Here is a 57,671-nt window from a genome sequence, read left to right as displayed (position 1 = left end):
CCAGTAACCAGGTGCGGATTGCCTCCAGCTCTTCCTGACAAACCTGATGCTGCATCGGGTAATCCTGCCAGCTTACTTCATAGCCTTGTGCTTGTAAGGTTTCAAATGCCTGTCGCCCAGCTACCATTGGTACCACAGGATCCAGACTGCCATGTGCCATAAACACATTGAGATCGGTTTGCAGTGCTTCCCGGGCCAGTTTATCCGGGGCACACATATAGCAAGAGAGCGCCAGAACGCCGCCCAAACGCGCCTTAAAACGCGGTGCTACGTGCAGTGCCATCACGCCACCCTGCGAAAAACCAGCCAAAATAATACGCTCGGGTGGTATGCCCGCGGCCAGCTCAGCATCAATCAATGCCTCGACCAGCTTAGCAGAGTCTCTCACGCCGGCCTCGTCGGCTCTTTTATCCAGATCAAAAGATTTGATGTCATACCAGGAGCGCATCACCATGCCATTGTTCACGGTCACCGGCTGCTCTGGCGCATGCGGAAAAATAAACCGGACACCCAGCTCGGCGGGTAATCTTAACTCAGGCGCAATAGGCAAAAAACCGTCGCCAGAATCGCCAAGGCCATGCAGCCAAATCACACTTGCCCTGTGGGTTCCCTGGGCCGGGTATTCTACAAACGACAGCATCAGTCGTGCTGCCATTCAATGGTCTGGCCCGCCTGACGGGTTGCGGCGTCGCTCATGAACTGCCAGAACTCAGCGCCACTGCGGTTGTCAATCCACTGGGTATCGCGCAACTCAAAATGATGCCCGTTAAACTTAGTGGCCACCCACACCTGATGCAGCGGGGCTTGCTTATTAATCACAATTTTACTGCGATCCGGAAAAATGATTTCCAGGATCCCGGATGCCGATTCATAATCCAGGTCGACCTCACAGTCGTCAATTTGTTCCTCAATGGTTAACATTAATGCATCGGCTAACTCGTGATATTCATGATCTGTCATAGCTTGATCCTTACTGTGCAAACCCCGAAAGTCCGCCGCTTTGGCGCAATTTAATTTACTTTCTAAGCTGCTTTTTTTACCAATTCTGTTACTCTGCGATTATAAAGGCACTGACATCATTAATCTAATGAAAGCGACATACACTCAATTTAGCCTATTTACCCTGATCTTGACCAGCCTCCTGCTGTTAAGTGGATGCGGTCAGAGTGGGCCTCTATACTTACCCGAGCAACGCGCCCAACCGACCAACGCGCCCGAGCAGGCTCCTCAGCCTGCAAAGGATAGCGCATCGTCTGAGGATGCTGATACGAAACAGGAGTCATAGATGGATTTCTTTCACTATCAGGATAATCAACTCCACGCCGAGCAGGTAGCCATCCGTGATATCGCAAAAAACTATGGCACCCCCTGCTATGTGTATTCCCGCAAGACGCTGGAGCGCCACTATCATGCATTCACCGATGCCGCTCAGGGACACCCTCACCTGGTTTGTTATGCCGTCAAGGCCAACAGCAACCTGGCCGTATTGAATGTACTGGCCAGGCTGGGAGCAGGATTTGATATTGTCTCTCAGGGTGAGCTGGCACGGGTACTCAAAGCCGGCGGCGATCCGGCCAAGATCGTGTTTTCTGGCGTTGCCAAAACGGCACAGGAAATCGCTTTTGCGCTCAAAACAGGCATCAAGTGTTTTAATGTAGAATCTGCCGCTGAATTGCGTCGCATCAGTGAGGTTGCCAGTGAGCTTGCGCTGCTTGCGCCCATTTCTATTCGGGTTAATCCGGATATTGATGCCAAGACACACCCGTATATTTCCACCGGGCTGAAAGAGAACAAATTCGGCATTGATATTAAAGAAGCCTTTAATGTCTATCAGCTGGCGTGCGCTCTGCCCGGCATCGAGGTGGTGGGTATCGACTTTCATATTGGCTCACAGCTCACTGAAGTTGCGCCCTTTATTGCCGCGCTGGACAAAGTGCTGGCGCTGGTCAACACGCTTGAGTCAGCCGGCATTACATTAAAGCACCTGGATATTGGTGGCGGTCTGGGCGTGCCCTACGACAGCGAAAAACCACCCCACCCCAGTGCCTATGCCGCTGAGGTCAAGGCACGACTTGCCGAGTATCAGCATCTGGAGCTGATCTTTGAGCCAGGCCGCGCCATTGCAGCCAATGCCGGCATACTGGTTACCAAAGTTGAATACCTGAAGCCGACCAAAGACAAGCATTTTGCGATTGTCGACGCGGGCATGAACGACATGCTGCGCCCTTCGCTGTATCAGGCCTGGCAGCAGATCATTGCGGTTGCCCCAAGGCAGGACGATACGCCTTTACATACCTATGATGTTGTAGGGCCTGTTTGTGAGACCGGAGATTTTATCGGCAAAGACCGCCCGCTCGCGATTCAGCCCGGAGATTTGTTGGCACAACGCGGCGCCGGGGCCTATGGTTTTACCATGAGCTCAAATTACAACTCACGCCCGCGGATTGCGGAAATCATGGTCGATGGCGATACTTGCCACCTGATCCGCCAACGAGAAACGCTGGAATCGCTGTGGCAGGGCGAGCAAGTGCTTCCGTAATAGCGCACGGCGTGGCAAAGTAAGGGTATCACAATCATAAAATAGGTGCGGGCATACACAGCGCGACACCAAAATAGAAAAGGCTTTATGTTTGTAAATTTTTCAAAGATGCATGGTTTGGGCAATGACTTCGTGGTCGTGGATAACGTGACCCAGAATGTCTTTTTGTCGCGGGACCAGATCCGTAAACTGGCACACCGCAATTTTGGCATCGGATTCGACCAGCTACTGTTGGTTGAACCGCCCTATTCGCCCGACCTGGACTTTCATTATCGTATATTCAATGCCGACGGCACCGAAGTAGAACAATGTGGCAATGGCGCACGCTGCTTCGCCCGCTTTGTCCGCATGAAGGGCCTGACCAACAAACACAAAGTGAGCGTGTCCACGAAAGGCGGCAATATTACGCTGTTTACCGAAAAAGACGGCCAGGTCACCGTGAATATGGGCAAACCCGAATTTGCGCCCGCACAGGTGCCATTTAAGGCGAAACAGCAGGAACAAACTTATATTCTGCGTGCCGAAGAACATACGGTGTTTTGTGGTGTGGTCTCTATGGGGAATCCGCATTGCGTGATTGAGGTCGAAGACATTGAGCAGGCAGATGTGAACACGCTGGGACCGCTGCTGGAAACCCATGAGCGCTTTCCAAAACGTGCTAATATTGGCTTTATGCAGATCATTAACCGTGAACATATCAAACTGCGTGTCTGGGAGCGGGGCGCCGCAGAAACCCTGGCATGTGGCAGTGGCGCTTGCGCTGCCGCAGTCGTCGGCATAGCGCAGGATAAACTGGCCAGCACAGTGCGTGTTGACCTGCCCGGTGGCAGCATTCAGGTGCGCTGGAATGGCCCTGGCCAGAGCGTTAAGATGACTGGTCCTGCAGAGCACGTCTTTGACGGACAAATTGCATTATGAGCCACTCAGAAGGCCCACTGACACACCAGCAGGTGCAGGACTTTCTGCACCAGCATCCCGACTTTCTGCTTGCGCACCCGTATCTGTTGCTGGAGCTGAACCTGTACAACGATACCCAGGGCGCGCCTAACCTGGCACTGTTGCAGCAACGTACTTTGCGTGAACAAAATCAGCAGCTGCAAAAGCAAATTGCGCAGATGGTCGCGCACGCACAAGAAAATGAACAGATTTATCGTTTGTTCAGTGAGTGTCAGCGACGCCTGTGGCAATGTCAGGATGTGTCAGCCCTGACCGAGCTGTTGAGTCAGGAGTTAACCCAACTGCCTAACGTCAATCACTGCCAGCTGGTTAACCTCAGTGACGACAGTGAGCAAGCCCGTGCAGTGAATGCGCTCAGGCACAGCCGCTTAAAAGACAGCAATGGTTATCAGGGCCGCCTGAATCAGGCAGAGCGCACCGGCCTGGTTGAAGACGAACAATGTCAGTCGTTTGCATTATACACACTGGGCGACAAGGATAGCCCGCAAGCCGTGTTATTGTTTGCCAGTCATTGCGCCGATCATTTTGCCCCAGGTAACGGCTCTCTGTTCGTCAGTGAGCTGGTGTCTTCTTTGCAACTCAGATTGCAGCATCTGGCATGAGTAAACCGCACCTGGATGTTAATCCAAACGAACTCGGTTCGGGCTGGCTGGAGCCGATTGCCGACTTTGCCAATTACCTGAAGTTTGAACGTCAGTACTCAGCCCATACCCTGGGACAATACCAGCGCCAGTTATTGCAAGCTGCGGCTTTTTTTGCCCCCCACTGTGAGCACTGGCTGGCAGTCAGCAGTGAGCTGGTCAGACGCTACTCAATGCAGCTGCGCACCCGCCAATACAACCCGCGCAGTATCAATCTAAAACTCAGCTGTGTGCGCAGCTTATACAAGTTTTTGCAACACAAACACGCCACAGATCAAGACGCCTACAACCCGGCCCAGGGGCTGCGCGGACCAAAATTTCAAAAGCCACTGCCAAAAAGCCTGGATGTGGACCAGATGGCGCAACTGCTGGACATTGCAGATGACGATGCGCTCGCAGTGCGCGACAAGGCCATGATGGAGCTGATGTATTCCAGCGGACTGCGGATCAGTGAGCTGGTCAATGCCAACCTGCACGATATCCGCGATGGTGAAATACGGGTGCTGGGTAAGGGCAACAAAGAGCGGGTTGTGCCTGTGGGCGGCAAGGCCCTGGAGGCCATTGCACAGTGGCTCAAGTATCGCCCTGTATTTGCCCCTGCTGATGAGCCGGCACTGTTTGTCAGCAAACGCCAAACCCGTATTTCGGCGCGCCACGTGCGTGCCAGAATGCAGGAGTGGGGGATCCGTCAGGGCATTACCGGTACCATTCACCCCCACAAGCTGCGTCACTCCTTTGCCACCCACTTACTCGAATCCAGTGGCGATCTGCGGGCAATACAGGAAATGCTGGGCCACACCAGCCTGTCGGCAACTCAGGTCTATACACATGTCGACTTTGGTCATCTTGCCAAGGTGTATGACAACGCCCATCCCAGAGCCCGCAAACAACGTAAAGGCTAAGTAGGCCTGAAGCGTTTCTTTAGGTACACTCTGGCAGACTTAAACAACTGAGAGGTGTTATGCGATTTAACCGTGCTATTGATGAGATCCAGGTACTGAGCTTCGACCTGGACGATACTTTGTATAACAACCACCCCGTGATCGCCGCTGCTGTGCAGGCAATGAACGACTATGTCAATGCACTAGCGCCCTGGCGTGCGCAGGGTCCACAATTTTGGCTCGAATGCCGCCAGCACGTCGCCACCGGGCAGCCAGCACTCAGCAATGACGTTACCCGCTGGCGTCAGGCGGCACTGCGCTATGGCTTAAAGCAAGCCGGGTTTAGTGATGCAGACGTTGAACACCACGCCGATGCTGCCTATCAGGCGTTCGCAACCGCGCGCAGTCAAATTGAGGTCAGCGCGTCGGTATTGGATCTGCTGGCGCGTCTGAGCAAACGTTTCCGGCTGATTGCAATTACCAATGGCAACGTTGAAGTAGAGCGCTTTAATCTGGCCGGTCAGTTCGAACAGGTGTTTATGGCAGGCCGGGATGGCCGTGCCAAACCCCATGCCGATCTGTTTGAAGCCGCCTGTCACTACTGCGCTGTGGCGCCGCACCAGTTGCTGCACATAGGTGACAGCCTGGATACGGATGTGCAGGGCGCCAATCTGGCAGGATGTCGTAGTGTGTGGCTTAACAATCAAGACGCTGCCTACCGTTATCAGGGCCTCGCCGACATTGAAATTGATGATATTCAAGCCCTGTCGGCATTGACCACATAGCCGCAATACAGGCGCACTCCCCTCAGCCGAAGGCCAACTCACTTCGGTTGCAAACTTTTAACAAATCACGTACTAATAAGACTTTCGTATAATAAAACAACAATCGGAAGTCTATTATGTCATCTCAGGACACTCATCTTGATACAGGGTTTTTTGGCCACCCCCGAGGTCTGTCGACGCTCTTTTTCACCGAAATGTGGGAGCGTATGAGCTACTACGGTATGCGCGCTCTGCTGGTGCTTTTTATGACCGCCTCATTGCAAGAAGAAGGTCTGGAGTTCACCGTTGCGGCGGCGGCGGCCATCTATGGCTTATACACAGGCGCAGTGTACTTTCTGGGTTTGCCCGGTGGCTGGATAGCCGATCGCCTGCTCGGTGGTCAGCGTACCGTCTGGTACGGCGGGATCATTATCATGTGTGGCCATATCGTGTTGGCCATCCCTGCCCATGAAACCTTTTTTATTGGCCTGATCCTGGTGGCTGCGGGCACCGGCCTGCTGAAACCCAATATCAGTGCCATGGTGGGCCAGCTTTATCGTGATGAAGACGAACGGCGCGATGGCGGTTATGCCCTTTACTACATGGGGATCAATCTGGGGTCAGTGCTCGGCTACACCATTTGTGGCTACTTTATGGAAAACCTGGGCTGGCACTGGGCGTTTGGTGCTGCCGCCGTGGGCATGGGCGTTGGCCTGATCCAGTATCGCAAAACCCTGGGAAATATTGCCCATGTCGGTGACCAGCCCAGCAACCCGCTTTGCGCTGAAAAGGCGCGCAAGGCCTGGTCGGTCATCAGTACGGTGGTTGCCATCGTCGCTGGCGTCGTTGCACTGACCTACAGTGGCCTGATCATCATTAACCCGGTTGTCGTGGCTCAATATGTGGCAGTGGCATTTACGCTTATCTTCTTTGCCTATTACGGGTTCATTTACTTTGCCGGCGAGCTGGAGCATGATGAGAAACGCAAGATGTGGGCACTCTTTTTGGTCTGTGTGGCCTCAGCCTGTTTCTGGTCCGGGTTTGAGCAGGCCGGATCGTCACTGAACCTGTTTGCCCGCGATTATACCGACCGGCTGATTGGCGACTTTAGTATTCCCACCGCCTGGTTTCAGTCTACTAATTCCTTTTTCATCATCATACTGTCGCCCTTCTTCGCTGCCCTTTGGATCAACCTGGCAAAGCGCATGATCTCCCCATCATACACGGTGAAATGTGCCATTGGCCTGGTGATCATGGCCAGCGGCTTTATTGTCATGTTCTTTGCCGCGCAATATGCTGCACAAGGTCTAAAGGTTGCGCCCATGTGGCTGGTAACCACTTACTTCCTGCATACGGTTGGTGAATTGTGCCTGAGTCCGGTGGCACTGAGTGCTGTCAGCAAACTGTCGCCAAAACGCTTTGCCGGGCAGATGATGGGCGTCTTTGTATTAACTTACTCAATCGGGAACATTATCTCGGGCCTGCTGGCTGGTAACTTTGACCCCAACAACGTGGAACAGATGCCTAACCTGTATCTTCAAATCAGCCTGTTCTGTATTGGCGTGGGGATCCTGGTTGGCCTGTTTGGTTTACGTGCCAAAGTCTGGGAAGGTCAGAGTCAGCAACAAGCGGTGTAGTAGGTGTAGTAGGTGTAGTAGGTGTAGTATATAAGGGCCGGTGCAAACCGGTCCCCTCCTAACGTTTAACGTTTATACATGACGCTTCCAGCAACAACCTTATCGTGTTCCACAAAAAAATGTCCAAACCAGGCATCATTCTTGACTGTAACAACACCCTCTTCAAGCGTCTCCAGCGCCTCCCCCAAACTTGCTGCGTGCGCGTTATAGCGCAATTTTCCCAATGACCAGGGGCTTAAACCAAATAAGGTCTTGGCCTGCCAAACCCGTGCAGTTCGAACATTGATGGGTTCCAGCAGCTCTAGCTGTTTGATCTGCCCAAAATAGTTCATCGTCATGATTTGACTGCAACCCGTCATATAGATGCGAAAGCCTTGCTGTGAAACAATATTGACCAGCTCAGCTTGATGCCTCTGTATATACTGCTCTACGGAACCATTTTCATAACAGTGTGTGTTGGACCATTCAAGAGGTAGTGCTGGTAACCGGCCAACTTGCAATGCTTCAAGCCGAATGCCCATTTCGTCATCAGATAGTTTGACGCGAGAAGTCGTGACCAATGGGAAGCTCTCTTCAAGCTGCGCCAATTGATGTTCGTTCAGGAACGCTTTGTGAGGTGATTGGACAGTCCCCCCTGACACGTCAATTGCGAAATCCAGAGGGTGCATTTCTATGAGGTTGTGTACAGCGGTAGGAAACAGAAATTTCGCATATTGATAACCAATCAACTTATCCTGTTCGAAGAAAAGTACATGATTACGACCAATTGCAGCCATACGCAGATCTGCTGCAAGCTGCCAGGTCAGACTAAAACGCCCTACTCGTTGCTCGACTTCCGTATAGCTAGTACCCAAATCAAAACCAAACACACGATTAACTGAAATATGCGTTTCAGGCACCGTGACTGTCTTTGGAGCGTTCAACACTTGCAATGACATTTGGTAATCTATACCGTCAGACTTCTGAGCTAAGAATCGGTCATTTAATGTGCTCGCTGACGAAATTAAGTGATGACTGCGGCACTCAACCACCGGCTCAACTGTCAACGCTCCCTGAATAACAGCTTTATTCATACGAGATGCCGCCACTGGATGGCTCGTAAAATACAACGAGTCAACCTGAACCCCGTTAGGAAACTTACCAGGCTGACTCAGTAGCTGCTCATACAGCATTTCCTTAACTATTTGCGTGACTTCATTGTCTTCCTGGGTATAACGTTGGGTATACTCAGCACGAAAGGTAACCGGTTGCTCTGTGTCATCCAATGTACAATCGCTCCCTATGGAGTAGATAGTCTGAGCTGAGATTGCACCTGCAGGAAAGAGAAACATGACTGGTACGAAAAACTTGTGTAACTTCATAGTACTTCCTTCTACGTTGTTATAATAGTTCCAAATTCAAATAGAGCATAATTTGTTCAGACAATCAATGGAGTTGCTATGCAAACCATCGCCATTACCGGCGCCACCGGATTACTGGGCCGCGCGCTTGTTAAAATACTTGAGACCCGGTACAACATTATTGGCACTGGATTTCGTCGCGCCACCCCTCCGCTGGTTTCCCTCGATTTATCAGATCAGCGTGCCGTGCATACCTTCCTCGATGAATATGCACCAGATGTGCTGATCCACGCAGCCGCAGAGCGAAAACCAGATGTCTGTGAAACGGACCATGCTCAGACACTGGCGCTCAATGTCGCAGCCAGTGAGCACCTGGCCACACAATGTCGTCAACGTGGGATCCGGTTGTTTTTTATCAGCACCGACTACGTCTTTGACGGCACTGAGCCACCGTATCGAGAGCAGGCTAAGACCAACCCACTCAATTTTTACGGTCAGAGTAAACAACGGGCTGAGCAGGCAGTACTGTCTATCGACCCGGCCCATTGCGTGATCCGCGTACCCGTGTTGTACGGTGAAGTCGAATATCTGGCCGAGTCTGCTGTAACGGTGATCGCCGAGCAGCTAAAAGCATCTGTTTCGGGTAGCCACGATGACTGGGCAGTGCGTTACCCCACCCATGTTGAAGACATCGCACTCACACTGGCAGACTTAGTGGCACTCCCGGCAAAAGAGTTGCGTGGCATTTATCACGTATCGGATACTCAGGCGATGACCAAATATCAGATGGCACGCACTATGGCCCCCCTACTGGGTATCGATGCAGAGCAGCTTATTGCGGTGCCTGAGCCGACGCAAAGTGCGGCACGGCCATACAACTGCGCACTTCAGGACACCCGCCTGCACGCACTGGGTATCGCCCACCATCGGGATTTTGCCTCCGCGATAGCGGCCGTATTGAGCCGGCACCTGTAGGAGCAACCGGCTATGCAGATGAAATCGATACTTTTAGGACTCTCTTTGGTGTGCAACGCCTGGCTGGGCTGGCAGTTGTATCATCTGTCATCTGCATCACTTCCCGACGGTCCACAATCGGTTCCTGCCGCACCGCAGGCCAGTGCTGCACAGTTTAAAAAGAGCAGTACGCCAGCCTCGGTTACCCGGGCGCAGCAGGCATTTGAGCAGGCCCATTATGAACAGGCCCTGGCCAGTTTGCTGCAAGCGCGACAAACCCATCCGGACATCACAAAGCGCTATGCGCAGCAATGGTGGCAATGGATAGACACCCAACTCATGCAGGCAAGCCAAGCTCAGTTATTCGCCCAGCTGGCTCTGGTGCAGGGCTACCTCAGAGCCGAACCCCAGGCAGTGACAGCGCAACGGATAGAAATCCTTATATATCAATCTCTTGATCAACCAGACGAAGCACTTACCCGGCTCCTTATCGCATATCGGCACAACCCACATTATGCTCAGTGGCAAACGCTGGTTGATACCCTGCTGGTGCCGCGCCTGGACGAGCTGAGCCAGCAGCAACAGTGGCATGAGCTACTGACACTTGCTGCCCCCTGGTACGATGAAAAGCCACAAATGCTGCCCTTACTGACGCACCAGGTCGAGGCACATCTGGCATTATTGCAACCTGCCGAAGCCTTGTTTTTAATTGCCCAGGCGGCTCACACCCTGCGTCACCACCTAGAAACCGAAGCACTTTACCAGCGGGCGAAAGCGCTGCAACAAGGCGTAACACATGTCCCGCTGCGCCGCCTGGGTAGCCATTTTGTCCTCGAAGCCCGACTCGCGGGCACCACCATTGAATTGATGATCGACACCGGAGCCAGCGTGACGTCACTGACCCAGCAGCAATTCGCTGCATTAGAGCAAGCTGTTGACTATCTGGATACCCGCACGGTGTCTACGGCCAATGGTCTGGCAAGCGTCGAATTCTATCAAAGTGCGCAGATGCAAATTGGCGATCAGGTGCGCGGCCCGATGCAATTTGCGGTGATGAATGAGATGCGGGCAGGCCCCGGACTGCTGGGCATGAACTTCTTGCGCCATTTTGACTTTGATATTGACCAGCAAAATGCAGTACTGATTTTGCGTCCGCGCAGCCACAATTGATATACTGAGCTTTTGCTCCCGGGTTATCTCTTTTATGCAACCAATGCGCCTAGCCAAATACCTGAGTCACTGTGGTGTCTGTTCCCGCCGTCAGGCCTCACGGCTGATCGAAGCCGCAGAGGTGACTGTGAATGGTCACCCGGCTAACCACATTGATCATGTCACCGACACCGATGACATTGTTGTCAGTGGAAGGCCGGTATCTGGCCTGGCCCCAAAAAAACTCTATGCGTACCATAAACCGGTCGGGATAGACTGTAAATTGCGCCTGAACGACGCAGACAGCCTGATCCATTATCTCCCCCCAGGAGAGCGTGTTTATCCCATTGGCCGCCTGGATAAAGACAGTCGCGGGTTGTTGCTACTCACCAACGACGGAGAACTCTGCAACCGGCTTATCCACCCTGACCATCATCAGGAAAAAGAGTACCGGGTTATCCTAGACCGCCCGTTTGATGCGCAATTTTGTGCCCAAATGCGTTCCGGGATACCTGTAGATGGCGTCACAACCCAACCCTGCCGGGTCGAGCCTGTTGCAGCAGACACCTTTACTATCATCCTCAAACAGGGGCTGAATCGGCAGATCCGTAAAATGGCGCGTTATTGTGGTTATCGGGTGGTAGATTTATATCGGGTGCGAATAGCCAATCTGTACCTCGACCCACAGCTACTGCCACCCGGGCACTATCAAGCCATTGCATTGACGCAGCTTGCGCTGCTGGATAAGGAAAAATAATACCGCCCGACCGATTGTCTGGGCGGTAAGAAGTAGCATCACAAAGCAGTATAACGCGCAGCGAGTAGCGATACACTGCGGCAAATTGTCGCACCACCATTTTCCATTATGATACTGAATATTTTTCAAGGCACTGGTAATTCATTGTCAGCGCGGGTAGTTTCAGTGTTCCGAAATTACTAAAAGTCATCGCGCATGGAATGGATTGCTTTCACCTGTCTGGCCGCATTTAGCCAGGCCTGGCGTAACGCCCTGCAAAGTCGTTTGAGTCAGCATGCCAGTGTGGCCAGCGTCACGCTGGCCCGTTTTTTGTTGGCGACGCCCCTGGCCGCCCTGTATCTGCTGGGTCTGTATCACTGGCAAACAGCCCCCACACTGACCCTTAATCTGACTTTATTGGCTTATATTGGCGGCGCGAGCGTAATGCAAATCATCGCCACCGGATTAATGGTGGTCCTGTTTAAACGCAACAATTATGCTGTAGGCGTGGGCCTGGCAAAAAGTGAAGCCTTATTGGCGGCTATTCTGGGCATGCTGTTTTTTGGCTCTCACCTGAGCGCGCTGGGCTGGCTGGGCGTCCTGCTGGGTGGGGTTGCCGTACTGCTGCTCAGCGGCGTGACCCTGCGTCACTTTCAATTATCGACCGCCCTGCTCGGGTTGGCCTGTGGTGGGGCTTTCGCACTCACCTCATTGTGGGTAAGAGAAGCCAGCATTGCCACTCAATTGCCTTTCCCACATAGTGCAGCTTGGGTGTTGCTATTGGTGTTGTCCTGTCAAACTGTGCTGCTGGCCGGTTACCTGAGCTATGCCGAGACCGATTCCTGGCGTCAGCTGTGGCAACATCGCGGACTCACCTCAGCCATCAGTACCACCAGCTGCATTGGGTCGATTGGCTGGTTTAGTGCCATGAGTTTGCAACACGTTGCCTATGTTAAGACCCTGGGTCAGATTGAAGTCTTTTTTACACTGGCCATCTCATTGTGGTGGCTGAAAACCCCCGTTGCCCGGCGTGATACGCTGGGGCTGGGACTGATAGCAGTGGCCGCAATACTGGTCATGACGGGCTAGGTGACTGGCCAGTCGTAAATTTTCAGGGAAAAAATACCGACGCTTTCTATACTGAAGATATCGCAACAATGATAACTGAGTGCCTTACGTGCCGATTGCGCAACACATTTATAGTCAGCCGGATGAAGTTGAACTGGTCAAAGTAAAACTGTTTAAGCAAGTCGCTTACTATTGCCTGTGCTTACACTTACTGTTTATTTTTGCCTTCTGGTACAGCCAGGTTTATATCCTGTCCATTGCCAATATCGCCAGCGTTACAGCCTGGGCAATGGGGATTTATTTGCTGAACCTGGGCCACAGCCATTTGGCACTCAGGGTCTTTTGTGTCGAAGTAACCGCCCACTCGGTACTAGTGTGCGCCACCCTTGGCATGGACTACGGCTTCCAGTATTACCTCTGGACCATAGCCTGCTTGCTACTGCTGGATATGAAACTAAAGTTACGACTGGCGATAGCCATGTCGTTGAGCCTGATCGTGTTATTTGCCGCCCTGTTTGAGCTGTTTAGCGACGTACATACCGCATTTGTGTTTCATGATTACGCCCGGCCTATTCATTTTATCAATGTGTTTATCTGTGGCCTGCCGATGATTTACGTCATTGGCCACGTGCGTGAAAGTACCTTCATTCAGCGTCATCAGCTGGCGACGCTGGCTGCCAGGGATCCGCTCACTAATTTGTTTAATCGCCGCTACGCCAAGGAGCTGATCCTCAGGGCACACAGCAGTTGCGCGCACAATGGTCAGAACCTGTGCGTGGCCATGGCCGATCTGGACCATTTCAAACACATCAATGATCAGCTGGGTCATGATATGGGAGACGAGGTGCTGCAAACCGTGTCTGATATCTTACGTGAGCATGTCACTGATCAGGATATTGCCGTGCGCTGGGGTGGAGAAGAGTTTTTGCTGGTGCTGGTTGACTGTTCATTAGAAGAAGCGGTTTTGCGCCTTGAAACACTGAGACAAACCCTGGAAAAGCAGCGTTATAATGGCAATGAACTGACTGCAACCATGAGTTTTGGTGTGGCCTTATGGCACACTGCGCTACCCTTTTCAGTCGCCTTGCAACTGGCCGATGATGCGCTCTATAGCAGTAAAGCGCAGGGCCGCAACCGTATCACAGCGGCCCAGTCTGGTTAGTTCATGGGTGTAAAAGTAATGCGATGACTAATTTGACCCGGTAACAAAGGCACTGCCTTGCCTTGCGCGTAGCCACTGAAACCAGCCCGGTAAAATGGCGACAGTGGATGACCGCTTTGTCCACCCGCAATACTCATAATGGCGTTATCCAGGTGCCCTGGCTGAGCAATAAAACGCTGAGATGCGCCAAATGCCGGCTTTTGTACTGCGGGCATATAACTGTCACCAAATCCCGCAACCACCGGCATGTCGAGCAAGCCACTGAGCAGCGGCATCTGCCGGCTAAACGGATGCTTCACCTCAAGCTGGTTAACCCGCCCCCATTGCCACGCCGCCATATCCCGACCCTGAGTCTCACTTAGTTGCACCTTCGCGGCTTCATAGGCCGCCAGTAACAGGGCATCCCAATCAGGATAATGCTGTTGCCAGTGCGCAGGTTGCTCACGCAACAGTTGCCACGCAGCTGGCTCAAGATAGCGTTTTAACGGTGACAAGCTACCCTCTGCTTGCTGCAGGGTCTTTTCTACCGGTGCAAATAACAGATCCAGGGTATGATCACGAAAACGCCTGACCAGCGTATAGCCAACCGAACCCGGGCAGGCACACGCCTGCCAGTCAGCCAGATATTGTCGATCACGCCCATAGCGGTCGCCGTTGTTTGCCAGCAACTCGCTGAGCAACTGGTGCCAGGGCATCATAAAACGTGCTTCATTATCGAGCTGTAAACGCATAAAGTCTGCTTCATCGAACTGGCTCTGCGCCATCAGACGGTCCCGGATCTGTACGGCACGCGCACCCAGCGCATAGCCGCCATCACCGAAGCGCTGATGCTGCTGTGCGGATACCACCCGGGAGTTGGCAGTCCAGAGTCTGCCATGAGCAGGATTTTTAACGACCGGACGCTGCGTTTCATTATGCTGCCAGTCAGCACTGTAACTCTGACTGCCGGCCGCCAGATCACTCGGCACCGAGCGGCCCGGCACAGCGCCCGTTGGGCGCCATGCGGCGTTACCCCTGGCATCCACCACCACCATGTTTTGTACCGGGATCGCAATCAGTGCAGCCCGCTCCAGTGCACTATCGACAGAGTCAGCCTGCTCCAGAGCCAGTAACCCCAGATTGACAGCATAGCCCTGATGCGCCACCCAGCTCAGCGCATAGGACTGACCCTGGATCTGTTTAACAGGTCCATAGTCACTCATTGTCAGCGTAAACGCTTCACTATTACCATCCGGCAACATCAGCTGCTCAGTCACCTGCCAGGTATTGTCGTTCTGCGGGTCAAGCTTGATCCAGTCCGCAGTATCCAGATAACCATTAGTGAAGCCCCAGGCAATATGATTGTTACTGCCCACCACCACAGCCGGTGCTCCCGGTAAAGTAACGCCCGTCACCTGAACGGACGTGCCCGTATCAGTGTCATAGTTTAGTTGCGCACGATACCAGATAGCCGGTGCATTTAACCCGAGATGCATATCGTCTGAAAGCATAGCTGAACCAGTTTTGGTATGCTGTCCGGTTACTGCCCAGTTATTACTACCATATAGTGAAAGCTCTTTAATATGAAAAACATCTTCAATATGCGCAATGTCACCTAAATTTGGTATTTTAACTGTTTTTTTGACGACTTCAGAATTATCAAGTGACGCCTGATAGTTGCTAGGCTGCATGATAAAATCTACAACTTCCTTTCCAAGTAGCGATTCAACCAAAATCAGTGACTCATCCCTTTTTATCGTGCTTTCTTGCAAATCCAGATACATACTGAAAATCACTAACAGGCTGTCTTCTGGTTGCCAGGGCCTAACCTCTGCACCAAGCAGGAGATATTCAAAACTCTTCACCCCGCTTTGCGCCTGCCCTTCATTCACCCCCTGAGTGTAACGCGCCAGCAAGACTTGCTCAGATTCCGACAGCTGCTGAAAAATGGTCTGACTCAGGGCCCGAAAACGATGAAACCTAAGGCGTTTATCCAGTCCAATGGCCGCTTTACCAAATAACTCGCTTAGCTCCCCAGCTGCATTACGACGCAGCAGATCCATCTGAAAGAAGCGATCCTGGCCGTGCGCAAAGCCCAGTGCGTAAGCAGCATCATGACGGTTCTGAGCCGTAATCACAGCCTGCCCGAGCGCATCTCGCTCTAACGACACTGGTGCATTCAATCCCGTCGACTGCCCCTGTCCGTCGAGTGCCGGCAAACTCAGTGATAACATACCATACACGGCCGCACTGGCAGCCAGTGCAAGTAACACCAGCCCCGCCACCCCACGTTTAAGCCAAGTCAGCATACTTTTCCCTCATTTGATTGATTAATGACCTTTGCCAGCTTAGCGGTTATTACGCTGTATTGCATTACATCTCAGTGAATCTAAATCGGCCACAGCACTGTCTTACGGATAAACTAAGCGTGACCTGGCCAGTACTATGAGGCGAACTGCACGCACCGACACACCGGCCATTAATGACGGCGGGATTTTTCCGCTTTAAATGTATCTGTGCCTTGGCGAGTTTTCATACAGACAACTATAGTTAAATGATTCAAGGATACTTTTTCATGTTTACATGCAGACCATACACGTGCTGTCGTCAAGGAAAGCCTTTTTAACCCGCTTCATGGTGGGCGCACTGTTATTGGTGATCCTGGTCGCAGGCTGGTATATAGACGATGTTAACGAGCGCCGCTTGATCGAGGTTGAAAAAAACCGTACGTTTGAAGAGCTCAATGTCTATCGTACTCAGCTTGAAGGCACGCTGGCATCTAATATTCAGCTAGTGCGCGGGCTGGCCATTGCGTTGGCACCACAGCCAAATCTCAATCAAGCGCAGTTTGAGCGCTTTGCCGCCCCGCTATTTGAGACCAGTCAGGTGCTGCGCAATGTCGGTGCTGCGCCGGATATGGTGCTGCAGATGGTTTACCCGCTCGAAGGCAATGAAAAAGCCATCGGGCTCAATTACCTCACTCACCCGCAGCAAAAAAAAGATGCCATCAGGGCAAGAGACTCCCGTACCATAATACTGGCCGGCCCACTGGAACTAGTTCAGGGCGGCGTGGCTTTGATCGCACGTGTCCCTGTGTATGTCGATAAAGACCGGTTTTGGGGCCTGTTATCGGTTGTCATTGATATGCCAAAATTGTACGAACAAGTGTCACTGAATAAGCTGGAAGGGGATTATCTGATTGCCATTCAGGGCAGAAATGGCTTGGGTGACAGTGGTGAGTATTTCTATGGCTCACCCACCATACAGGAGCACAATCCGCTGGCTTTTACCATTCAAGTGCCATCGGGCAGCTGGGTGATGTATGCCGCCCCTCGTTACGGATGGAAAGCGTCTTCCGCAGCATTGTGGCCATTCCGGCTTGCACTGTTAACCATAGTACTGTTCTTTTTGTTTGCGTTCTCGTTTTATACCCGGCTGCTCTCTGAGCTTAAAAGCAAAACCAGCGCGCTGACCAATATGGGGTCGCTGGCCAAAGTCGGTGCGTGGTCGGTCGACCTGGCTACGCACCAAATCACTTTATCGGAGGTCACCCGTCAGATTTTTGCGGTGCCACACGACTATCAACCCACCTGGATGAGCAGCACTGAGTTTTTCAAAGAAGGCCAGCATCGCAAAAAGTTTCAGGATCATATGAACCAGGCGATCAAATACGGCAAGCCCTTTGAGGATGAGTTCGTCGTACTGCCGCACAAAGGTCAGGAATGCTGGGTCCTCATCAAAGCCCAGGCAAAGCAGCAGAATGGCTGGACCTTACAAGTGTTTGGCTCAGTGCAAAATATAAACGATCGAAAACTGATGGCCATTGAGCACGAAAAGGTGGCCAGAAATAACGAACTGCTGGCCCAGTTGAGTACCCATGAAGCCATTCTTAACAATCACACTGAACGCGCTCAGGAGCTGTGTACCGATGCGGTTTGCCAGGCTGCACGCGCATCTCGTGCCAGTATCTGGCTACTCAGCGAAGATCATGCACTGCTCTACCCCACTTGTTTCAGTAATACCCGACGAGATAGCCTGCAGCACTTCCCTCCCTGGCGTAAGGCCACGTTACCTGGGCTGTTCTCAGCGGTTCTCAGTAAACAAGTTATTGAGGCCAGTATGGCCACCAAGCATCCCATCACCCGGCCACTGGCCGATCAGTATCTCGACCCTTTCGAGGTAGAAGCCATGCTGATTATGCCGATCCTTCATCGCGGTGCCGTGTGCGGTATCCTCTGCACAGAATATGGCGACCCATACCCGGACTGGACCGACAGTGACAGACGTTTTATTCAGGCCATTGCCGCCATGCTGGCGAGTTTATTCAGCGGCCAGCAACAACAGCAGGCAAAGCGCAAAGCCATTATTGAGAAAGAGCTGGCAGAACAGTCAGCCAAGATCAAGGCTGATTTTCTGGCCAGTATGAGCCATGAGATCCGCACACCGATGAATGGCATCATAGGCATGCTTGAGATCCTGGGCAATTCACAGCTGACAGACACTCAGCAGCGCAACCTGGCGCTTGCACAAAGCTCAGCGGAATCACTGCTGACAATTATTAACGACATATTGGACTTCTCGAAAATTGAGGCGGGTAAGCTCAACATTGAACAGATTGAGTGTGATCTTATCCAGATAATCAGCGACTGTTTTGCCGCCTTTGCCCCGCGCGCTAACGATCAGCAAACTGAGTTGTTTATTGATAGTCGAAATATGCAGTATCAGCATGCCAAAACCGACCCTCACCGGCTCAAGCAAATTCTCAATAACCTGATCAGCAATGCCGTAAAGTTCACTGAAAACGGGAAGGTCACTCTGACCTGCTATACAGAACGCACCAGCGAGCAATCACGCCTTTGGTGTAGTGTTGAAGACACAGGGATCGGGATCAGTAAGCAGCAGCTGAGTAAAATCTTTGATTCCTTCACTCAGGCCGACCCTTCAACCACGCGTAAATTTGGTGGTACCGGGCTGGGCCTGACGATTGCACGACAGCTGTGCGAGTTAATGGGTGGCGCACTCAACGCTTACAGCAAACCCAGTTTAGGCAGTACCTTTACTTTTTACATTGAACTCAATGACCCACAACCGATCCGGGCACTCGATACCAATAATGACAGCCTGTACGTGATCGATGCCCATTCTCCATCCGATCTGGCAGCACGGCATATGCTGGATGCCTGGCACATACCTACCGAGCATTTTGAAAGCGTAGCACACATGCTTGAGGCGTATGATGCCAACACACTACAAAGACCCGCTTTAATCATTGCCACAGAGGTACTCACCAGTACCCCGGAATCTGACATAAACAGCTTGCTGAAACACATCAAAACCAAGCAGCTCAGCTATGCTTTGTTGTGCCATAACATGGCTCAAACACAAGCCTGGCCTCAGTTTTCCTCCAACAATGTATTACTCGCCCCTCTGACACCCGCCAACGCGTTGTCATTGGTTAAGCGCAAAGAGCCCCTGGCAGCCAAAACTGTCGAAGAGGTCTGCCTGGATGTGGATATCCTGCTGGTCGAAGACAACAAGATAAACCAAACGGTGGCCACTACCCTGCTTGAGAAGTTGGGTGCCCATGTGACCTGCGCGCACAATGGCCTTGCCGCCATAGGGCACCTCAAAGTACGTGACGAGCCCTATGCGATTATCCTGATGGATTGTCAAATGCCCGAGATGGATGGCTACACAGCAACAAGAGAAATCCGCGCCGGTATAGCTGGCGAACAACATCAACAAACCCCTATCATTGCCCTGACGGCCAATGCGATGGAAGGCGATGAAGAAAAGTGCCTGGCTGCCGGTATGGATGCCTATCTGAGTAAACCGATTAACTTTGCAGCGTTGAGTAAAATGCTGCAGCGGTGGGTGGATGAAGCCAAAACCTGCTAAACCACAATTTGAAATTGTCTGCTATTCACCTGAGGCCACTATGCAAGGTCTTGCAAATCGCATAGAGTAAAGTCATGAAAATCAACTTGATCTGCTGCAAAGTACAACAGCACATCATTTAGGGAATAGATATGAACTTATCCAAAATAGAACAGCGGATCATTGGCTGTCTGCTGGAAAAGCAAACCACGACCCCTGATCAGTATCCACTCTCACTCAACGCGCTAACCAATGCCTGCAATCAAAAATCTAACCGGGATCCGGTAATGGCACTGTCTGAATCGGACGTACTGGACGTACTGACACAACTTGAGCAAAAGCGTATTGTGGTCTGCGAAGAGGGCCTATCCGGACGTGTAAGTAAGTACCAACATCGATTCTGTAACAGTGAATTTGGCAGCCTGCAACTCACAGAGCAACAACGTGCACTTGTCTGCCTGCTCCTGCTGCGCGGGCCACAAACACCGGGCGAGCTGCGCACCCGCAGCAGTAGACTGGCGGATTTTGCCACAGTTGGGGACGTGGAAACTGCGCTCAGTGAACTAATTCAGCAAGAACTTGCCATGCGCCTGCCCAGAGAGCCGGGCAAACGCGAGGCACGCTATCAGCACCTGTTCGGCGATTTTGAGGTCAGCGAGCAAGTCAGTGCACACTCCGATGAACCGGCGGTAAACCTGGATGAACTTCTACAGGAAATCGATCAGCTTAAGCAAGAGCTGCAAACCATCAAGCGGCACTTGGGCTTGTGAAGAGCAGATCACGACAAGAAACAGATCTAATCTGTCGTGATTTCAAGTAAACTTAGAGCAATTAGTCATAATTGGACCAGCCGGATCAAGTAAGGGTGGTCAGAGGGAGTCCCCATGCGTGAAGCTATCATTGCTGAAATGAAAGTTCAGCCAACCATTGATGTCGCGGCGGAAGTTGCCCGACGCGTTCAGTTTATTAAACAAACGCTGATCTCAGCCCATTGCTATAGCCTGGTGCTGGGGATCAGTGGCGGTGTTGACTCTTCAACTTGTGGCCGCTTATGCCAGCTGGCTATTGACGAACTGAATGCCGAGCGAGGTCAACAGGCTTATCAGTTTATTGCCATGCGCTTGCCATACGGCACCCAGGCTGACGAAGATGAGGCGCAGCAGGCACTGGAGTTCATTCAACCCAGCAAACGCTTAACCGTCAATATCAAAGCGGCAGCCGATGCCCTGCATGAGCAGGCACTTCAGGCGATGCAGATCAGTGACACTCCTGTACCAGGAGCTACTCTAGTCGATTTTGTTAAAGGTAATGTGAAAGCCAGGCAGCGTATGGTTGCGCAGTATGAAATCGCAAGCCTGACGCGAGGTCTGGTGGTTGGCACCGACCATAGTGCTGAAAACATTACTGGTTTCTACACCAAGTTTGGTGACGGTGCCTGTGATTTAGCGCCATTATTTGGCCTGTCTAAACGCCAGGTGCGCGCACTAGCCGACTATCTGGGAGCACCACAGTCACTGGTACATAAAACCCCAACCGCAGACTTAGAGTGTGACCGCCCCGGTCTTGCCGATGAAGAAGCACTGGGCCTGAGCTATGATGACATTGATGACTTTCTGGAAGGCAAACCACTTAGTCCAAATGCCGAGCAACTGCTGATTGAGATTTATCAGAAGACACAGCATAAGCGTCAGCCTATTCCCACCATTTACGATAACGATTAACAGCCGGACATAATCACCAGTGATCTGGCCTGTGCTGTACCACGTACAAGGCCAGACGCACAAAAGCGCACCATTAACTCTGCCAAGAAGGATACATGACAATGACAGCGCCCATTTTGATCACCGGAGCCGCACAGCGTATTGGACTGGCGATAGTTCAGCACTTTGTTGCTGAAGACATTCCGGTGATCATGACTTACCGTACTAAACATCCAGTCATCGAGACCCTGGTTGAGCAAGGCGTGACGTGTATTCAGACTGACTTTAATCAAGCGGGAGCCATTGACGCCTTGATAGCCCGCACTACGCAGCACACAGACACGCTAAGCGCCGTGATTCACAATGCATCCAGCTGGGATTGTGAAGCGCGTAACCCGGATCACAATGCATTATTCGATGCCATGATGCACATTCATGCCAAAGTGCCGTACCTGCTGAATATGGGCCTGGCACCTTTGCTACAAAACTATGATGGCACGGCCGACATCATTCATATTACAGATTATGTGGTCGAAAAAGGCAGCCCGAAGCATATTGCGTATGCAGCAAGCAAAGCTGCGCTGGATAACCTCAGTCGCTCCTTTGCAGCCAAATATGCACCCGATATCAAAGTCAATTCAATTGCCCCGTCCCTGATCATTTTTAATCAAGATGACAGTAATGAATATAAAGCGAAAACATTGAAAAAATCCATTATGGGTATTGAACCTGGCTGTCGCGAAGTGATCGACGCCATAGAGTTGCTGCGTAAAAGTAATTACATCACCGGCCGTACTTTGGCCGTCGACGGAGGCCGCCACCTGAAATAGCAGGCCAGAGCGAATCAACTACAGTGAGTTTTATTATGCATGAAGAATTAAAAAGCAGTTTTCAACAGATCATCACCGCCGTTGGCGAGGACAAAGACCGAGAAGGGCTGCTTGATACCCCAAAACGTGCTGCCAAAGCCATGGAATACCTGACTCAGGGTTATCGTCAGGAACTGAGTGATGTCACTAACAATGCCGTATTTAGCTCTGACGCCGATGACATGGTACTGATCCAGGACATTGAACTTTACTCTATGTGCGAACACCATTTGTTGCCCTTTGTCGGTCGTGCGCACATCGCTTACATTCCCAATGGCAAGGTGTTAGGCTTATCTAAGTTTGCACGTATTGTCGATATGTACGCACGCCGATTCCAGATCCAGGAGCAGCTGACACATCAGATAGCCCAGGCCGTAGAAGATGTGACCGGCGCCCGCGGTGTGGGTGTAGTCATTGAAGCGAAACACATGTGTATGATGATGCGTGGTGTTGAGAAACAAAACTCACAGATGCGTACTTCAGTCATGCTAGGTAACTTCCGTGAAGATGCCAAAACACGTAATGAATTCTTACAACTACTAAAACGCTAAGGACCGCTTATGCACACGGCGATCATCAATATTACTAACCTGAGGTTACGTACTTTCATCGGGTTCAATCAGGAAGAGAGAGAGAAAAAACAGGACGTAGTGATCAACATCGAGATCCACTACCCGGCTGATGCGGAGTGCCTGTTCCACGATGAAGTCGGCCATGCACTGAACTACAAAACCATCACCAAAGCAGTGATCGCCAAGGTCGAAGACGGCCACTTCCTGTTGTTAGAAAAACTGGTCGCCGATATTCTGGCAGAGTGCCATCAGCACCCGGACGTCAGCTATGCAAAGGTGAAAGTTGATAAGCCGCATGCGCTGCGTTTTGCCGATTCGGTCTCTCTCACACTCGAATGGCGCAAGCCCGTCTGAGCGCAATCTGGCAGTCACTCACATCAATCCGGCTGCCAGCCCAATCACCACGGCATAACGTAAGCCTTTGCCAGCAGACACCAGCAACAAAAAGAGACTGAACCGGGTGCGGAATACACCTGCCACCAGAGTAAGCGGATCGCCCACGACGGGCAGCCAGGCAAACAACAGACTATATACTCCATACTTCTGAAATTGACGTTGTGCCTTGTTCATTGCCTGTCTGGAGACAGGAAACCAGCTTTTGTCTTCAACTCGGCTAACCATAGTGCCAAGGTAATAATTCATCACACTGCCAAGCACATTACCGGCCGTGGCACTGAGCCATAAAACCAGTAGCTCCCCCTGTTGTTTCATCACCAATCCACTTAGCAATAACTCCGAAGAAGCGGGCAATAAAGTTGCGGAGAGCAACGCCGACAAGAATAAAGAAACATACAACATGGCTAGAGCACTCTGGGGTGAAATCTGTTGGATCCTGTGATGAGTCTGTTTCAGTGTATCCGCAGTTACACCGCTGAAACTTGCGCTCACGAGAAAAATACGCATTAATGAGGGTATTGTAACGCAAGGACCACAATAATGATAAAACGTCTCGCCATTGTCGCTCTGACTGCCACGTTAGGCAGCCAGCTTAGTGCCTGTAACGCCACACCGCTACCCGCTTCTCATGAAAAAGGCTACGAAACATACGTCAACCCGGGCGACTCCTTCAAGCACACTCAACTAACCAATATAGATGGTCAGTCAATCATGCTAGCCCGGGGCAACAAACTGATTATTCTGTTTGCGACCTGGTGCTCCGACTCTCAACGTACCCTGAATGAGCTGAAAGCGTCTGCGCTGCTGGCCGATCCCGGGATACAAATCATTGCCATAGGGCGTGAAGAAGATGCCGAAACACTCAAAGCATTCCGCGACTCATTTGGTATCGACTTTCAGCTGGTAGCCGACCCTGACAGAGCCATTTATCGGCAGTATGCCAACAAAGGGATCCCGCGCCTGATTATGCTGGATGAGCATAACCGCGTCGTGAATACATTGATTGGTGAACAGCCGGGTATCATTAAGCAGGTACGCTGGCAATGAGTAATGATGTTGTCAGCATACTCACGATGGCCAAGGTGATCCAAACAGCTGTCGCCCCAGTTTTTTTGATCACCGGTATTGCAGCCACATTAGGTGTTTTGTCGAATCGTCTGGCACGGATCACCGACCGAGCCAGATTGCTGGATCGCAAGTTGAACAACAGTCAGGATGAAGAACTAAAAGATCATCTTACTCGCGAAATGCGTGCCTTGCTTAAACGTTCGCGTTACATTCATATTGCTTTCAGTATGAGCGTACTGTCTGCACTCTTAGTGTGCGCTGTGGTCATGGTGCTGTTTGTTTCCCACCTTTATGCCTTGTCACTGGGTGTCACTCTGTCGAGCTGTTTTATTGCCGCTATGTTGTTATTGATATGCGCATTTTTGGCGTTACTTGCAGAAGTTTTTCTGGCCACACGCAGTATGCGCCGTGGCATGATTTTTAAGGATATCGGGGAATAACCCACACTGTCCCCTGCATGTCGTCATCTGTAAGACAAGATTTTCTGTCAATGCTCGGGTTGTGAAAGCAACCTGAGTTCATTTTCCTCACATACAACCACGACTACCTACAAACACGCACTCTGCGCCCCCCAGGGTGAACATACCTATCATTTTTGTCCTCAGCGTTAGCCAAAAAAAACCGCTCCGGGCTAACCCGGAGCGGTTTTTTCAACTAAAGCTTATTTAGTTGCTTATTTACGCTTACGGCGACGTAGTGCTGCAAACGGTGCTGCTAATAACGTCAACCAAGCCAGTGAACCTGAATCGTCGTCGTCATTGTCATCACCACCGGTCAGGTCGTTCACCCGCACCTCAACCATTACAGGCTCAGACGATTTACCCATCTCGTCTACCGCGACAACATTGAACTTGATTACACGCTCATACTCAAAGTCAATGTCGCCAGCCACAGTGATCGTACCTTCGGCATCGATAGCTACCAGGTTAGTGCCTGTCACAGCGAACTGCGTCACGTCCCCATCAGCATCAGAGAATGCAAGCTTACCAATCTCGGTACCGATTGCCGCATTCTCATTCACCGAGAAGCGCTGATTCATCTCAATCACCGGCGTACCTTCGTGCTCGTCTTCCAGCACATCGAAGATGACTTCAACGGCTTCTGAGCTGTTGCCCGCTTTGTCTTTCGCAGTCACCATGATCTTAATCATGTCGCTTGCATCATAATCAACAGGGCCGATGACCGTGATGTTACCTTCTGCATCGATTGCAAACGAAGAGCTGCCTTCAATGCTGAACGACTCAAGGTCACCATCCTGATCCATCACCATCAGCTTGCCAACTTCAGTACCGGCTTCTGCATTCTCCATCACCTCAAAGCGCTGCTCTGTAGCAATAACTGGTGTCTGCTCTTCAGTGGTATCCGCTTCGTTGGTGATCATGACTGTGATGTAGCCTTGCTCAGATACGTTACCCTGAACGTCAATCGCGACAACAACCAGCTCAACCTGATGTACACCCGCGTCGTAGTCCAGCAGGTCACCATTGGTTACAACGATGTCACCTTCTTTGGTCACTGAAATGCCTTCGTTAGACTGGAAGCGTACATAGAACTCAGAAACATCTAATGTGCCTTCTTGCTCTTCAAGTTCAACTTGACCTAACACTGTGCCTGTTTCTGTATGCTCTGGTGTTTCGTGCATTGCACTGATAATCATTGGTGGTGTTGCTGCACCCGGACCAGCTAGTACCTCTTCAGTCACAGCCGCCAATATTTCTGTACCGCTTGCGTCTGCAATTGCAAATGGTGCGTCTGTTCTGATATACGCTTTTTCACCTGGTGCCAGCTCTCTGATTTCGGTTCCTTCGGCATCTACCAGGGTTGCAGATGACGTTGCGAAGGTAACGTTGCCGCTGATAGCGTCAGTCACAGTGCTAATACCCAGCTGGTAGTCATCCCAGCCAACCAACGCTTCAACGTTCATCTCATTGCCCAGCTGATCCGCGGTCAAACCAATCAAGTCAGTACAGCCAGAGAAAGTCACAGTGCCTGACCCGGTTTCGTGGAACATTGGAGACAGGAATGCCCATGCTGGCGCGCCATCAACAATTTGACCAGACACGGTGCGGCCACGCCCAGGTACCGCGGCACTGCGGCCTACATCGTTGTAGATAGACAGTGCGTAGTCAAAAGTACCATCGTTGTTGGTATCAAAGTTCATCTGATAACCAGCCTGACGCAGGTGCTTAAGATCGTCACGTAACTTCATTGACGCTGTGAAGAACAAACCTGTGTCTGTACAGCCTTCAGCTTCGAAGACATTGAACGTCGCACCCAAAATATTGAACGCTTTGTCTTCTTTGCTTGCTTCTTCACCCACTGCGATCAGTTGATCTGTCAAAGGATTAAGTGTTCTGAAACCATTATTCATCACCACTGGCATTGGGTCGCCATTGATCATTTCGTAGCCCAGCTCTACACCTACGTGCGCTTTAGGCAGCATGTGGTAAACCATATGCAGATCGTGGTCGCCTTCAGTTTCAATGTCATCAAATACCAGAGCACCATCCATTTCTGATAAGGTCAACGCAGCTGTGCGCGGGCCCAGTTCATCAGCAGACAGTGGGTTCGTCATACCCCAAGCTGGTAGCTTAGCAGGGTCAACGGTTACTGATACATCAAACGCAATCGTCTGACCAGCAGGTACAGTTACTTCTGCAGGGAAATCCCAGCTCAGTGCACCGGCATCTTCGTCGTTTTTATAACGCGCTTCAGTACGCAGCTTGTAGGTTTTTGGTGCATCAGAGAAGTTCTTCAGTTCAACAGTTTTAGTGTAAGTTGTTACTTCTTCTAGTTGGTCAAAGCCAAACGACAGTGCACCTTGGTTTGTTTCGTACTCAGAGATCCAAGTCCATGCAGCAACCGGTGAAGCCATCGCTTTTTCAACATTGATCAGACCAGCACCGATACGGCTGATTGGCGCCAGAGGTGACTCTGGATCAACATTAAGTGAATCAACATGGATGTCCAGATTTGCTGTGTTCATCAGCATGGCTTTGATTTCAAACGCGTCCAGTTCAGGACGACCTTCTTTCATCAGTGCAACTGCACCAGCCACAATCGGGCTCGCCATGGATGTACCAGACATTCTGTGAAGCTGGTCGCCAGTAGCAGGCGCGGCCGCCAGAATATTTGAACCAGGCGCTGCAATTTCAGGTTTCAACAAACCGTCCATTGAAGGACCACGAGAAGAGAAGCCAGACACGCCGCCCGTCGTAGATTTCAGTACGCCGGATACGCTGTAAGTTGCTGCGCCATCACGTAGCTGATTTTTAAGTGCATCACCCGCCGCAAAATTAATGCCCACTGACGGGATTGTCACAGCAGCATCGCTACCACCCATAGGTGCAGGCGTACCATCGTCATTGTTGTTCGCAATCAGAACCAGTACCGCACCACGTTCCTGAGCGTTAAGCACTTTTTCTGTGAAAGCACAGGCACCACGGTCAATCAGAACCGCTTTACCAGTGAAGTCCATGCTCTCAAACGGGTTTGCACCGCCATCCAGGTCACAACCATTTTGGTTTTCGCTTGGATAAACCAGTTCAGCATCGTCCTGAGTAAAGGCAAACGCAACTTGTGGGCCAAAGCTCGCAGGCTGGATCACGGTTTCTGAACCCGCGATAGTCCCTTCACCGAACAAGCTCTCTAGTGTCGGGTGAGTCAGTGAAGCAACTGACATGGCATTTGGCGTTGTACTAGGACCACCAACACGGAATGGAATATCATCGTCATTACCGGCAGCAATGATCATATTGGTGCCCAGTTCAACGGCACGCTGAATGAGATATTGTGTGCCATCACCGGTGTAAGTGTTACCAAATTCACCACCCAGTGACATGTTCATCAGATCTACACGGTCGCTGATGTCGCCATCACCATTCGGATCCATCGCAGCTTCAAGTGCATTGATCTGCGCAGCCCAGGTACAACCGCCGCCACATACCGAGTAAACATACAGCTCAATATCAGGTGCGATGCCTGTTACATCGTGTGATACGTGCGTACCGTGGTCAGTCAGTTCCGTTGCATCTGAACGGAATCTTGGATCATCTTCAATCGGGTCAGCGTCATTACGCACATAGTCGTAACCACCTTTCACCTGACCCTGTGGCCAAGTAACGCTGGTTGGATCGGCAGCTTCTGCTTCATACGCTTCAATCGTACCAGCAGTTTCGTTGAATATTTTGTGTGTGTAATCAATACCAGTATCTAGTACTGCAACTTTGACGTCTTTACCGGTAACGTCCAGGTTTTGTTTTACGGCGTCAGCACCAATGTAGCCTGAGCTTTCTTCAACAAATAGTTGTGAGTCTCTTAGCGGTAGAATGCGCTCTACGGCAGCATTGTTGCGTAACTTATCAAGCGTGCTGTCAGATGCTTCAACGATCAGCGTAGAAGCCAGTACTTTGGTTGAGCCAAGCACTTTAGCACTGGCGTCAAGCTGTTGAATTTGTTGTCTTAGGTTAGACTGTGCAGCTTGTACGCTAGCATATGTGTGCTTAGCTGCTGCTTCGCTGTATATACCTTTAGAGACTAGGTCTACGGCCGTATTTTGTTTCATAACGACCAAATAGGCGTTTGTACGCGCTTCAGCGATGCTGCTTTGCTCTAAAGCAACCTTACTGACTTTTAATGATGTGCTTGGTTGAACTTGTGCGGTTGCAGCCGTTGCTGATGCTGCCATCAATGCACCGGAGACAGCTGTCGCTACCGCGGTGGCTTTAAATGAATACTTGGCCATAGTTTCCCCTAGGACTTGTTGTGTAAAAGATGTTTCTTTTAGTTTTAGAGAGTAGATTCGCCCATCAATATAGTGTGACTCCACTGTTAATTACAATATTAAACAAACAAAGAAGTTACAAACTTTTCAATCAAATCACAACAAAATGCGCAACTTCATGTTTATTAAGAAATTTAAAACTGTAAACGAACGTAAACCAACTTGCCATCATGTTGTCACATTGCTGCGTATGTAAAGTGATTTGAACAAAATACACACAAATTGAGTGTCTAATGTAGTCCAGAATTCTCAACTCGTCTAAGAGACTTGCAATATCTTTGGTAAAGACATAGAAAAGAGGCTGTTTTTTATTTAAGGGGTCAAAATGAGAATTACACTATTATTAACAAGTTTGTTCGCCGGGCTGTCTCTGAATGTTCAGGCAAGCTCATTATTCGAAAAACCAGAAGATGCCATCGAGTACCGTAAAGCCGTGTTTCAGCTGATCCGTTATCAGACTGGCGATATGGGTGATATGCTCAAAGGCAAAATACCATTTGACGCTGAGCGCTTTAAGCAGCGTGCTAACAATGCAGCAAGGTTATCAGCTATGCCATGGGAAGCTTTCCCGGCTGGCTCAGATAAGGGCGATACAGACGCATTACCTGCAATCTGGACTGACCGTGCCACGTTTGATAAGAAAGCACAAGATTTTGCAGATTATGCGCAAAAGCTGGCTGTTGCAGCTGAATCAGGTGACAAAAAGATCATTGGTGCGGCCTTTAAAAATTGGGCGAAAGGCTGTAAAGATTGCCACAAGTCGTTCCAGGACTAAGCATAAAAAATCAGTAAGGCAGCCTCAGCTGCCTTACTCTATCATTCTGTTTCCTGGCACATAAGGCAGGTCGAGTGGCCTCACCGTAGCCGCTACACCCACTCAATCATCTAAAAAGTCCAGGTCATCCTCTCCAAGATTACGCTTCAGGCGTTTCTGCTCCAGGTAGTCATCCAGACGGCGCTTCACCCGCTTCTTTTGCTGTGCCTGCAATTCTTTGTCTAACGACCCAAAGTCGTCTTCATAATCATCATCTAACGGATCATAGGAAAATGTTTTACCCACGACGAGCTCCAAAACTTAAATTGTGCTAAATGGTCCAACAGCTGACGCTGCTTAAGTTAGTATTTAGCGCTAAATGCAGACGCTGAAAAGCAAGACTTTTTTATCTATACGATAAATATTTTTTATTGCTCAAATGTACAAGAAATAAACTGGTCAAATTGACTACTTATTGGTCACATCACTAAAAAGCCAACACAGCCACGACATAATCAAAAACCACAAAAAGCCTACTTATCAGCAACTTAATAAAGTGGCATTGTTTTTGTTACCTCATCTTTGTCATCAACAGCCCAAGGAACATAGTATGAAAACAATTCTGCTCGCTTCAACACTGGTTTTGTCTACCCAGGTCGTCGCCCATACTGACCAGCACTTTTCTGTTAGCACTGATGAGTGCACCGTAGACTTTACAAACGATGTACAAATTACGCCCGACCGGTTGTACATTAAAAATGGCAATGGTAAACCTGTGATGATTGACGCTCAGGGCTATCTGTATATCGCAGACCAGCCCGTCAGTCTGAACCAGGATGCGCGTCTGGCCATGCAAACGTATGCCGACACGCTCAGAGCAGAACTTCCCAAAGTCGCCAGTATTGCATTGCAGGGGGTAGAACTGGCTGGCGTCGCGATACAGGAAGTCGCGACCGCATTTAATTTACACAGCTTCGACGCATTGTCTGGCCTGATGGACGAACTGCACTCCGAGATTAAAGATACATTTTATCAGCAGGGCACCTTTGTGATGGGTGAGCAAACCTTTAATGAGTTTGGTGAGCAGTTTGAGCACCAGTTTGAAGAAAAAGTTGAGCAAGCCGTAGAAGGCGCCATGATGGAGTCCATAGGTAGTCTGTTAGTTGCCATTGGGTCTGAAATGGTGAGTGCAGGCGGAGACATGGACCGCTTCGAGCAGCGCATGGAAGCGCTGGGCAATGAAATAGAGCAACGAGTAGAAGGACAGGCGACAGCCCTGGAGCAACAAGCCAACGCCCTATGCGGCCAGTTCGAATCGATTGCTGTACAAGAAGCACAGCTCAGCGCAATGATCCCTCAGTTAAAAGGCTATCAGTTGTTTAACTATCGCTAAGTAACCGCTTTCCCTGCGTAGTCAGCCACACCGACATCAGTACCCTACTTACTGCGGTTGTGGCTGCTTTTTAGCCTGATGAACCAACGCTCCCAGCGTGCGTACATAGCCTTCCATTTCCTCACTCCAGGGCAAACCATAACTGATCCGCACACAGCTACTGTACCTTTCATAGGCACTAAATATAGCCCCTGGCGCCACGCTGATCCCTGCCCGTAGTGCCAGTTGAAAGAACAGGCCGCCATCGTATGCCCCACCCAGGTCCAGCCATAGCACACACCCACCTTTTGGCTCGCTGACGCGGACATGATCAGGAAAATACTTCTGCACGGCCAGGCGCATTTTCTGCTTATTGTCATACAAGCGCTTACGCAGTTGTCGCAAATGGCGTTGAAACTCACCACTGGCCATAAAATCAGCCAACGCCCATTGGTTCATCATTGGTGCAGAACAACTGAGCGCCCGTTTAAAGCGCTTAGCCCGCGCACTGTATGGTCCTGCCAGCATCCAGCCAACGCGATAGCCAGGCGCCACCGTTTTAGAAAACGACGAACAGGTCAGTACTGCTCCTGGTCCCGCAAAACACTGTGCTGGTCTTACTCGCTGCTCACCAAAATACAAGTCGCCGTAAACATCGTCTTCAATCAGCACCACCTCATGCACATGCAGTAATTGCAGCAACTGTTGCATGCGAGATTCAGGCATTTGACTGCCTAACGGATTATTGATGCTGGTCGAAAACAAACAGGCTTTAATTGGATGGCGTGTCAGCGCTGCACTGAGGTCGTCAAGCCACAAGCCGTCGTCCGGGCAAACGGGGATTTCTATCGCTTTCAGCCCTAAGTTTTCAACCAATTCGACAATGCCAAAGTAGCATGGTGATTCAATCGCAACGATGTCACCCGGTTGTGTCACACACTGCAATGCGATGGCGATCGCTTCCTGGGCACCATTAGTGATGATCAACTCATCGCTATTCACCGTCAGCCCCAGTGCCAGATAATATTGCACAATCTGTGCTTTTAGCATCGTCAGGCCATCGATAGCACCATAATCGAGCATACGCTCCTGAGCCTGACGCATAGCCAGTCGCATGCTTTTGGCTAGTGCTTGTTGCGGACTGGCCGCTGCGACCGGGTTAGCAAGTCCCAGTGGCGCTACATCTGGTAAATGGATCCCCTCATACACTTGTTCAATGAGCTGTTGTTTATTTACCATCACGGGTTTGGCAGGTAATTTACTGCGCCTGGGTGTCGCAGTGTCATGACCACTTTGCAAAAAGTAGCCCGACTTTTCACGCGCAGCCACCATGCCCATCATCTCAAGCTGTTGATAGGCCTGTTGTACAGTGGGAATACTTACGCGCAGCCGACTTGCCATGGCTCTGAGCGACGGTAACTTATCACCTGGCATCAGCAACTCCTGCTCAACCATCTCTCGTACCACGGTGATGACTTGCTGATAGAGGTAATCAGGCTTACATGTAGAGTGATCCATCGCGCTCACCATCTGTATAGGTTTAAAAACACATTTTTTGTATCTGGCATATACAGAATATACCGCTAAACTGGCCACGCTGACTAGTCCTTCCTGTGAGTTGAAAGAATGAACAATGTTTTTCTGTACACATTAACCGTCCTGATCTGGGGCTCCACCTGGCTGGCGATTGAATTCCAGTTGGGCTCGGTAAACGAAGTGGTCTCTTTGTTTTATCGCTTTGCTATTTCTGCTGCTTGTATGTGGTTTTATGTACTGCTCAAGCGCCCGCCAATGCGCTATTCACTCACTGATCATGGCTTTTTTATGTTGCTCGCGCTGGGTAACTTCGGCCTAAACTACTTACTGCTGTACTGGGCACAAGGCAGTCTGAGCTCTGCGATGGCCTCCATTGCTTTTTCACTCTTACTGGTGGCAAACATTGTCAATACCCGGCTGTTTTTCGCCAAACCCATTGCGGGGCGTATCTATCTTGGAGCCATGCTGGGACTTGCCGGTATCGTCAGCTTGTTCTGGCAAGATCTGAGCAGTGCCGACCTCAACAGCGACGCATTCACTGGTTTGTTGCTGGCGCTGGCAGGTATGTTTGTTGCGTCACTCGGGAATATGGTCAGTGTACGTAATTCTAACCGCCAGATTGGGGTACTCCAGGGCAATGCCTGGGGCATGCTGTATAGCGCTGTGTTTTTAGGGGGCTATGTGGCCTTCAGCCCGCTGCAGTTTGACATTGAAGCCAACGCTCAATACTGGGGTTCTCTGCTGTACTTGTCGGTATTTGGTACTGTGATTGCCTTTGCGTGTTACTTCCACCTGCTAAAAAACATTGGGCCAGAGAAGGCCAGCTACCTGATTGTGCTGTTCCCTCTGGTGGCAGTCACGCTCAGTACGTGGTTTGAAGGGTTTGTCTGGCAGCTCAACACGTTTATTGGCTTTTCACTGGTATTGATCGGTAATGCCATCGTGCTCACACCATATCAACGTATCCGTGCCTGGCTCAGTCCGGCAACGCCGTCTCAGGCAAGACCCTGAGCTGTATCGCACCTGGCAGGCTGCGGATGGTCACCGGCGTTGTTGCCACCAGATCGCCGTCAGCCTCCACAGCCAGGCCCGGCGTTATAATATCCAACTGTGTACGCTTTTCCCGGTGCACCCAGGGTAGACGCTGATGACAGCCCACCAGCATCGCAGCGAACACAACCAAGCGTTGCCACCAGCTTTGGGCAGAAAACCACATACACTCCAGCTGACCGTCCTGTAAACTTGCCAGAGGCGCAGGCTGCAGGCCGGCAGCAAAGAAACGTCCATTGGCCAGAAGTAACATCATACCCTGCTTTAATCCACGGTTCTGGGCCGTTTTAAGCTCGACTGTCGGCGCACAAAATAACTGTTTAATGCCTCCCCACACATAACTGAGGGCTCCGGCTCTTTTTTGACCCTGTAAACTTTGCACTACTTCAGCATTAAACCCCACACCGGCAATATTCACAAAATAGCGCGCGCCTACTGCGCCTGCGTCTAAGGCGATACTGTTCGATGAGAATACTGCGGCTCGCCATTGCTGATCGGTGTAACTAAATTGGCGGCAAAAATCATTGCCCGTTCCCGCAGGCAGGCACGCCAGTTGAGCCGATGATCCACACATCGCATTGACAACCAGATTGATGGTCCCGTCTCCCCCTACAACCACAATCAGTGACTGACCATGAGTCTGTAACCGGATAGCGTCCTGATCCCGGCCATAAAACCCGGTGGTCTCGTACCAGCTAATGGTGATCCGGCGCTGTTTTGCCTGCGCCCGTAACCAGCGTAAATGACGCTGTAGCCTTCGCCCCCCTCCGGGCTTATAAATAACTAACAACCAACCCCCAAAATAATAAAACCAATTTATCTGAATAACTACCCAACAACACCATCCAAAAACAAACAAAATAAACATAAATAACTGTAAAACAAAATGTAAAACAAATCACCGCCATTCACAAAAGTGAATAAACAACCATTTAAGAGACTCGACAAAGCATCTAAAACATATTTTTTAATTAGTTTTTCTAATCTCTCACCGGTAATTTTTATCGTTTTATTTTTGGCCATAATGCACGCAAAATAACCATGTCGATACAGACCGCATTTACTTACGATTTTAAGGAGTCAGACATGCTTAATTCAGCTGCAGCGTGCAGCAACACGCAAACCACCCTAAACACAGTCGAAGCGCCCGTCACTAAACGTCGCTTTAATCTGACAGCTTGGTTGAACAAGCTGGGTAAACAACTGATGTTAAGTCAGGTGGTTATGTATAAGTAAGTCTGCTCCGGGCAGGATCTTCCCAACCGATCATGCCCAGTTTCTGCCATATCCCACTTATCTCAATATCATAAAACACACCTGATCGCCCATAAATCGGTCAAAGTCGTAAAAAACTGACGTTATTAGCACAAAATTTAAGCAAACAATTCAAAAACTATTTACAGCGCCAAATTCGCTAAGTATTATCTTTGCCCATGGAGAGATGGCTGAGTGGTTGAAAGCACCGGTCTTGAAAACCGGCATACGTTAATAGCGTATCTAGGGTTCAAATCCCTATCTCTCCGCCATTTTTAAGTTTTTGCGCCGGAGAGGTGGCCGAGTGGCTGAAGGCGCTCCCCTGCTAAGGGAGTATAGGGTTTGTAGCCCTATCGAGGGTTCGAATCCCTCCTTCTCCGCCATTACTTTAAGAGAACCGCCTTTACGGCGGTTTTTTTATGCCCAAATTTTACCTCTTCACGAATGAGAAGGTGGGTGAGAACCCTCGACCAGGGTTCGACAATTTTGTCTGGAACAAAATTGAACGCACTTTAGTGCGGCCCGCAGGGCAAAATACAGGACGTATTTTGTCATCCTTCCTTCTCCGCCATTGCTTTTAAGAGAACTGTCCCAATGCGGACGGTTTTTTTATGCCCGAAAGCGAATCCCTCACTTTTGTGCACACACCATTGCTTTTAAGAGAGCCGTCCCAATGTGGACGGTTTTTTTATGCCCGAAAGCGAATCCCTCACTTTTGTGCACACACCATTGCTTTTAAGAGAGCCGTCCCAATGTGGACGGTTTTTTTATGCCCGAAAGCGAATCCCTCACTCTTGTGCACACACCATTACTTTTAAGAGAGCCGTCCCAATGTGGGCGGCTCTTTCACTGAAAACCCCTTAGCAGAATATAGACTCGGCAGTCGGCTGCGCTCAGCAAATCAAAAAATGAGCTGCTTATTATAAAACTGACGGTTTTGCCCTGTATCATGGTTATGCTCATGCTGTTTTTTGAGTAAGGAACACTTCAATCCAAATTGATAAATAAGGAAAACAAATGAAAAATCTAACAATTAGCTTACTGCTTGCAACTGCCAGTATGGGGACGCTTGCGCAAAGTAATGGCAGTGCCGTGTTACCTCACTACACCTTCTCAGGCCTGGATAACTCAAACACATTCATCTACCTGACGAATATGACTGACTCTATGCTCGAAGTGGAAGTAACCCTCACTACAGATGTTGGGGCCATTCTGTATGATGACGGGAATGTGATAGACGGCAATATCGAGATCTGGAACACCTTATTCGCAGGGGAGCCCACTAATGGTGCTGGGCCATCAGCAACTCTAACATTGAGGGGGCGCAGCACATCTATCATTAAACTCCAGCCAATCGCAACCAATAATGGGGCTACAGGTATCGCAACGATCAACTGGGCTTCTTCTGAAAACGTTGCTGAAGCGCTAGTCTCTCATGCCCGCGTCACGCGCAAAGAAGGCACCACATCTGAAAGCAGTTATGCAGTACAGGTTAACGGCGGGAAAGCATTCTAAGCCAGTCTGGATATTGGCCTGATATTGGCCTGATATTGGCCAATATCCATCAACATACCCTCAGGCTTACCACATTCCATGCGCCTGCATGCTGGATCAGATTAGTATCACAGACCTGCCTTTATGCTCCTCTTCATAGTTTCAAGCCTTTGTATTGGGATAAATAACAAGCATCTGATCTTGTTCTATTTTTCACATAAGGAGGCGCCTTCTCCCCACTCCACCGTCTCGCTAATTTTAGTATGAACGACCTGCTCCACACTCATTGTACATTTCAGTGCTGGAATGTCAGCATTCACACAATGCTTGTCTCAATGGCCTCTCAATCACGGCACACCAGGTAGTTGAGAGGTTGGCCGGTACCAGCAAATCACGAAGTCTGGCCACCCAAACGGCAATCACACACAGCACTGAGGAAAAGTATGCACACCCCCTCATCAGAGTCACAGCCAGTGTACCCTTTGGGTCAGCACATTATTGTCGATCTCTTTGATGCTTCTAACCTGATTGGCGAAAGGCACATAGAAAAGATGATGATTGAATGTGCCACCACCGCGCACGCCACCATTTTGCAAACCCACTTGCACCCTTTTGAAACCAACGGAGGTGTATCAGGCATGATCATCCTGGCCGAAAGCCATATTTCTATTCACACCTGGCCAGAGTACAACTTTGCTGCCATGGACATTTTCATGTGTGGTGAAGCACAGCCTGAGCTGTGCCTGGCGGTGATAGAAGCCTGTTTTCAGCCAGGCAGAATGGTCATTCACACCCTCACGCGGGGGGGCTCAGTCAGCCGCACTGGGGAATTTCAGCCCCTTTTAAATAACCAGTTACACGCAACCCTTAAAACCGCATCAAAACGGAGTATTCACCCACATGACTAAGATTAATTGGCATTACGAACAAATGACAAGTGGCGTTCACATTGCACTTCGTTCAGAAAAAGATTTGGTCAACGTAGAAACCGAATTCCAGGATGTCAGCATCTTCGAAACCCGCCACCTGGGTAAAGTAATGCGTATAGACGATGGCATTCAGGTCACCACCAAAGGTGAACACATTTATCATGAAATGATGGCGCACGTGCCGATATTTTTTCACGACAAGATTAAAAACGTGTTGATTGTGGGTGGCGGAGACGGAGGCAGCGCCCGTGAAGTATTAAAACATCAAAGCGTCGAAAACGTCGTCATGGTGGATATTGATGAACAAATAATTCAACTAAGCCGCAAGTTCCTGCCCGAAATAAACAACGGCGCATTTGATGACCCCAGGTTTGTATTACGCATTGGTGATGGTGCGGAAATCATCTCTCAATACAATGACTGCTTTGACTTAATCATTCTGGACGCAGCAGATCCGGATGGCGGCGCATCAGAAACCCTGTTCACCCAATCCTTCTTTGCTAATTGTTTAACCGCGCTCAAGGCAAACGGGATTTTGGTGGCACAAGGTGGCACGCCGTACTTTGAGCCTTATATGATGCAATCAATGGTCTCGCGCTTAACCCAGGCGTTTAACAACCCCGCAGGCATATTTATGGGTGGTTGCTACGACTACTTTGGTGGCTCCCATGCATTTATCTGGGCAACCCGCAGTGGCACCATAGACACGCTATCGCTTGAGGAGCTGGAATCACGCTTTACCCGGGCCAACATTCACACCAAGTATTACTCTCCCGAAGCCCACTTTGGTTCGTTCTTCTTGTCAAAAGACATGCGAGATTATGTCAATCAGGCCGTGAACTGTGAAAATGTGGACGAACTGTCGATGCCAGAAGCCGGAGACTGGGATGACTACACCCCGGCAAGCTCTAATCATAGCGAAGACGACAAATAGGCCAGTCTACTGCATGACATAAAGGCTGATTACGCTCACGTTCAGAGCCACTGTAACGAAGCCCCACAGTCATGCCAGTGGCTTATTATGCCAGGCTCCGGCGATGTAGCCAGAGCAATACTCTATATGCCCAGGTGCCACACAACGAGATGAAATCATTATTTAAGCTATTTGAACAATTAGGCCACAAAGACACCTTTGACAATCAGTTAACACAAGCGGCCCACAACCTACCGTTTATTCGTCAGTGCGCCAAAGAGTTCTCTGGCTGGGTGGCTGTCGCCTTTATAATTTCTTTGTTAGGCGGCTTGTTACAGATTGTGACATTCGACTTTTTAGGAGATTTAGTCGACTGGCTGGATAGCGCAAGTGATCATGCGCAACTCAATGACAAAGGACATACGCTGGCCCTTATCGCAATGGCCATAGCCGTCGTAATCCCGACCATTACCCTGATTAAAAACCTGGTGTTTCACCAATTACTCGCTCCGAATCTGCAAAAAAATACCATTATAAAATTGTATCGGACCTTGATTGCTTCACCCGCCAGTTACCATGAAGAAGATGATCCTGGCGCAACCGCCATTGTGATTGTGGATACCTCAGAGGCAGTCATCGATGTGGTATTGCAGTTTTGTGGCTTTGCCGGGTTTTTGTTGGCGTTTCTGGGAGCATTGCTTTTTTACGTAGGCAACATTGATGGCTGGCTGGCGCTCCCTTTCCTGATCTGGACAGGCCTGTTTTTGGTTATGCTGCTAAGACAATGGATCCCCAAAGCTAAAATCACCAATCGGCTCGAAGCCGAAAGTTGTGCACAGATCACCGGGAAATTCACCGAACGTTTTGCACGTATTCGCACTGTAAAAATGCTGTCTAACACAGAGTATGAACAACAGTTTGCCGAGCAATGGGCCACCCGGCACCGCAGAGTAGTGGCGAAGGAGTTCCGTGTTTTCTCTCATTTTGCATCCATAATTGGGCTACTGAACGGGTTGTTAATTGTCGCTACAGGTGCATTATGTTTGCAGTTGTGGATGCAGGGCAGCATCTCAATTGGTGAATTTTCTATGGTGCTCGCCTTGGTTTATCGGGTGATATCGCTATCGGAATGGTGCCAGGAAGAGTTTGACGCTTTCTTTGTCTCCTGGGGCCAGGTCACGGTTGGCAGAGAGGTCGTCAACGAGTTTCTGGAAGATATCGAACCCGTCGAAGACGAAGGTAATTTTAACGTCGCAAACGGGAAAGTTACCTTCAAGCAGGTTGAGTTTGGCTATGAGAATAAAGCGCCGCTGTTCACCGACCTGTCTTTAAAAATAAAAGCGGGTGAAAAAATCGGGATCATCGGCCCTTCCGGTGCGGGGAAATCGTCGCTGCTTAACATGCTTGCCGGCATTGATGAAATTGAAGGCGGCGCGATTTACATTGATGGTAAAAATATCGAAGACTACTCAACAGACAAAGTGTGTAGTGAGATTAGCTTTTTGAATCAGGATATTGGCCTGTTTAATCAGAGCATTTATGGGAATGTTGCGTTTGGTTTGAATAACGTCAGTAAAGAAGCGGTAAGACAAGCACTGGCCCAGGCTAATGCTCTGGAATTTGTCGAAACATACACGGACGCGCGGGGACGTAAAGGCTTATCAGCCTTTATTGGTGACAATGGCGGACAACTGTCTGGTGGCCAGCGTCAGCGCCTGGCATTGGCCAGAGCAATCTTCAGAGATAAAAAAATCCTCTTACTGGACGAAGCCACCAGCGCCCTGGATCCGCCGCTCAAAGCCAAATTTATCACATCGCTTAAAACACTGATGAAAGGCAAAACCGTGATTTCTGTCGCGCATTCTTATGATGTACTCACCATGATGGATCGTATTATTGAGATCAAAAATGGCAAGATAGTGAGAGAGGGAAAACCCGAAGAGATGATCCAGCCTGTGGGCTGACAAAGTTAAGTGAGTACCGCATACACTGCCCAAGCCCTGATGCCTTGCATGGGGCTATTAGGTGGATCCACATTAAAAACCGCTGTTCATTTTGCCCTTCACCCACTTCCCTCCCCGAAGATAAGTTCGCTTTAATGGTTAAAAACTTGTAAATTTCGTGTTTATATTGTTATGCTGATAGCGTAACTAACGTTTAGAATAAAGCCTGTGCGCCGCACGTTTTAAGGCAAATAACATTGAAGAGGACTTGCCTGAATTCAGAAACCTAATAGCACACCAGCGTACCATGTACTGACACGCTTTTTTCAGGGATAGACATGTTTGAACAAGCAGTTACTTGCGCACGCGGGTAATAAAAACTGAATGCAGGTTTGCGTTCAGCGGGTGTTTCTCAATGCCAATTCGGGTTTGTTCTAACCGTTTTGCGTCAGTAATTTAAGGAGGATGTATGATTAAAAAGTCATCTCGAAAAGACTGTATCGAAAGAATCGGGGGGGACAGCCTGATTGTTGGATTTAATTTGCAAACTCAAAGCTGGGCAACTGAATCTGATTTACTCAATTCATCACCTGACGTGTTTGCCAATAACTTCCCTGTATTCGACGGTGAACTCATCACAGACGAAATCAGCCTGAGCGAAGCAGCAAACGATTTTGGTCATATTCATCGCAATGCCTCTCGGGTGATTTTAAAGCCCGCAACCTATCAAGACATCATCAATATGATCCAGTTTGCCAATCAACACAATGTGGCAGTTGCGGTTAAAGGACAAGGGTATTCAACCTATGGTGAAACGCAATCTCAGAGTGGCGTTGTCATTGACATGGTGTCACTAGCTGACGTCTCTGACGTCAGCAATCAACACGTTGTCACCCAGGCGGGTGCACGCTGGATTGATTTGCTATCAAAAACCGTACCGCACAATTTAAGATTACCTATCGCCCCCGACTTTGTTAACTTGAGTGTTGGCAGCACTGTGGCTGTGGGTGGCCTGGGTGCACAATCTCACAAGCATGGTTGTGTGGCAAATAATATCAGCCACCTCAAAGTCATTACCGGTGATGGGCGTTTACGAACGTGCTCAGCACATCAAAACAGTATGCTATTCCATTCAATGAAAGGGGGACTGGGCCAGCTCGGTATTATTGTAGAAGCCAGTTTTGAGCTGTCGCCAACCCCCGGCCAGGTCAGAATCTATCAGCTGGTGTACGATGATCTGGCACACTACTTAGACGATAACCAACGCCTACTGGACCAAGGTATTTTTGATGGGATTCAGGGCGGTGCGGAATCGGACTCAACGGGAAACTGGCGCTATGTGATGCAATTGGCTAAGTACTTTGAACCCGGCCTGCCTCCTGTTGATGCCGAGCTACTCGATGGCTTAAATTTTGTGCTTGGAGAAGAGGTAATTCAGGATCTTACCTATTTTGCTTTTCTGAACCGTTTAACCCCCTTCACCGAGCAGTTAAAAGTGGCCGAGCATTGGACATTACCTCACCCCTGGTGCCCTTTACTCCTCCCCGCGTCAAAAGCACAGGTACTTATCCAGGACGCCCTGGCAAGCACGCCTCCCAATGACGTCACAGGCCCGGTATTAATCTCTATGCATCAAAGAGATGCATTTAGCAGCCTGTTTTTCAGCGTGCCTGAAGAAGAAAAGTTCGTATACTTTTCTTTAATCCGTACGGTCACCTCGCCCACACCAGAGCGTGTTGAAAAACTCACACAGACGACCAGCAATATCTACACAGGATCGCGGGCTTCAGGTGGTTTCCAATACCCGGTTGGTACTATCCCAATAAATACCAGGAACTGGAAAAAATATTACCACAAGAAATGGTTTCTACTGAAACTGCTGAAAAACTGGTTTGATCCGAATAACCTGCCAGGTCCGATGAGGGGGATTCTCAAGCGATAAGGTTATGTTATCAAGACTGGGGAATGATCTGACGCTCACATTTCAGGGGGCAGTTTCAATTTGAAACAACCCCATCTCCTGCATGTCAGCTCAGGGAGGGTGTCTTCCAACATTTCCATCCCTGCTTCGAATTTAAATTTTTACATCAATCTGATAAATGCAAAATCTGCGCTGTAACTGGGTGTTGCTCCGATTCGCTATCCCAGGTAACTGATAAAACACACCAACGCCGACCATCGTTCAGCAGCTGAAAAGAGTTCACGCCTCTTGCATAAGGCGCTAACTCTGGGGAACGCCTCGATTCATAAACACTTAATACATTGGCCATATGACCAAATTTGAATACTTTCTGTGATACCTCACGTTCAAAAAATCCTTTATCTTTAAATAAGCGCTTATTTAAATCGATAAACTGATCAACACTGCCAGGTTGTGCAATGACATCTTCTCCTTTGTGAAAAACCGGTGTGATCATCGCGCCTGGAGAAAAGAGCTGTTTTAGAAGATGCCAGTCTTTGGTTTCTTCAGGACGTCCTGAAACTATGTCATATAAAGTGGGTATCAGAGTTTCAATTTGCGCTGCCTGTGTCGGGTTATCGACACCACAAAAATAATTTGTTTCAGCATAAACACTTGTAGCAAACGTGCACACCAGCGCTGCAATGAGTTGATATTTAAATGTCCTTTTAGCGACGCTCTTCATGTGTTTCTCCTCTGTGTCATTGCGCTTCTTAGCGCGTTACTAAAAACAGAGGCAAAACTATCAATTACATTTTGACCACACAATTGATATTCTTTTCTCATCTATGAATAAAATTCACAGTTAACCATGGCCACACCTTTAATGCCGCCGCTCAAATCACTTTATATTTTTTCTGTTGCAGCCAAGCACTTGAATTTTTCCAGAGCGGCAGAAGAGTTATGCATTACACCAAGCGCTGTAAGCCACCAGATAAGAAGACTTGAAGACTGGCTTGGCTGTAAACTTTTTGAAAAGAGCGGCAAGCAACTGATCATGACTCAACAAGCACAAAATTATGCACTGCAAGTTCGTCAGTCTTTTGAGCACATTTACAACTCGACTTGTGAAATTACCTCATGTGAATCCGGACATATTCAGCTAGGAATTACCAGCGCATTCGCCATGAAACGACTGATGCCAGCGCTGGAAAAGTGGCAGCTGGCAAATCCAGGAATCGACCTCAGGGTACGTATGCTTAACTGCGAAGATAAACCCGAAGCGCTCGAGCTTGACGCTGTCGTGGCTAACCCAATTCATCACGTTTCTTATGACAGCAAGTTTATCTGTCATGAAAGTTACCACCCTATGTGCAGTCCGTCTCTTGCCAGGCAAGTTTCCAGCTTTCCTAATCTGGATACTGCCAATGATATTCCGCTGCTTGATATTGAGGGCGTGAACATCTGGTCATTATGGCAACAAGATAAAAATATCTCATTCCCTGGCAGCCAAAAGCAAATTCTGTTCGGCCACACACTATTGTTAATGCAGGCTGCACTCTATGGTCAGGGTATTGCTATGCTAGAAAAGACTTTAGTTAAAAACGAACTCGAGTCAGGCGCTCTAATATGCCTTGACGATAGCGGTTTTATTCCACCACAATCAGCATATTATTTTTCATGGCGTAAAAGCCGTCGAAACGACCCTGCACTTAAAAAGCTTCAGTCATGGCTGGAAGCGTTGTTACTCGAATAAATGACTCGATTGCCAGCCATACGCTTCTATTCACGACCCTGCACTTTATATGACGCAAAGTTGTAATCCCTTGCCCAAAAAGTCTTTCGCCAGCTGGGATGCGATTCAACTTAGCGGCCTTCACTGTCGCAGATCGTGATGCTAGCCCGGTCAACAGGATCTGCACAGCCAGGTTTGCGGCTCAACGACTTGCTGGTGAGAGTACCAGGGTCATATTTGCCACCACCACCCCACCTTGCGAACAATTTCACCTTGCCTATCTGGTCAGATGTGTTACCTATATGACATGAGTGCGTGCGAATACATTACCAACATGAAGATCCATACAATCGAAGGCTATATTCAGAATATCTATCTGGTGGAATATCCGGATAAATTGCTGCTGCTGGATGGCTGCAGCCGCGCCGATGTGTCTCAGATCTGCCGTTTTATTAGCGATGAACTGCGCCGCCCGGTGCATCAGCTTAAGTTAATTGTGGTCACACATATGCATCCGGATCATGCCGGTGGTGCCCACCTGTTGCGAAAGATAAGCGGTGCGCAGATTGCGACGGCCAATTGCCCGGGTCAGTGGTATCGGGGCATAGACGGCATGCTGATGCATTTATCAGACATCGCCCTGGCACTTTGGGTGGCTGGGCGCAAACGCAAAGCGCGCAAAAACCTCTGGTATGCACGCACCCTTAGGCCTGATGTTTATTTGCCCGACGGTGCTACATTACCCGGCTTTGAAGACTGGCAGGCACTGCATACACCTGGCCACACTGACAGAGATATCAGCCTCTATCATGCAGAACGCAGCACAGTGTATATCGCCGATGTTATGGTGCAGGTTCGCGGTAAATTAATCCCGCCTTACCCGGTGTTTTATCCGCGTCTGTACCGGGCAACCCTGCTCAAGCTACAGCAACTGGCCCCCGCCACTGTGATGCTGGCGCACCATAGTGAAATTGCTTTTGCCGACATTGATTTTGAACAGCTGTTACAACTGGCCCCTAAGCAGCCAGTGACGCACTGGCGCTCAGTCAAAACAAAGACGAAAAAGGCACTGGGGCTGAGCCATAGTTCAGGTTGATAACGCCCTTTTGAATACCCGAATAAAGGCATCGATGTCTGCTTGCGTATTATAAATATGCGGAGAAACCCGAATACCGAGCTTGCGCGCATCAACCGCAATGCCGGCCTCTCGTAACGCCGCCAGTACCTTCTCCTGCGCATCGCCCGCATTCAGGATCGCGGTACCCGAGCAGCGCAGCGTATCGGTCGGAGCAATATACCAGGGTGCCAGCTCATCCTGCAGGCGTGCCAGCAGGTTCAGATTATGTGCCCGCACGTTTTCTACGCCTGTCTCGGCAAAATACTCGATGCTATGTGCGGCAAAGATATAAGCAGCTACGGATGGGGTGCCGCCCCAAAACCTCAGTGCACTATGGTGTGGTGCAAAGTGGTGAATATCAAACTCCATGGGGTTTTGATGGGAAAACCAGCCTACATCTTTAGGCTGGCATTGGTCGAGTATGCCCGGATTCACCCAGATAAACCCGGCACCCGGTCCGCCACATAACCACTTTACGCAGGACCCCAGTACGCAATCCGCCGCACTGTCTGACAGGTCAATGGGGATCACGCCCGCGGCCTGTGCAATATCAACAATCACCCGGCAGCCCTGCGCTTTTGCCAGGTGCGTAATGGCGTCAACGGGTGCCTGCTGGCCGGTGTTTGAATACACCTGACTGACAAATACCCAGTCTATCTCACCACTGAGATGCTGCTGCCAGACATTCAAGTCTGACATATCCAGGGCCGCAGGGATAAACTGGATCTCCACATCAGGCACGGCTTGCTTTAATACAAAGCCCATGCTGGGGAAGTCACTCTCACTCATCAGCACTCGCACCTTTTGCTTGCCCGTTTCCGGCAGACTCATAACCCACTTAGTCAAGCCACTGGAGAGGTTGCTTTGCGGACAAAAGTACTCCGCCTGGCTATTGAACAGTTTGGCCAGCGCTGCAGTAAAACACTGTATACCATTGATCCACTGATACCAGGGCTCATGGTTGTCTCCTGCCCAGGGGTGAAAATAGCGCAGCATAAAATCCTGCTCAGCCGTAACCAAGGGTCGACCTACCGAGTGGCTGAGTAAATAGTGGCCGTGAGGTAACGAGAAATCGGCTTGCTTCATTGGGTATCCCTGGCAATACTGCGGCGCAGCGTATTTAAATCATCAAAGCGGGTAAACACGTCCTCACGCTTTGCCGCCGCCCGTTTGTCTCTAAGTAGAGTCAGCTGCTCCAGCAACACAGGTAAAGGAGGTCCGCTGGCAGTGACTTTATCAAGGTGTTGAGTAGGCATAGTGCCAGACGGCTGGGCAATATACTTTTCCACCAGCTGATTATGATGCTGAATAGCGGTATCACCGTGCAGCTTACACACCTGCACAAACGCAGCTGCCGCTTCCTGATACCAGTGACTTCCATGATGCAGCGGCGCGGCCGCTAAAAATGCATCCATCAGATTGGGTAAACGCATACACTCTCTCAATGTGGCCTGATCCTCGGGCATCATATAGAGAAACTTATCGACCAACATCTGAGCGTAGTTTACATCATTGGCCTGACACAAGCCCAGTAGCAAATCAATCACATTGATCCCGGCGAAATCCCCGGCATTAGCACCACGATAGACTTCCTTTCCGACCCGATAAGGCTTGTAATACGGGCGCACCACATAAAAGAAGGCGTCGGTATCAAGCTGCTCAAATAAACGCTGATTGGAGCGGATCACGTCCAGCAAGGCTTCTTTTACCTGCACCAGCAGCACCGGCGTCATCGGATGTGAAATACCCATTGGCTGTATCTTTAACAAACACTCTGCGGCACGTTTATAGGCTAAAATCGCCCGGGTGTTGTAATCGACGAACAGCTGCTCAGCGGGGTGGCTGGTGAAGCGTTTATACACCCCATCAATGGCACGGTTGTGCGTAGTCAGGTGTGCTGTTGCAAAGCGAGGGGTGACCCCAATAGAAGCACCAATATGCATCGCCAGCGCGGAGGCTTCTTTGAGCGGTGAATATTGCTCCCGGCTGGGTTCCGTCAGTTCATGACGGCGACAGGCAGCCATGTACAGCCCCACATTGCCCAGCAGATCGAACGCATTGTCAAACCCTTCATCAGTATTGCCTTCTGCCAGCAAAGCCTGGATGTGCTGCTGCCCCTCATTCAGTAGTTGCTGTTTTACTTCGTCTTCTACGCCCACGACATTAGCTTTATCCTGCTGCTGCCAATATGCAGCTTCCAGCTTATCGTTGAGTGTAACAAAATCACTGCGGATCCAGTGATCGAATGCCTGTGTCAGTGTTGTCATCGGTAACTCTCCAAGTTGTTGAGTCACAGGCTACCAAATCTAGTCAGCTAAAATTTGCTAAAATTCAAGCAAATGCTAGACTGAATTGGTGATAAATACAGCCAAGAAACCATAAATTAGCAGAATTCACTACCATGGCGCATATTGATAACAAAGACCGTATCCTGCTCAGGGCCTTGCAGCACAATGCCCGGCTCAGTAATGCTCAACTTGCAGAGCAAGCCAGCTTGTCCGACACCCCTTGCCTGAGGCGTGTTAAAAAGCTACAACAGGATGGGGTTATTTTAGGCTACAACGCCACTATAGCACCGCAGTCGCTGGGCTATACTGTACTGGTATATGCCTTTATTAGACTAAGTGAGAACTCTGCGCAGGCCGCCACCCAGTTTGAATCTGATGTGGAGCAACTGCATCAGGTGCTCAGCTGCTCTGTGGTGTCTGGTGCGCACGATTACTTACTTGAGATCATTGCCGAAGATTTACCCAGCTACGAGCATTTCGTAAAGCACCGTCTTGGTGCCATCGGCTGTATTGCAGGGATTGAGTCAACCATAGTATTGAAACAAACGTTTACCAAACGCCCCCTGCCAGTTTAACGAAAAGGACAGGATCAATATGCAGTTCCAATTTCGCACAGTGTACCATCAATGGGCTGCTTACTTGCTCATGACAGTGAGCTACTTTGCACTGGGAAAACTGCTCACCGCCTTTGCATTTCAGGATCAGGTGCTGCCCATCTGGCTGCCGGCAGGCGTGGGGTTGGTCGGTGTGCTGGTTTGGGGTTGGCGTTTTCTACCCGGCTTATTTGTGGCCTCAGCTCTATTTAATTGGACCACAGCACACGGCTACATGCTGACAGGAGCGACCTTAACACAACTACTGCAAGTCTCCATTATTGCCTTGGGTGCCTGCGTGCAGGGCCTCGCAGGTGGATCTATCCTGCGGCTTTGGCTGGGTGACCCACTGCGAATGCGGTCACGCAAACATATTGCCTACTATATCTTTTTGGTCGGCATCCTTTGTAATTTGATATCGGCGAATATTGGCGTCTTCTCACTCAGCCTGTTTAACCCAGACTACCAGTTTAGTCATCACTGGCAGAATGTAGTGGCCTGGTGGCTGGGCGACAGCCTCGGCATACTGATTTTTACTCCTCTGTTATTGCTGATGCTTGATGCATGGGCGTTTAAACAACACAGTTACCACCGTAGCCGCAATGTCTTTGCCACCAGCTTTGTGCTGTTTTTATCTGTGGTACTCACAACCTACTTATACAACCAAGGTAATATTCAGGCAGCCAAGCGAGAGGCACAAAGGGAGCTGAGACTGATAGAAAACCTGCTGTTACAGCAGGTCAACCTCAGCATGCTGGCCGTGCAAGGGGTGGCAGCTAAACTGCAATCTCTGAGCGAAGTAAACGCCGAAGAGTTTCACCAAATTGCCGAGCAACAACGCGTGCGTTATCCGTTTTTACGAGCGATTTCCTGGAATGCGAGGTTAACTCAGACGCAGGGTAATGCCATGCAGGATAAGTTTGATAAGCTGTATAATGGCCGAGTAAAACTCAAAGGCTTCCCCCTGGCACCTGATGATCCTCTGGTCGTCGTGACCTATATTTCACCGCAAGCAGAAAACTTCAGCGCGCTGGGCTTTAATGTGTATTCACGTGAAAACCGCAAGCAGGCACTGGAAAATCCCAACATCATTGTACGACCACAGGCCACAGATATCATTAAATTAATTCAAAGTGACACCCCTGTGCCAGCTTATCTGTTGTTCTCTCCGGTGTACCGGCGCGGAGCAGCCGATCCTCAGGCGGATATTCTCGGCTATGCCACAGCGGTGGTGCAGACCGATACCTTACTGGGCTCAGTGCTGAAACAGTCACAGGCCGGCAGCTATAATATTGCAGTCTATGATGGCAGTGACGCTGAGCCCTTCTATAGCAATCACCCAATCTCTCCCAGTAAAGTTGCGGCAGATAACCTGTTTGATACCCGTATTCAGTTTGGTGGCCAGGTATGGCGCATCAAGCTTGAACTTAGGGCTGACTTTGTTGCCAGCCTCAACCACCGCCAGACAGTGTTGCTGCTACTGCTGCAGCTAAGTATCACAGCCTTGATTACTTTTATTGTACTGCTCAACAACTATCAGCATTACGAGCTCAACCACTTGGTTGAACAACGTACTTTGTCGCTGCGCCAGGCGGTTGAAGATGCCGAACGTGCCAACCACGCCAAAAGCCGCTTTCTTGCTAACATGAGCCATGAGCTTCGTACGCCACTGAATGCAGTGGTGGGATTTGCCTCTTTGATGAAGACGAGCGACTCATTTGAAACGCTCCAGTCTTATGCCAGCCGCATTGATATGGCGGCGAAAACCTTACTCAACCTGGTAAACGATATTCTTGATATTGCTAAAATCGAATCAAATCATCTGATCATTGAGCGTCACGACTTTAACCTGCAACACTTACTGAGCCGTATAGACAGTCTTTTTGCCACCAGCGCCTCGGACAAAGGGCTGCAATGGCAACTTGACACCAACATCAATGGTGCCTGCTGGATCAAAGCAGATGAACTCCGCATAGAGCAGATCCTGCTTAACCTATGCAGCAATGCGGTAAAGTTCACTGACAGTGGTAAGGTTACCCTGCATTGTGAAGCACTGCATGGAGACAGTGGTTACCTGCTTACTTTCTCTATCATAGATACCGGAATTGGCATTGACCACCACAAGCAACAGTTGATCTTTGCGCCCTTTACGCAGGCGGATGCATCAACCTCTCGGCGCTTTGGTGGCACAGGTCTGGGCCTGGCTATCAGCAAAGAACTGGTAGAGCTGATGGCAGGTCAGCTTACCGTCCAAAGCACCTCCGGACAAGGCAGTACTTTTACCTTTTCACTGCGCTGCCCATTCGGCGATGCCCAGCTGGCGCAAACCGTCACGCCGGATCATACTCTGCTCAAAGGGATGCAGGTGCTGGTTGCCGAAGATAATCCGGTCAATCAACTGGTCATTAAAGCTATGCTACAGTCTATTGATGTTGACTTTGTATTGGTGAGTGACGGCCAGCAAGCGGTAGACGCCTGTGATGACCAAACCTTTGACCTGATCCTCATGGATTGCCAGATGCCATTGCTCGATGGCTATCAGGCAACCGCAGTGCTGCGTAAACGTTATAATCAGCAACAACTGCCCATCATCGCCCTGACTGCCGATGTGATGCCAGAAGATAAGACCTACGCACTGGCAGTCGGGTTTAACAATCACCTTGCAAAACCACTGGAGCGCGATAAGCTGGTGCAATGCTTAACACAATACCGACCGTCATGATTAAAAAAGGATTGCTCTTTGCCATAACGATCACGTTGACTCAGCTGGGAGCCATGTCTGTACAGGCACAAACATGTCAAAGCCTGCTGACAGATCTATCACGCTATCAGGTCGATGCACAACAAGGCAGCTATCGTTTCGCCAATGAAACCGGGACTGCCGTGCAGGATATTCCCGAGGCGCAGTCGTACTCAGCGTATATTCGCTCTGCCCGGGCAATGATTTCAGCTCGCAACCCCAAAGCGACACTCAGCTGCGAGCTGACAACCGGAGTCTCTGCGCTGTTGCCTGGTAAGCCAACACAAGTAGCAGACTATGTTGCCCCATTTGAATTAACACATCCTAATAACCAAAGAGCTGTGCTATTGATCCATGGACTGACTGATTCGCCCTTTACCTTTCACTCTCTAGCGGCTGATCTGTATGCACAAGGTTTTGATGTCAGAACCATGCTCCTGCCCGGTCACGGCACTGCAGCCAGCGACCTAAAAGAGGTAGATTACCGCGACTGGAAGCAACATGTACGCTATGCCATTTCGCGCACAGCCAGTGATTACAGCGAATTTACGGTCTTGGGCTACTCAACTGGTGCTGCGCTGGCAACCGCAGAGATTGCAGCCCGTCGACCCGATAACCTGGCAGCACTGGTTCTGGTCGCGCCGGCAACGCAAAGCCACAGCAAGGTAGCCTGGCTGGCAAAGTGGCTGGACTGGCTCCCCTGGGTTGACTGGGTGGACAAAGGCGCCGATCTCGACCTTGCGAAATATGAGTCGTTTCCACTACATGCCGTCACCCTGGTAGAACAAGCCATGGCCGACATGCGAGAAGCCCGGTTACCGGCTTCACTGCCCACACTGGTAATCGCCAGCGATGTCGATGCCACGATTAATAGTCAAAGCACATATCAGTTGCTTTCACGCTGGGCACAGACACACACTGCACCACTGGCGTTACGAGTTTACGCGCCTACGCCCATTGCCGCGCTCCCGGACTCGATCAATGTCACTGAAGTCGCCATGCTGGATGGGGTGATTGATATGTCTCACATTGGTTTGTTAAATCCACCCGAGCACACGTACTATGGTGCAACAGGGATATTTCGTAACTGTGATGCCTATCTGGATGACACAGCGGCATTTACTGACTGCAAAACCACGGATAAACCCTACTTTGGTGAGCGCAGTGAGGTAAACCTGGCGCAACACCGCCCTCTGGTTAGGGTTTCCTTCAATCCGGATTATGACCCTATGCTCACCCAGCTGATTACGTTTTTACACAAGGCAATGCAATAATCTATGTATCAACATCGCTTTATTACCGGTCTTGCTGCGCTCACCGATAGCGAGCGCGCAAGTTTGTCAGGCGAATCTCCTTTTAGCAGCCTGAACTGGCTCGAAGCGCTGGAGCTCAGTGGCTGTGTTGGCGAGGAAACTGGCTGGCTGCCTTATCACCTGAGCGTTTATGACAACGGTGCGTTGATTGCGTTGTTGCCAGGCTATATCAAGCTACATTCCTATGGCGAGTATGTTTTCGACTGGGCCTGGGCTGAAGCGTATGAGCGTCATCAACTGGCTTATTACCCAAAGTGGATCTGTGCCATTCCCTTTACACCCGTGGTCGGCAGTCGCATTTTATCCAGCCAACCCGTGCCTGGTGCCTTGTATGACTATATCACGGCGGCGCTGCATGAAGCGGCCGGGCAACAGCGCTGGTCGGGGTGGCATATCAACTTCCCGACACACTGTTCAGGCTGGCAAAGTCAGTCGCTGATGGAACGTATTGGCGTCCAGTTTCACTGGAAAAATCATGGCTATACTCAGTTTGATGACTTTTTAAATGCGATGACATCGCGCAAGCGCAAAACCATCAAAAAAGAGCGAAAAACGGTAGCCTGTCAGGCATTAACCATTCGCTGGTATCAGGGCGCCGAGATCAGTGATGAAATACGCCAGGCATTTTATCAGTGCTATGCCATCACCTACCTGAAACGCTCAGGGCATCAGGGTTATCTGAATGAAACATTCTTTCAGCGTATCTTTGACACAATGGCAAGTCAGGTTGCCATTGTGTGTGCGATTGAGCACGACAAGATAGTCGCAGCCAGTTTATATTTGCACGACCAGAATACGCTGTACGGGCGCTACTGGGGCGCCTTGCAAAGTCATGCTCATTTGCACTTTGAGTTGTGCTATTACCAGGGCATAGAGTATGCCATCCGCCACGGGTTAGCCCGCTTTGATGCGGGCGCACAGGGGGAGCATAAGCTGGCACGTGGTTTCGAGCCGCTCATCACTTACTCTTACCACCACATCTGCCACCCTGATTTTGCCTTAGCAATCAGGGACTACCTGACTCGCGAGCAAGCCCATATGGCCGTTTATCGCAGCCAGTGCGAAGCCTCACTGCCGTTTAAAGATCAATAATCGATTGTTCGCTGGCATCGTATTGTCTGCGTGTAACGTCAGAGCTGCACTTTTTGCTAGCGCGCAGATCCACTCTATATCGCGGATCCCACTGTCGGGATCACGACTGCGCAAAAACGCATCAAATTCCTGGTTGCTGGCAGAGGTAAACTGGCTCTGGTAATTAAACGGGCCGTATATCATCAGTACTCCCCCGCTCGCCAGGTGCTGCTTAACCCCGACAAAAAAAGCCTCAACTAATGCTTCAGACACTATGTGCAAGGTGTTCGCCGTATAGATCGCCGGGACCTCGTTTACCGGCCAGGGCGTGGATGATAAGTCGAGCGCGAGTGGTGCTGGCAAATTAGTGGCCCCACTGTCTTCGCACCACATTAATATCCCGGCATGATTGATCGCCAGATCACTGCACTGCCATTCTAAATGAGGCAGTGCCCTGGCAAAAAACGCGGCATGCTGCCCGGTGCCTGAGCCGACTTCCAGCACCAACTCCACCTCGCTGACATAGGGCCGTATTTTCTCAAGTATGGGGTGTTTATTGTTTTCGCACGCCTGTGAGAAAGGTTTTTCCATAGCTAATGCACCTCGATGATCCAAGTTTGCGCTCTATTGAGGCAACCTTATCACCAAAAAGCAAGTCATTTGAGATTGCATATAGTTAAACATATAAAAAATATACGCTTTTATCCTTGGTATAAAGCATGCATTGTCTATACTGAAATTTCGACACAACGCTTGGAGCACATTATGACAACTTCAGATCTTTCTCAAACCCCACTACAAAGCCGTGGTCTGATAGACACGGAAGCAGAACCTAATTTATTAGAAAACAAAAAATACTGTCAGGAAGTCGCAAACATCCTGATCAGCCCGGAGCAGGAGCGAGAAAAGACAGCCGAGCAGTTTTTACTTGGCTATAACTAGGCGGTTAATCACCCAGTTATTAATTCAGACTTGCTAACCTTACGCTTTAGTGTAATGATAATTATTATCGTTACACTAAAGGATACTTCACTATGCTAACACCGCTTGCGCTTATCAACTTTAAGCCGCATCTTAATGCACACTGCACGCGTCCTCACCTTGACGCACCCCAGCAGGTCGCTGAGTTTATCCGCGCGGGCTGTGAGATAGCTAAATGGTACGAGCGACAATCCTGTGCCTTGTTACAGGAGCTGTACCTCAGACGAATATTCTTTGAGTTGCTTAACCACATTGCTGATCCCTTGATCCATACCTGCATCAGACAACAATGTCTGGAGCAAATTTATAAACCACTGCTCGCTTTAAAACGTTATTACAAAGCAAGGCGCAGGGGATTACACAAATTCTACCTGCTTGAGCGGGAAGCCAGGATCATCAGCCATGAATTTAATCCGTACAGCTAGGAGTTGTTATGAGCGAATTTCGTCAAGTTTCAGATAGTATGGGCGTGTTAGACGTACCACAAGATGCGCTTTATCAGGCGCAAACTCAACGCGCTATCAATAATTTCCCCGTCAGTGGTCTGACACTGCCTGGCAGCTTCATCCGCGCCCTGGCGTATATTAAGCAGGCCGCAGCAGAATCAAATCAGGAGCTAGGGCATTTACCATTACATCAGGCTCAGGCCATCGTTGCCGCCTGTCAGCAGATCATTGATGGCGATCACTTGTCGCAGTTTCCTGTCGACGTATTTCAAACCGGCTCAGGCACTAGCTCGAATATGAATGCCAACGAGGTCATTGCCTCCCTGGCCAGCCAGATCAGCGGCGAGACAATTCATCCCAATGACCATGTCAACATGGGGCAAAGCTCCAATGATGTGATCCCCACCACCATTCATGTCAGTAGCGCTATACTTGCCGTATACGAATTACTGCCAGCACTGAAACATTTGTCTCAGACCATTGAACGCAAAAGTAAAGAAGTCGGTCATTTAGTTAAAACAGGCCGTACACATTTAATGGATGCTATGCCAGTCACCTTTGCACAGACACTCAGTGGCTGGCAGCATCAAGTCGACTCTGCCTGTGAGGGCATCGTACAGGCACTGGAAAAGATCTATGAGCTTGGCCAGGGCGGCACCGCAGTTGGCACTGGTGTAAACGCCGATGCGCGTTTCGCCGCTACTTTTAACAACTATTTAAGTAGTAATGTTGGGATCCGCTTTACGCCCAGCAAAAACTTTTTTTATAACATAGGGTCACAAGATGCCATTGTGGCGTTGTCAGGTCAGTTAAAAACGCTGGCCGTGGCGAATATGAAAATCGCAAACGATCTGCGCTGGATGAATTCAGGCCCACTGGCCGGGTTAAGCGAAATAGAACTGCAAGCATTACAACCCGGCTCGTCGATTATGCCAGGTAAGGTCAACCCGGTGATCCCGGAAGCTGCAGCCATGGTCAGTGCTCAGGTAATTGGCAATGATGCGACTATCACAGTGGCGGGTCAGTCTGGTAACTTTGAACTTAACGTTATGCTGCCGGTCATTGCCTACAATATCCTGCAAAGTATCGAGTTACTGGCAAATATGTCCCTTTTGCTTGCTGACAAAGCCATTGCCACCTTCAAGGTCAACGAAACCAGTTTACAACGAGCGCTGACCCGCAACCCAATTCTGGTAACCGCGCTAAATCCGGTGATCGGATATGAGAAGGCCGCTTATATTGCCAAACAAGCCTATCAGCAGGGTCGCCCTATCATTGAAGTTGCAGCAGAACATACCGACCTAAGTGAAACCAGGTTACGCGAATTACTGGACCCACAAAAACTCACCTCCGGCGGTCTATAACCACACCACGCGCCAGTTATATTGGCGCGTGGCCTCTTGTATCTGGAGAAAAAGCGCGGCACACTGGAAGAAAAATTAACAGGATCAGATATGAACGCGTTTACACTTTCTCTATGTAGTTTGTTATTCATCGCAGGCTGTAATGCCTCGCATAGTGAACCCCAAAACAACGAGGAAACAGCGAGCAATCAACAGAGTAGCTCAGAAAGTCGTGCTGTCGCACCTGCCAAGTTACAAACAAAGGCGGCGGCGCGCCATGATGTTGGTCATAGCAAACCTTCACCCGCAGACAAAGTCCATAAAGCGGAGCCCATTGCCCACATAGACAAAGACGCCATCACCGAAGCTGGTCTGAAGAATCAACGCGCCTATCTGAAGTTTATGACCAAAGACAAAGAGTGCGACACCACCACCCAGTGCCAAGTGCTCCCTGTGGGAAGCCGTGCCTGTGGAGGTCCATCAGATTATGTGATTTTCTCAACAAAAACAGCCGATCCCAACAAGGTGAAAGAACTGGCCGACCAGCTTACTCATGCTGAAGCGACCTATAATGCCAAAAATAAGATGATCAGCATCTGTCAGCACTTGGCCGCACCCGCGACTCAGTGCGTAAACAATAAATGTGTTAAACTCGAGCATTCAAACCAGGCAACCTACTAGGAATTTCGATGAAGTATCAGTGTTTGGCGCTTTTTTTACTGACAGGCTTACTCAGTGCTTGTAGTAGCACTCAGACTACACCACACAACCACGATGATGATAATCAGGCACTGACAGAGTTAGTGGCAGATAAAGGATGTGATGCGAGCTTTCAATGTAAAGTGATCGGAGTCGGTGAGCGGCAAACCTGCGGCGGGCCAAGTCAGTATGTTGTGTATTCGGTGCGTAATGTTGATGAAACTCAAGTCGAGCAAATGGCGATGACCATTACGCAAAAAGAGCAAGCTATTAACCAACAGACTCCACCCAGTGAGGTTTGCAAACAAGTGCTGCCCATACAGGCTCTATGTATCAATAGTGAATGCCAGGCAATCACGCTGAAGTAACCGCCTCATAACGCCTCAGCTTAGCTGCCAGAGCGCTAATACCGTCTGGCAGTCTGCTCTAAACTAGCCACTGACTGAGCAACGAAATGGGTATAATGAGCAAAGCACACAGACATGCCCGCCATACATACCGGACTTCAATTCGCTTCTTTACCCAATAGCAATAAATAAACTTCACCAGGTATGTGGAAGCACAACCAAACAGGGCAAAAATAATAAAGAGAACAATTAAATATAAAGACACAATCAGCTCAGAACCACGGCAACCAACGCCCATCATAACGGGTCATTGCGTACAGAGCAATGTAAGCGCTTGAGTGAAAGTACTGTCGTGCAAGCCGTGCTTTAGCTCGAAAGATGAAAAGAGCTGGCTTAGCTGTTACTGAGGGACTTAAACGCAAAAAGCCGACCTCGTTCGATTCGACCTTTTATTGTTCGGAGCCTGATAACAATTGTCGGATCTCAGTGCAGCTCATGCTCTCGGTGTGGCCTGTTAGAAGATCCCGCATCAAGTGCGGGATGACGCTAGTGTGGGCTTTATGATCGGAAAGTTACGCAACTTTTTTAAATCACACATAGCAAAAAAGCCCGACTCTTTCGAATCGGGCTTTGATGTACAAGGAGGTACAAATATCGATGATATTCATGGATGAATGTCTTTCGTCGACCTTTAAATAGGTGCTTGGCAATGTCCTACTTTCACATGGACGAAATGAGACCGAAGCAACGCTTCGCAGCTCATTGAGATGAGCGCAGGGAC

The 57,671-nt window shown here is 49.8% G+C and carries 53 protein-coding genes and 2 tRNA genes (1 of these 55 running past the window's edge); 42 read left to right on the top strand and 13 right to left on the bottom strand.

All coding sequences use genetic code 11. The annotated features are described in order from the left end of the window. Together MHN33_RS21260 and cyaY are read right to left on the bottom strand one after the other, a co-directional pair. A protein-coding gene (locus MHN33_RS21260; protein WP_239401189.1) for an alpha/beta fold hydrolase crosses the window boundary here: on the bottom strand, positions 1-640 show its 5' portion. 14 nt of this gene lie to the left of the window's left edge; 640 of the gene's 654 nt are visible here — the first part of the coding sequence; its start codon is at positions 638-640; the stop codon falls past the left edge of the window. After that, positions 640-960: an iron donor protein CyaY gene (cyaY, locus tag MHN33_RS21255; protein ID WP_010387071.1), complete on the bottom strand. Its 321-nt coding sequence runs from the start codon at positions 958-960 to the stop codon at positions 640-642. The genes MHN33_RS21260 and cyaY overlap by 1 nt, the downstream gene beginning before the upstream one ends. Positions 961-1,087: 127 nt before the next feature. On the opposite strand from cyaY, the gene MHN33_RS21250 reads away from it, so the two are divergent. The 7 genes from MHN33_RS21250 to MHN33_RS21220 all read left to right on the top strand — a co-directional run bounded on the left by MHN33_RS21250 (position 1,088) and on the right by MHN33_RS21220 (position 7,419). Beyond that, a complete protein-coding gene (locus MHN33_RS21250) occupies positions 1,088-1,285 on the top strand; it encodes a lipoprotein (RefSeq protein ID WP_239401159.1) in 198 nt (65 codons plus the stop codon). Then, on the top strand, positions 1,286-2,539 hold the full coding sequence (gene lysA, locus MHN33_RS21245; RefSeq protein ID WP_239401157.1) for a diaminopimelate decarboxylase: 1,254 nt from the start codon (positions 1,286-1,288) through the stop codon (positions 2,537-2,539). An 87-nt stretch (positions 2,540-2,626) separates the two neighbouring features. Beyond that, on the top strand, positions 2,627-3,457 hold the full coding sequence (gene dapF, locus MHN33_RS21240) for a diaminopimelate epimerase (RefSeq protein WP_130244944.1): 831 nt from the start codon (positions 2,627-2,629) through the stop codon (positions 3,455-3,457). Further along, positions 3,454-4,098, top strand: coding sequence for a DUF484 family protein (locus tag MHN33_RS21235; RefSeq protein ID WP_239401155.1), 645 nt, complete (start codon positions 3,454-3,456; stop codon positions 4,096-4,098). Before dapF ends, MHN33_RS21235 begins: the two co-directional genes overlap by 4 nt. Then, on the top strand, positions 4,095-5,039 hold the full coding sequence (xerC, locus tag MHN33_RS21230) for a tyrosine recombinase XerC (RefSeq protein ID WP_239401153.1): 945 nt from the start codon (positions 4,095-4,097) through the stop codon (positions 5,037-5,039). The genes MHN33_RS21235 and xerC overlap by 4 nt, the downstream gene beginning before the upstream one ends. A 59-nt stretch (positions 5,040-5,098) precedes the next feature. Beyond that, positions 5,099-5,803 (top strand): HAD-IA family hydrolase, encoded by a 705-nt coding sequence (locus tag MHN33_RS21225; protein WP_239401151.1) that lies wholly within the window; start codon positions 5,099-5,101, stop codon positions 5,801-5,803. A 116-nt stretch (positions 5,804-5,919) separates the two neighbouring features. Further along, on the top strand, positions 5,920-7,419 hold the full coding sequence (locus MHN33_RS21220) for a peptide MFS transporter (RefSeq protein ID WP_239401149.1): 1,500 nt from the start codon (positions 5,920-5,922) through the stop codon (positions 7,417-7,419). Between the two features lie 65 nt (positions 7,420-7,484). Here MHN33_RS21220 and MHN33_RS21215 read toward each other — a convergent pair whose 3' ends face one another. Continuing rightward, positions 7,485-8,780: a hypothetical protein gene (locus tag MHN33_RS21215; protein ID WP_239401147.1), complete on the bottom strand. Its 1,296-nt coding sequence runs from the start codon at positions 8,778-8,780 to the stop codon at positions 7,485-7,487. Positions 8,781-8,858: 78 nt separating this feature from the next. Here MHN33_RS21215 and MHN33_RS21210 point away from each other — a divergent pair, with 78 nt between their 5' ends. The 5 genes from MHN33_RS21210 to MHN33_RS21190 all read left to right on the top strand — a co-directional run bounded on the left by MHN33_RS21210 (position 8,859) and on the right by MHN33_RS21190 (position 13,828). Continuing rightward, positions 8,859-9,734 carry an SDR family oxidoreductase gene (locus MHN33_RS21210; RefSeq protein WP_239401145.1) on the top strand — a complete coding sequence of 292 codons (876 nt, stop codon included), beginning with the start codon at positions 8,859-8,861 and terminating at the stop codon, positions 9,732-9,734. Positions 9,735-9,752: 18 nt separating this feature from the next. Next, entirely contained in the window at positions 9,753-10,883 is a 1,131-nt protein-coding gene (locus MHN33_RS21205) for a retropepsin-like aspartic protease (RefSeq protein ID WP_239401143.1), read from the top strand. A 43-nt stretch (positions 10,884-10,926) separates the two neighbouring features. Then, positions 10,927-11,619, top strand: coding sequence for a pseudouridine synthase (locus MHN33_RS21200; RefSeq protein ID WP_239401141.1), 693 nt, complete (start codon positions 10,927-10,929; stop codon positions 11,617-11,619). A 195-nt stretch (positions 11,620-11,814) separates the two neighbouring features. Next, the gene (locus tag MHN33_RS21195; RefSeq protein WP_239401139.1) at positions 11,815-12,687 is read left to right on the top strand and encodes a multidrug transporter; all 873 of its coding nucleotides are present in this window, start codon (positions 11,815-11,817) and stop codon (positions 12,685-12,687) included. Between the two features lie 79 nt (positions 12,688-12,766). Further along, the gene (locus MHN33_RS21190; RefSeq protein ID WP_239401137.1) at positions 12,767-13,828 is read left to right on the top strand and encodes a GGDEF domain-containing protein; all 1,062 of its coding nucleotides are present in this window, start codon (positions 12,767-12,769) and stop codon (positions 13,826-13,828) included. Here the strand turns inward: MHN33_RS21190 and MHN33_RS21185 are convergent. Further along, positions 13,825-16,116 carry a penicillin acylase family protein gene (locus tag MHN33_RS21185; protein WP_239401135.1) on the bottom strand — a complete coding sequence of 764 codons (2,292 nt, stop codon included), beginning with the start codon at positions 16,114-16,116 and terminating at the stop codon, positions 13,825-13,827. The genes MHN33_RS21190 and MHN33_RS21185 overlap by 4 nt on opposite strands. A 274-nt stretch (positions 16,117-16,390) precedes the next feature. Between MHN33_RS21185 and MHN33_RS21180 the strand changes: the two genes are divergently transcribed. The 6 genes from MHN33_RS21180 (at position 16,391) to folX (ending at position 23,179) form a co-directional block, all read left to right on the top strand. Then, on the top strand, positions 16,391-19,705 hold the full coding sequence (locus MHN33_RS21180; protein WP_239401133.1) for an ATP-binding protein: 3,315 nt from the start codon (positions 16,391-16,393) through the stop codon (positions 19,703-19,705). Between the two features lie 131 nt (positions 19,706-19,836). Next, the gene (locus tag MHN33_RS21175; protein WP_239401131.1) at positions 19,837-20,454 is read left to right on the top strand and encodes a YceH family protein; all 618 of its coding nucleotides are present in this window, start codon (positions 19,837-19,839) and stop codon (positions 20,452-20,454) included. A 114-nt stretch (positions 20,455-20,568) separates the two neighbouring features. Further along, positions 20,569-21,405, top strand: a complete 837-nt coding sequence (gene nadE, locus MHN33_RS21170) for an ammonia-dependent NAD(+) synthetase (RefSeq protein ID WP_239401129.1) — start codon at positions 20,569-20,571, stop codon at positions 21,403-21,405. Positions 21,406-21,506: 101 nt separating this feature from the next. Next, complete coding sequence (folM, locus tag MHN33_RS21165) at positions 21,507-22,214, top strand: dihydromonapterin reductase (protein WP_239401127.1); 708 nt, start codon at positions 21,507-21,509, stop codon at positions 22,212-22,214. A gap of 35 nt (positions 22,215-22,249) precedes the next feature. After that, complete coding sequence (gene folE / locus MHN33_RS21160) at positions 22,250-22,804, top strand: GTP cyclohydrolase I FolE (protein WP_239401125.1); 555 nt, start codon at positions 22,250-22,252, stop codon at positions 22,802-22,804. Positions 22,805-22,813: 9 nt separating this feature from the next. Further along, positions 22,814-23,179 carry a dihydroneopterin triphosphate 2'-epimerase gene (gene folX / locus MHN33_RS21155; protein ID WP_239401123.1) on the top strand — a complete coding sequence of 122 codons (366 nt, stop codon included), beginning with the start codon at positions 22,814-22,816 and terminating at the stop codon, positions 23,177-23,179. Between the two features lie 18 nt (positions 23,180-23,197). Here the strand turns inward: folX and MHN33_RS21150 are convergent, their stop codons facing one another. Further along, positions 23,198-23,623, bottom strand: a complete 426-nt coding sequence (locus MHN33_RS21150) for a YqaA family protein (RefSeq protein WP_239401121.1) — start codon at positions 23,621-23,623, stop codon at positions 23,198-23,200. Positions 23,624-23,761: 138 nt separating this feature from the next. Between MHN33_RS21150 and MHN33_RS21145 the strand changes: the two genes are divergently transcribed. After that, a complete protein-coding gene (locus tag MHN33_RS21145) occupies positions 23,762-24,268 on the top strand; it encodes a TlpA disulfide reductase family protein (protein WP_239401119.1) in 507 nt (168 codons plus the stop codon). Continuing rightward, positions 24,265-24,729 (top strand): DUF2721 domain-containing protein, encoded by a 465-nt coding sequence (locus MHN33_RS21140; protein ID WP_239401117.1) that lies wholly within the window; start codon positions 24,265-24,267, stop codon positions 24,727-24,729. The genes MHN33_RS21145 and MHN33_RS21140 overlap by 4 nt, the downstream gene beginning before the upstream one ends. 233 nt (positions 24,730-24,962) lie before the next feature. Here MHN33_RS21140 and MHN33_RS21135 read toward each other — a convergent pair whose 3' ends face one another. After that, complete coding sequence (locus MHN33_RS21135; protein ID WP_239401115.1) at positions 24,963-29,033, bottom strand: S8 family serine peptidase; 4,071 nt, start codon at positions 29,031-29,033, stop codon at positions 24,963-24,965. Between the two features lie 364 nt (positions 29,034-29,397). Between MHN33_RS21135 and MHN33_RS21130 the strand changes: the two genes are divergently transcribed. Further along, positions 29,398-29,847, top strand: a complete 450-nt coding sequence (locus tag MHN33_RS21130) for a cytochrome c (RefSeq protein WP_239401113.1) — start codon at positions 29,398-29,400, stop codon at positions 29,845-29,847. Between the two features lie 102 nt (positions 29,848-29,949). On the opposite strand, the gene MHN33_RS21125 is transcribed toward MHN33_RS21130, so the two are convergent. After that, positions 29,950-30,132 carry a hypothetical protein gene (locus MHN33_RS21125; RefSeq protein WP_046005890.1) on the bottom strand — a complete coding sequence of 61 codons (183 nt, stop codon included), beginning with the start codon at positions 30,130-30,132 and terminating at the stop codon, positions 29,950-29,952. Between the two features lie 304 nt (positions 30,133-30,436). Between MHN33_RS21125 and MHN33_RS21120 the strand changes: the two genes are divergently transcribed. Then, positions 30,437-31,219, top strand: a complete 783-nt coding sequence (locus tag MHN33_RS21120; RefSeq protein WP_239401111.1) for a YggN family protein — start codon at positions 30,437-30,439, stop codon at positions 31,217-31,219. Between the two features lie 48 nt (positions 31,220-31,267). Here the strand turns inward: MHN33_RS21120 and MHN33_RS21115 are convergent, their stop codons facing one another. Then, complete coding sequence (locus MHN33_RS21115; protein WP_239401109.1) at positions 31,268-32,716, bottom strand: PLP-dependent aminotransferase family protein; 1,449 nt, start codon at positions 32,714-32,716, stop codon at positions 31,268-31,270. Positions 32,717-32,824: 108 nt separating this feature from the next. On the opposite strand from MHN33_RS21115, the gene MHN33_RS21110 reads away from it, so the two are divergent. Then, positions 32,825-33,745: a DMT family transporter gene (locus MHN33_RS21110; protein WP_239401107.1), complete on the top strand. Its 921-nt coding sequence runs from the start codon at positions 32,825-32,827 to the stop codon at positions 33,743-33,745. On the opposite strand, the gene MHN33_RS21105 is transcribed toward MHN33_RS21110, so the two are convergent. Further along, complete coding sequence (locus MHN33_RS21105; protein WP_239401105.1) at positions 33,711-34,574, bottom strand: YegS/Rv2252/BmrU family lipid kinase; 864 nt, start codon at positions 34,572-34,574, stop codon at positions 33,711-33,713. The genes MHN33_RS21110 and MHN33_RS21105 overlap by 35 nt on opposite strands. Before the next feature lie 296 nt (positions 34,575-34,870). Between MHN33_RS21105 and MHN33_RS21100 the strand changes: the two genes are divergently transcribed. The 8 genes from MHN33_RS21100 (at position 34,871) to MHN33_RS21065 (ending at position 42,259) form a co-directional block, all read left to right on the top strand. Continuing rightward, positions 34,871-35,020 (top strand): hypothetical protein, encoded by a 150-nt coding sequence (locus MHN33_RS21100; protein ID WP_239401103.1) that lies wholly within the window; start codon positions 34,871-34,873, stop codon positions 35,018-35,020. Between the two features lie 199 nt (positions 35,021-35,219). Next, positions 35,220-35,310: transfer RNA gene (locus tag MHN33_RS21095), tRNA-Ser, on the top strand. A gap of 18 nt (positions 35,311-35,328) precedes the next feature. Further along, positions 35,329-35,421: transfer RNA gene (locus MHN33_RS21090), tRNA-Ser, on the top strand. 634 nt (positions 35,422-36,055) lie between these two features. Next, complete coding sequence (locus MHN33_RS21085; protein ID WP_239401101.1) at positions 36,056-36,553, top strand: hypothetical protein; 498 nt, start codon at positions 36,056-36,058, stop codon at positions 36,551-36,553. A gap of 422 nt (positions 36,554-36,975) precedes the next feature. Next, positions 36,976-37,440, top strand: a complete 465-nt coding sequence (gene speD, locus MHN33_RS21080) for an adenosylmethionine decarboxylase (protein ID WP_239401099.1) — start codon at positions 36,976-36,978, stop codon at positions 37,438-37,440. Next, positions 37,433-38,395, top strand: coding sequence for a polyamine aminopropyltransferase (gene speE / locus MHN33_RS21075; protein ID WP_239401097.1), 963 nt, complete (start codon positions 37,433-37,435; stop codon positions 38,393-38,395). The genes speD and speE overlap by 8 nt, the downstream gene beginning before the upstream one ends. Before the next feature lie 149 nt (positions 38,396-38,544). After that, positions 38,545-40,338 (top strand): ABC transporter ATP-binding protein, encoded by a 1,794-nt coding sequence (locus MHN33_RS21070; protein ID WP_239401096.1) that lies wholly within the window; start codon positions 38,545-38,547, stop codon positions 40,336-40,338. Positions 40,339-40,786: 448 nt separating this feature from the next. Beyond that, the gene (locus MHN33_RS21065) at positions 40,787-42,259 is read left to right on the top strand and encodes an FAD-binding protein (RefSeq protein ID WP_239401094.1); all 1,473 of its coding nucleotides are present in this window, start codon (positions 40,787-40,789) and stop codon (positions 42,257-42,259) included. 145 nt (positions 42,260-42,404) lie between these two features. On the opposite strand, the gene MHN33_RS21060 is transcribed toward MHN33_RS21065, so the two are convergent. After that, positions 42,405-42,962, bottom strand: coding sequence for a hypothetical protein (locus tag MHN33_RS21060; protein ID WP_239401092.1), 558 nt, complete (start codon positions 42,960-42,962; stop codon positions 42,405-42,407). Between the two features lie 126 nt (positions 42,963-43,088). Here MHN33_RS21060 and MHN33_RS21055 point away from each other — a divergent pair, with 126 nt between their 5' ends. Both MHN33_RS21055 and MHN33_RS21050 read left to right on the top strand, forming a co-directional pair. Further along, the gene (locus MHN33_RS21055; RefSeq protein ID WP_343224850.1) at positions 43,089-43,973 is read left to right on the top strand and encodes a LysR substrate-binding domain-containing protein; all 885 of its coding nucleotides are present in this window, start codon (positions 43,089-43,091) and stop codon (positions 43,971-43,973) included. Between the two features lie 313 nt (positions 43,974-44,286). After that, positions 44,287-45,048 (top strand): MBL fold metallo-hydrolase, encoded by a 762-nt coding sequence (locus MHN33_RS21050; protein ID WP_239401088.1) that lies wholly within the window; start codon positions 44,287-44,289, stop codon positions 45,046-45,048. On the opposite strand, the gene MHN33_RS21045 is transcribed toward MHN33_RS21050, so the two are convergent. Further along, positions 45,040-46,155 carry an aminotransferase class V-fold PLP-dependent enzyme gene (locus MHN33_RS21045; RefSeq protein ID WP_239401086.1) on the bottom strand — a complete coding sequence of 372 codons (1,116 nt, stop codon included), beginning with the start codon at positions 46,153-46,155 and terminating at the stop codon, positions 45,040-45,042. The genes MHN33_RS21050 and MHN33_RS21045 overlap by 9 nt on opposite strands. Then, positions 46,152-47,336: a monodechloroaminopyrrolnitrin synthase PrnB family protein gene (locus MHN33_RS21040; RefSeq protein ID WP_239401084.1), complete on the bottom strand. Its 1,185-nt coding sequence runs from the start codon at positions 47,334-47,336 to the stop codon at positions 46,152-46,154. The genes MHN33_RS21045 and MHN33_RS21040 overlap by 4 nt, the downstream gene beginning before the upstream one ends. 134 nt (positions 47,337-47,470) lie before the next feature. On the opposite strand from MHN33_RS21040, the gene MHN33_RS21035 reads away from it, so the two are divergent. From MHN33_RS21035 to MHN33_RS21020, 4 genes are read left to right on the top strand one after another with little or no spacing between them, the layout of a single operon-like run. Then, positions 47,471-47,932 (top strand): Lrp/AsnC family transcriptional regulator, encoded by a 462-nt coding sequence (locus MHN33_RS21035; protein ID WP_239401082.1) that lies wholly within the window; start codon positions 47,471-47,473, stop codon positions 47,930-47,932. Between the two features lie 19 nt (positions 47,933-47,951). Beyond that, positions 47,952-50,672 carry an ATP-binding protein gene (locus MHN33_RS21030; RefSeq protein WP_239401080.1) on the top strand — a complete coding sequence of 907 codons (2,721 nt, stop codon included), beginning with the start codon at positions 47,952-47,954 and terminating at the stop codon, positions 50,670-50,672. Beyond that, complete coding sequence (locus MHN33_RS21025) at positions 50,645-51,964, top strand: alpha/beta fold hydrolase (protein ID WP_239401078.1); 1,320 nt, start codon at positions 50,645-50,647, stop codon at positions 51,962-51,964. Before MHN33_RS21030 ends, MHN33_RS21025 begins: the two co-directional genes overlap by 28 nt. A 3-nt stretch (positions 51,965-51,967) precedes the next feature. Beyond that, positions 51,968-53,095, top strand: a complete 1,128-nt coding sequence (locus MHN33_RS21020; RefSeq protein WP_239401076.1) for a GNAT family N-acetyltransferase — start codon at positions 51,968-51,970, stop codon at positions 53,093-53,095. Here MHN33_RS21020 and MHN33_RS21015 read toward each other — a convergent pair. Further along, positions 53,072-53,665: a DUF938 domain-containing protein gene (locus MHN33_RS21015; protein WP_239401074.1), complete on the bottom strand. Its 594-nt coding sequence runs from the start codon at positions 53,663-53,665 to the stop codon at positions 53,072-53,074. The genes MHN33_RS21020 and MHN33_RS21015 overlap by 24 nt on opposite strands. 174 nt (positions 53,666-53,839) lie before the next feature. Between MHN33_RS21015 and MHN33_RS21010 the strand changes: the two genes are divergently transcribed. From MHN33_RS21010 to MHN33_RS20990, 5 genes are all read left to right on the top strand, one after another. Next, complete coding sequence (locus MHN33_RS21010) at positions 53,840-54,016, top strand: hypothetical protein (protein ID WP_239401072.1); 177 nt, start codon at positions 53,840-53,842, stop codon at positions 54,014-54,016. 92 nt (positions 54,017-54,108) lie between these two features. Beyond that, the gene (locus MHN33_RS21005) at positions 54,109-54,480 is read left to right on the top strand and encodes a hypothetical protein (protein ID WP_239401070.1); all 372 of its coding nucleotides are present in this window, start codon (positions 54,109-54,111) and stop codon (positions 54,478-54,480) included. Positions 54,481-54,488: 8 nt separating this feature from the next. Next, positions 54,489-55,865 carry a class II fumarate hydratase gene (locus MHN33_RS21000; RefSeq protein ID WP_239401068.1) on the top strand — a complete coding sequence of 459 codons (1,377 nt, stop codon included), beginning with the start codon at positions 54,489-54,491 and terminating at the stop codon, positions 55,863-55,865. Between the two features lie 90 nt (positions 55,866-55,955). Then, positions 55,956-56,525, top strand: a complete 570-nt coding sequence (locus MHN33_RS20995; protein ID WP_239401066.1) for a hypothetical protein — start codon at positions 55,956-55,958, stop codon at positions 56,523-56,525. Positions 56,526-56,533: 8 nt separating this feature from the next. After that, a complete protein-coding gene (locus MHN33_RS20990) occupies positions 56,534-56,911 on the top strand; it encodes a hypothetical protein (RefSeq protein ID WP_239401064.1) in 378 nt (125 codons plus the stop codon). Positions 56,912-57,671 lie beyond the last annotated feature (760 nt).

The organism is Pseudoalteromonas sp. OOF1S-7, from assembly GCF_022347765.1.
In the GTDB taxonomy this organism is placed as follows: Bacteria; Pseudomonadota; Gammaproteobacteria; order Enterobacterales; family Alteromonadaceae; genus Pseudoalteromonas.
The sequence above is the reverse complement of the archived record's forward strand: the minus strand, read 5'-3'. Positions and strand labels throughout refer to the sequence as shown.

What these genes read in the sequence shown, in the direction of transcription:
- cyaY (WP_010387071.1), bottom strand. Translation starts at nt 960, where the DNA reads ATGACAGATCATGAATATCACGAGTTAGCCGATGCATTAATGTTAACC.
- MHN33_RS21250 (WP_239401159.1), top strand. Translation starts at nt 1,088, where the DNA reads ATGAAAGCGACATACACTCAATTTAGCCTATTTACCCTGATCTTGACC.
- lysA (WP_239401157.1), top strand. Translation starts at nt 1,286, where the DNA reads ATGGATTTCTTTCACTATCAGGATAATCAACTCCACGCCGAGCAGGTA.
- dapF (WP_130244944.1), top strand. Translation starts at nt 2,627, where the DNA reads ATGTTTGTAAATTTTTCAAAGATGCATGGTTTGGGCAATGACTTCGTG.
- MHN33_RS21235 (WP_239401155.1), top strand. Translation starts at nt 3,454, where the DNA reads ATGAGCCACTCAGAAGGCCCACTGACACACCAGCAGGTGCAGGACTTT.
- xerC (WP_239401153.1), top strand. Translation starts at nt 4,095, where the DNA reads ATGAGTAAACCGCACCTGGATGTTAATCCAAACGAACTCGGTTCGGGC.
- MHN33_RS21225 (WP_239401151.1), top strand. Translation starts at nt 5,099, where the DNA reads ATGCGATTTAACCGTGCTATTGATGAGATCCAGGTACTGAGCTTCGAC.
- MHN33_RS21220 (WP_239401149.1), top strand. Translation starts at nt 5,920, where the DNA reads ATGTCATCTCAGGACACTCATCTTGATACAGGGTTTTTTGGCCACCCC.
- MHN33_RS21215 (WP_239401147.1), bottom strand. Translation starts at nt 8,780, where the DNA reads ATGAAGTTACACAAGTTTTTCGTACCAGTCATGTTTCTCTTTCCTGCA.
- MHN33_RS21210 (WP_239401145.1), top strand. Translation starts at nt 8,859, where the DNA reads ATGCAAACCATCGCCATTACCGGCGCCACCGGATTACTGGGCCGCGCG.
- MHN33_RS21205 (WP_239401143.1), top strand. Translation starts at nt 9,753, where the DNA reads ATGAAATCGATACTTTTAGGACTCTCTTTGGTGTGCAACGCCTGGCTG.
- MHN33_RS21200 (WP_239401141.1), top strand. Translation starts at nt 10,927, where the DNA reads ATGCGCCTAGCCAAATACCTGAGTCACTGTGGTGTCTGTTCCCGCCGT.
- MHN33_RS21195 (WP_239401139.1), top strand. Translation starts at nt 11,815, where the DNA reads ATGGAATGGATTGCTTTCACCTGTCTGGCCGCATTTAGCCAGGCCTGG.
- MHN33_RS21185 (WP_239401135.1), bottom strand. Translation starts at nt 16,116, where the DNA reads ATGCTGACTTGGCTTAAACGTGGGGTGGCGGGGCTGGTGTTACTTGCA.
- MHN33_RS21180 (WP_239401133.1), top strand. Translation starts at nt 16,391, where the DNA reads ATGCAGACCATACACGTGCTGTCGTCAAGGAAAGCCTTTTTAACCCGC.
- MHN33_RS21175 (WP_239401131.1), top strand. Translation starts at nt 19,837, where the DNA reads ATGAACTTATCCAAAATAGAACAGCGGATCATTGGCTGTCTGCTGGAA.
- nadE (WP_239401129.1), top strand. Translation starts at nt 20,569, where the DNA reads ATGCGTGAAGCTATCATTGCTGAAATGAAAGTTCAGCCAACCATTGAT.
- folM (WP_239401127.1), top strand. Translation starts at nt 21,507, where the DNA reads ATGACAGCGCCCATTTTGATCACCGGAGCCGCACAGCGTATTGGACTG.
- folE (WP_239401125.1), top strand. Translation starts at nt 22,250, where the DNA reads ATGCATGAAGAATTAAAAAGCAGTTTTCAACAGATCATCACCGCCGTT.
- folX (WP_239401123.1), top strand. Translation starts at nt 22,814, where the DNA reads ATGCACACGGCGATCATCAATATTACTAACCTGAGGTTACGTACTTTC.
- MHN33_RS21150 (WP_239401121.1), bottom strand. Translation starts at nt 23,623, where the DNA reads ATGTTGTATGTTTCTTTATTCTTGTCGGCGTTGCTCTCCGCAACTTTA.
- MHN33_RS21145 (WP_239401119.1), top strand. Translation starts at nt 23,762, where the DNA reads ATGATAAAACGTCTCGCCATTGTCGCTCTGACTGCCACGTTAGGCAGC.
- MHN33_RS21140 (WP_239401117.1), top strand. Translation starts at nt 24,265, where the DNA reads ATGAGTAATGATGTTGTCAGCATACTCACGATGGCCAAGGTGATCCAA.
- MHN33_RS21135 (WP_239401115.1), bottom strand. Translation starts at nt 29,033, where the DNA reads ATGGCCAAGTATTCATTTAAAGCCACCGCGGTAGCGACAGCTGTCTCC.
- MHN33_RS21130 (WP_239401113.1), top strand. Translation starts at nt 29,398, where the DNA reads ATGAGAATTACACTATTATTAACAAGTTTGTTCGCCGGGCTGTCTCTG.
- MHN33_RS21120 (WP_239401111.1), top strand. Translation starts at nt 30,437, where the DNA reads ATGAAAACAATTCTGCTCGCTTCAACACTGGTTTTGTCTACCCAGGTC.
- MHN33_RS21115 (WP_239401109.1), bottom strand. Translation starts at nt 32,716, where the DNA reads ATGGATCACTCTACATGTAAGCCTGATTACCTCTATCAGCAAGTCATC.
- MHN33_RS21110 (WP_239401107.1), top strand. Translation starts at nt 32,825, where the DNA reads ATGAACAATGTTTTTCTGTACACATTAACCGTCCTGATCTGGGGCTCC.
- MHN33_RS21100 (WP_239401103.1), top strand. Translation starts at nt 34,871, where the DNA reads ATGCTTAATTCAGCTGCAGCGTGCAGCAACACGCAAACCACCCTAAAC.
- MHN33_RS21085 (WP_239401101.1), top strand. Translation starts at nt 36,056, where the DNA reads ATGAAAAATCTAACAATTAGCTTACTGCTTGCAACTGCCAGTATGGGG.
- speD (WP_239401099.1), top strand. Translation starts at nt 36,976, where the DNA reads ATGCACACCCCCTCATCAGAGTCACAGCCAGTGTACCCTTTGGGTCAG.
- speE (WP_239401097.1), top strand. Translation starts at nt 37,433, where the DNA reads ATGACTAAGATTAATTGGCATTACGAACAAATGACAAGTGGCGTTCAC.
- MHN33_RS21070 (WP_239401096.1), top strand. Translation starts at nt 38,545, where the DNA reads ATGAAATCATTATTTAAGCTATTTGAACAATTAGGCCACAAAGACACC.
- MHN33_RS21065 (WP_239401094.1), top strand. Translation starts at nt 40,787, where the DNA reads ATGATTAAAAAGTCATCTCGAAAAGACTGTATCGAAAGAATCGGGGGG.
- MHN33_RS21060 (WP_239401092.1), bottom strand. Translation starts at nt 42,962, where the DNA reads ATGAAGAGCGTCGCTAAAAGGACATTTAAATATCAACTCATTGCAGCG.
- MHN33_RS21055 (WP_343224850.1), top strand. Translation starts at nt 43,089, where the DNA reads ATGGCCACACCTTTAATGCCGCCGCTCAAATCACTTTATATTTTTTCT.
- MHN33_RS21050 (WP_239401088.1), top strand. Translation starts at nt 44,287, where the DNA reads ATGAAGATCCATACAATCGAAGGCTATATTCAGAATATCTATCTGGTG.
- MHN33_RS21045 (WP_239401086.1), bottom strand. Translation starts at nt 46,155, where the DNA reads ATGAAGCAAGCCGATTTCTCGTTACCTCACGGCCACTATTTACTCAGC.
- MHN33_RS21040 (WP_239401084.1), bottom strand. Translation starts at nt 47,336, where the DNA reads ATGACAACACTGACACAGGCATTCGATCACTGGATCCGCAGTGATTTT.
- MHN33_RS21035 (WP_239401082.1), top strand. Translation starts at nt 47,471, where the DNA reads ATGGCGCATATTGATAACAAAGACCGTATCCTGCTCAGGGCCTTGCAG.
- MHN33_RS21030 (WP_239401080.1), top strand. Translation starts at nt 47,952, where the DNA reads ATGCAGTTCCAATTTCGCACAGTGTACCATCAATGGGCTGCTTACTTG.
- MHN33_RS21025 (WP_239401078.1), top strand. Translation starts at nt 50,645, where the DNA reads ATGCTTAACACAATACCGACCGTCATGATTAAAAAAGGATTGCTCTTT.
- MHN33_RS21020 (WP_239401076.1), top strand. Translation starts at nt 51,968, where the DNA reads ATGTATCAACATCGCTTTATTACCGGTCTTGCTGCGCTCACCGATAGC.
- MHN33_RS21015 (WP_239401074.1), bottom strand. Translation starts at nt 53,665, where the DNA reads ATGGAAAAACCTTTCTCACAGGCGTGCGAAAACAATAAACACCCCATA.
- MHN33_RS21010 (WP_239401072.1), top strand. Translation starts at nt 53,840, where the DNA reads ATGACAACTTCAGATCTTTCTCAAACCCCACTACAAAGCCGTGGTCTG.
- MHN33_RS21005 (WP_239401070.1), top strand. Translation starts at nt 54,109, where the DNA reads ATGCTAACACCGCTTGCGCTTATCAACTTTAAGCCGCATCTTAATGCA.
- MHN33_RS21000 (WP_239401068.1), top strand. Translation starts at nt 54,489, where the DNA reads ATGAGCGAATTTCGTCAAGTTTCAGATAGTATGGGCGTGTTAGACGTA.
- MHN33_RS20995 (WP_239401066.1), top strand. Translation starts at nt 55,956, where the DNA reads ATGAACGCGTTTACACTTTCTCTATGTAGTTTGTTATTCATCGCAGGC.
- MHN33_RS20990 (WP_239401064.1), top strand. Translation starts at nt 56,534, where the DNA reads ATGAAGTATCAGTGTTTGGCGCTTTTTTTACTGACAGGCTTACTCAGT.